This is a genomic window from Segatella asaccharophila (genome assembly GCF_054687055.1).
This window is the reverse complement of sequence record NZ_BAACAN010000026.1, coordinates 1-40811: the sequence shown is the minus strand read 5'-3', so window position 1 is coordinate 40811 and position 40811 is coordinate 1. Positions and strand designations below refer to the sequence as shown.

The window sequence follows — 40811 nt, the reverse complement described above, 5'->3', positions numbered from 1 at the left end:
AGATGACTTCTTCGCTATACATTCCATCGCCGATACGGCATGGAAGAACAATCAATCTCAATACAATGCCATTGCTACCATCCTATCTTTATAGGATGGCACACCTTGGGTATGGCTGAATAGTTACCAAATATACTCTTTTTTCAATTTATTTTTTTATCGGAACCACTTCGTTTATTGCATTCATTGCATTTAGCGTTCGCGTGTAACCGATGTATGGCAAAAGTTGTGTGGTGATGCCTATAAGGGTTTCACGGTCGTTGCCGACATTCAGATTTCCCTGAATATGTCCACGTACCTGCATATCGGTTCCTCCCATACTGATTAGGATGCAATAAGTCAGTAGTTCACGGATTTTTATATTCAGACCTGTTCGGGTGTAATAATCGCCGAAACAGTTATCAGAAAGATAATCCTGAATCTGTAATTGGTCTTTCGGCGCATTTTCAAGCATTTTATTAATCGTTTCACCGAAAATAGATTTTTGCACCGCCAAACCTTTTTCAAAACGATTTTCACGGGTCGTGGTCGATTGTGCTTCAAGCGGAAGAGTTATACCTCGCTCCTGCATAATCTCATTTGTAGCAGAAAGAAAGTCAACTACTTTTGCCATACCTACATAAGCCGCCGATTGGTAAAGTATTTCCTTCACTTCAACCGGAATTACGCCCACATTTAGAGCAGCATTGACAAACATTTTATATTCCGTCAGAGCTCCTTGAGCAATGCACGACCCTATAATCATCATCACGCGGATTTTAGTATCTATTTTGCTCTGGGCTATGATTTCATCGAATGCCCAGTTATCAAAAATTTTAATCAGTTCCGGATCTGTCATGGCAGTTTTCGACTCATAACCAGGCCATAGCTTATTATGGTTTTTGACGGCTGTTTCGCTGAGATTGAGCTCTGCTGTATCATTTACTATAGCAGTTGCTTTTTTATATTGTTCATCAGTTACGGCTTCCAGCCACATAGGTTTGTTGTTTCCGGGATTTGTTTCAATAGCCAAATGTGAAAACCAACTATCAGGTGCCGCGCCATGCCAATGGATGACATCAGGTTCGATTTCAACGATATCACCAGGAAATAAAGCTATTGCGGGTTTACCTTTTTCCTGATAATATCCTTTTCCTCCTGTGGCAATTAATAATTGACCACCAGTATGGCTATGCCAATTGTTACGGCACCCAGGCTCGAATGTAACATTTGAAATAGGACAATTTAATTCACTACTTTTTGTCAATGGGGCTAAATAGGCTTGCCCGATGAAATATTGCGAAAACTTTTCCGGGAGTTTTTCTCCTATGGGAAACATACTGATATTCACGTTCTTTTTTTCCATAACTTTATAATATTATTTATGTTTATTTTCAGGCTACAAAATTACTTATAAAAAGCAGTTTAACTCTTAAACTTTTTACTCATAGTCGTATACAAATTACTTTAGAGACACAGTTATCCGCAAAATAGCACTAATACCTACGAGTTTAAGTCTTGTTTTTTAAAAATCATACAAATGTACTAGTTCTGTTTCGGCGCTCTAATCTTTTGTTCCTTCGAGAGCATTCTCCAATAATTTGGCAGTATTTTAACTTTTTATAGGACTATCGTTTATTGCTATTACTTTCATAATTATCCTAATTAAAAAATTAACATTAACGCCTCCATTCACCGTAGCTTTTGGCATAGGATAACCTGCATTTATTTCATAACATTGTACCAACAAATTTTCACCGTTAGCAAAAATATGTGCTCTACGATTCAACTTATAATTAGCCCTTATATTCCATAAAAGTTACTTTTCTCTCTTGTCGGGGTTTACAGCTGTATAAAGTTCATTGATGTATTGAATATCAGTTGATATCTTGAATCTTTTCATTGAGTCTTCCACAAACACATTATGCTCCGGTGCTACCATAACCGGATATTTCATATCAAGCCACCTATAATTTGCATCAACACTCCATACTTGGTTTACCTTCAATCAAAAATCTCTTCATAATCCCCTTTGTTATAAATGACCTGTGACTGGAATATTTAAATAGTTTCCCTATATTTATTTGGAGTTACACCAACACACTTTTTGAATAATCGACTAAAATATTGTGGATATTCAAATCCCAGTTCATAAGCGATTTGACTTACAGATTTACTTTTATCAAACATCTTCTCTTTCGCCACTTCTATCAATTGTAATTGAATATACTCACGTGGGCTTTTACCTGTTTCTTTCTTAATCAAATCGCCAAAATAATTGGGAGATAAATTAAGTTTGTCTGCACAATATCTTACGGTCGGTAATCCTGAAGATTGAGGTAAATCAGACTTAAAATAAGTACAAACTAAATCTTCGAATTTGCTTAATATATCATCATTAACATGTCTGCGAGTTATAAACTGACGTTCATAAAAACGTGTACAATAATTTAAGAACAATTCAATATTAGAGACTATCAGCTTTTGACTATGATTGTCAATATCATGATTTAGCTCTAACCTAATATTGTTAAAACATTCCAGCACAATCTTACGTTCCTGTTCTGAAAGATGTAAAGCCTCATGGACTTTATATAAAAAGAACGTATAATTCTGCATAGAATGTCCTAATGAAGTTCCCCTCAATAAATCAGGATGGAACATTAATGCCCAGCCTTGAGGTTGATGAGGTAGTCTGTTTTCAACGGTAAAGATCTGGTTTGGGGCAAGAAAGACTAAGGTTCCCTCCTGATAATCATAATAATTCCTGCCATATTTCAAATCACCACATTTCACATCTTTCAAGAAAACACTGTAAAATCCAAAACTGTGGGCAGATGGAATATCCTCTGTATATGTGATTTTAGAAAAATCAACAAGCGAAATCAACGGATGTAATGTTTCAACTCCTATTGATTTATTGTATTCTTCTATTGTTTTATAAACTCTAGCATTATCCATATACTATTCTTATTTTTGTTTTATGCAAAATTACTCTTTTCTAAGTAATAAACAATGAATTAAAAGAAATAACCGTAAAGTGTATACAATAATCCGTAATATGTTTCCTCATTAAAAATCAATCTACCTAAGACTGACCATAGCAAGAAATTTCAACTAAAAAATGATGACAATAAAAACACCTGATAATAAAAAGAAATACCACAACCATCAGAACGACAAAAAACCTGTTCTTGGATTTATCAAAAAAGACACTGTTAACACTAATTTATCAAGAAATTACCAGATTGTAGAATAAAAAGAGACAAAAAAATAAGATTTGTTATTCACGATAAAGTTCATGTATCATATTAATATCCTTTTTTACAAAAAAAATGATATATTTGTACCCTGATAAACATAAAAGACCTTCACAAAAATATAAGTTAACCATTTTGAACGAAAACTTTCTTATCGGAGAGCAACTAACACTACGATATTTTCATTAAAAAACATAAATCCATGAAACAAGTTATTAATAATGAAAGAAAGAGCAGTTACATCATTAAATATTTCGCAACTTTTATTCTGACAGTACTTAGTTTACCTATTTCTGCTCAATCTTATCCTTACCAGAATCCTGCTCTATCCTCTCATGAAAGAGCTGTCGATTTATGCCATCGTCTTACTCTCCAGGAAAAGGCTTCACTCATGTGTGACGAGTCACCGGCGATTCCCCGACTCGGAATAAAAAAGTTTTTCTGGTGGAGCGAAGCATTACATGGTGCAGCGAACATGGGTAATGTAACGGTATTTCCTGAACCAATAGCAATGGCCGCTTCTTTCAATAACCAACTTTTGTATCAAATATTCTCTGCCGTATCTGATGAGATGCGTGCGCAATATAACTTAAGAAAAAGCAAGGGAGAAGATGATGAGAAATTTCACGGTCTCTCTGTCTGGACTCCGAATGTAAATATCTTCCGCGACCCCAGATGGGGACGCGGACAAGAAACATACGGTGAAGATCCATACCTTACATCCGTGATGGGCACAGCTGTTGTCCGCGGCTTACAAGGACCGGAAACTTCAAAATACCGTAAGTTGCTGGCCTGCGCCAAACACTTTGCTGTACACAGTGGACCTGAATGGAGCCGTCATACGGCAAACTTGAATAATATAAGTCCTCGTGACTTATGGGAGACTTACTTACCGGCATTCAAGACACTGGTACAAGATGCGAAAGTACGTGAAGTAATGTGTGCTTATCAACGAATTGATGATGAGCCCTGCTGCGGAAACAACAGATTATTGCAGCAAATACTCCGTAATGAATGGGGCTATAAATATCTTGTAGTCTCCGACTGTGGTGCCATTTCCGACTTTTATGTAAGTCACAAAACATCGTCCGATGCAACTCATGCTGCAGCAAAAGGAGCTCTTTCCGGCACTGATGTCGAATGTGGATACAACTATGCATATAAAAAACTACCGGATGCTGTAAATCGGGGACTTATTCCGGAAAAGAATATTGACGAACATGTAGTCCGGCTTCTTGAAGGAAGATTTGAACTTGGGGAAATGGATGATCCATCACTTGTAAAATGGTCAAAGATTCCTGCATCTGTACTGAATTGTGAACAGCACAAAGAATTATCTCTGGACATGGCACGCCAGGCCATGGTTTTATTGCAGAACAAGAATAATATACTTCCTCTAAAAAAGAAAAAGAAAATAGCCGTTATCGGTCCGAATGCAGACAACCAGTCAATGATGTGGGGTAATTATAATGGAACTCCTAACCACACTGTTACTATTCTAGATGGAATCCTGTCAAAAACAGGAAAAAGAAATGTCACCTATTATCCCGGATGTGATCTCACCAACGAGATGATCGTGGAATCACTTCTGAATCAATGTTCGATAGACGGACATAAAGGTATAAGAGGAACCTTCTGGAATAATAAGGAACAACAAGGAAAGATTGCATCACAAGAATTCTATACGAATCCAATAGCCGTAACCACTGCCGGACAACATGTCTTTGCGAACGGAGTAAAAATGGAAGATTTCTCTGCAAAATACGAAACAACCTTTACTCCCAAACAATCAGAAGAAGCTGTGATCAAACTTGAAAGTTGTGGAGATTTTCAACTGCTCATCAATGGGAAAGAGATGGTTAAGATGCACACGTGGAGAACAACCCCGACCAGTACGGCATTTAAAGTTGAAAAAGGCCAACATTACAAGATTGAGGTAAATTATAAATATGTAAACACATGGGGGTCTAATATGAAACTAAATATTGGCATTGAAAGACCTATCAATTACTCGAACATCATTGCCAAGTTAAAAGGTATCAACACGGTTGTATTCGTAGGAGGCATATCCTCTCAACTTGAAGGGGAAGAAATGCCCGTTTCTATTCCGGGATTCAAAGGTGGCGACCGTACAAATATTGAATTACCTGACGTTCAAAGGAATTTCTTAAAATCACTAAAACAAGCAGGTAAAAAAGTGATATTCGTCGATTGCTCCGGTTCGGCCATCGCACTCACACCGGAGACCAAGAGTTGCGACGCAATCCTTCAGGCATGGTATTCAGGAGAACAGGGAGGTAATGCCGTTGCCGATGTGCTCTTTGGTGACGTCAATCCATCTGGGAAATTACCGATCACATTCTATCGCAATTCAGAGCAACTTCCGGATTTCACAAATTATTCAATGCAAGGCCGTACATACCGCTATATGAATGACCCTCTGTTTGCTTTCGGCTACGGACTGAGCTATACCAACTTTAAAATAGGTAAAGCGAAATTAATGAACGGAGACACTAAAGAACTTGTGATTCCTGTATCAAATATCGGGCCTAGAAAAGGAACAGAAGTCGTGCAAGTATATATCCGTAATGTGGCAGACACAAAAGGACCTTTAAAATCTCTCAAGGCCTTTAAACGGGTAAGTATAAACGCAGGAGAAACCACAAACGTAAGAATACCCTTAACCCAAAAGTCATTCGAACTATTCGATCCGGAAACCAACACTGTCCGAGTAAAATCAGGAAAATATGAAATCATGTATGGAAGCAGTTCCCGTGATGTTGATTTAAAGAAAATAGACATTAACTTATAAAAATATTCCTATATTGTTGTGGACTATCCATCGATAGGTTCAAAACAAAGAATAAAACAAATAAGATGAAAAGGTTCATACTATTGCTATCCATACTGATATCAATTGGATATGTTAATGCAGAAAATCTTCATAGATTCAAAATTAAAGTCAATAAACAAATCTGCTATATATCATTCTTTTCTCCAAGGATTGTCCGAATCGTAAAATCACCGGTTAACAGCACTCAATCAATTGACAGGAAGAGTCTGGTTGTTACGATGATTCCGGAGAAAGACATCGCTCTCAGTTACAAGGAAAATAGCACGGATGTTACGATAAGCAGCAGCCAGTTGACAGTCATGCTCAATAAGAAGACGGGGAATATTCAATTCTTACACAAAAGAAAGAACCTGCTGCGTGAGAAAGGATGTTACTTCGAGAAGCGAACAACCGGACGGGATGCCAACTCCTACAAAATAAATCAGACCTATACTCTTGATAAAGATGAACCAATCTATGGACTCGGAACCATCCAGAATGGAAAGTTGAACCGTCGTGGTACAAGTATCTTCATGGAGCAATCCAATCTCCAGGACTTTCAATATGTCATTCAATCGATTAAGGGATGGGGAATCTATTGGGATAATTACTCACGCGCGAAATTTGATGACTCCAACAAAGGGATGTCTTTCACGGCTGAGGTAGGTGATTATATTGACTATTATTTCATGTATGGAGGATCCGCCGATGGCTTGAACGCACAGATGAGAGAGCTTTCCGGAAAAGTGCCGATGCCCCCGATGTGGACTTTCGGATATTGCCAAAGCAGGGAACGCTATAAGAGTTCTAAAGAATTGCTCGATGTCCTGAATAAATACAGAGAACTAAAAGTGCCTATTGACGGTATCATCCAAGACTGGCAGTACTGGGGAAGCAACTATACCTGGAATGCGATGGACTTCCTTTCAGAAAACTTTGCCAATGGCAAACAAATGATAAACCAGATTCATAAAAACCATGCACACCTTATGATCTCAATATGGTCAAGTTTCGGCCCGGAAACAAAGGCCTATAAGCAACTCGATAAAGAAGGTTTATTATTCAATATACAAACATGGCCACAAAGTGGGTTATCCTTCTGGCCCCCACGAATGGATTATCCTTCTGGGGTCAGAGTATATGACTGTTACAGTCAGAAAGGGCGGGATATCTATTGGAACAACCTGAAGACACTTTTCAATGATGGTGTTGATGCCTGGTGGATGGATTCTTCAGAACCGGACTATTTCAATTCTAAGGATACGGATTATGAGCACATGACCGGACTTGGCTCCTGGCGCCGTGTACGTAATGCTTTTCCTTTATGCACTGTAAGTGGAGTGTACAACCATCAGCGCAAAGCATCATCTGACAAACGTGTATTTATCATGACACGTTCAGCCTTTGCAGGCCAACAGAGATATGGGGCTAACATGTGGAGCGGAGATGTGACATCATCATGGGATATGCTTCGCAAACAGATTCCAGCAGGATTAAACTTCTCTCTGACAGGTGATCCCAATTTTAATACAGATATCGGCGGATTTTTCTGTGGTTCTTACAACACAAAGGGCCCGGGTTCTGCATCCCGTAATCCACAATACCGTGAACTATATGTACGATGGCTGCAATACGGACTATTCTGTCCGATCTTCCGTAGCCATGGCACAGATTCTCCAAGAGAGATCTACTATTTCGGGGAAAAAGGTGAACCTATTTATGATGCCATCGACAAGAGTATTTGCCTTCGCTATAAATTGCTACCTTATATATATTCTACAGCATGGCAGGTCACTCATAATGACAAGAGTTATATGAGAGCACTTATATCAGATTTCCCTTCAGACAAAAAAGTCTGGAATCTGTGTGACGAATTTATGTTCGGCCAGTCAATATTAGCCACTCCTATCGTAAAGTCTCAATATACCGATGAACAAGTAATAAAGGAAGATGCCATGACAGGTTGGAATAAAAGGAATAATACCCCAGATACATCTGACGAATATAAACCGATAGACTTTACAGCCACAAAAGAATGCCAGAAATATCTACCAAAAGGAGCGAAATGGTATTACTTCTGGACCAATAAACTTTATGATGGCGGACGAAAAGTCAATATCCAAACCTCTATAGACCAGGCTCCAATGTTTGTTCGCGCAGGAAGCATCATACCTATAGGTCCTGCCATGCAATATGTCGGACAAAAACCGTGGGATAATCTTGAGATCAGAGTTTACCCGGGAGCAGATGCGACTTTTACTCTCTATGAAGACGAAGGAGACAGTTATGATTATGAAAAAGGAATATTCTCTATTATTGAATTTCATTGGAATGAGAAGAAACACCAACTTACCATTACTGATCGTAAAGGTCAGTATCCGGGAATGCTTCAAAAGAGAAAATTCAATATACAACTTATCGGAACCAGTTTGCAAAAGACTATTGAATATGATGGCTTAGAAAAGATTGTAAAACTGTAGTAAATATTCAGGCATTTTATCAAGGGTTAAGTTAGAAAAAACATTGATATTTGACCTGAAATTTATTGCTTAAAAAATCTATCATGTATACTGTCATCTGAAAAAAAAACTGTACCTTTGCAATTAACGTTTTGCCAACCTTTTTATGAAAGGTTGCTTTTTATTACTAATAACATGAAACAAAATCAAGAAGGTAGCAGAGCCTACCTTATTTCCATTGTGATGGTTGCTGTGCTTGGCGGTCTGCTGTTCGGTTATGATACGGCAGTAATCTCAGGTGCAGAGAAGGGCCTTCAGGCTTTTTTTATGGGTGCAAAAGATTTCACCTACACCAATGGCTGGCACGGGTTTACATGTGCCAGTGCACTTATAGGATGTGTTATCGGCAGCAGCATTTCAGGAATACTGGCATCCAGGTGGGGACGTAAGAAATCCCTCGTCTTTGCAGGTATCCTGTTCTTCATTTCCGCCCTCGGCAGCATGGACCCGGAATTTCTTTTCTTCACATACGGGGTACCTACTTATCATCTGCTCATCATGTTTAATCTCTATCGTGTGATCGGTGGTGTAGGTGTGGGATTGGCATCCGCTATATGCCCGATGTATATCGGAGAAATTTCTCCATCGAATATCCGGGGCATGCTGGTTTCCTGGAACCAGTTTGCAATTATCTTCGGTCAATTGGTAGTCTATTTTGTCAATTTCATTATTCTGGGGAACAATGTCAACCCCGTCATCAATATGATAAACGGCGTGAATCAGATCATGAATCCGGAAGCGGCATCATGGACCATCTCCACCGGCTGGCGCTATATGTTTGGGAGCGAAGCCATCCCTGCCGGAATATTCACCATCCTGATTTGTTTCGTACCGGAAACACCACGTTATCTGGTCATGATAGGCCAGGACAACAAGGCTCACCATATCTTGTCGAGAATTAACGGAAGTGTTAAGGCTGACGAAATCCTTTCAGAAATAAAGGGAACCCTTAAGGTGAAGACCGAAAAACTGTTTTCATACGGATTCCTGTGTATCTTCATCGGTATTATGCTGAGCGTGTTCCAGCAGGCCGTAGGGATCAATGCCGTACTCTACTATGCGCCCCGTATATTTCAGGATATGGGGATGCAAAGCCCTATGGTACAAACCGTGATTATGGGTATAGTAAATATTTCATTTACACTGGTAGCTGTATTCACTGTAGAAAGAATAGGACGCAAACCTTTGCTCATCATAGGTTCCATAGGAATGGCTGTCGGTGCTTTCGGAGTAGCCCTTACATTTGGAAATGCGGCGGTACATACGGTAACCATGCTCTGTATCATGCTCTATAGTGCATCCTTCATGATGTCCTGGGGGCCAATCTGCTGGGTGCTGATTGCAGAGATTTTCCCAAATACAATCCGTGGCAAGGCCGTGGCGATAGCCGTAGCGTTCCAGTGGATATTCAACTGGATAGTCAGTTCTACGTTCGTGCCGATGTTCAACATGCATCTTACACAAGGAGATAACTTCGGGCACTGGTTTACATACGGACTTTACGGAATCATCTGCATCATTGCCGCCATCTTTGTCTGGAGACTCGTTCCGGAGACCAAGGGAAAAACACTTGAAGACATGACACAACTGTGGCGCAAGAAAAAGACAGACGAGAGCGAAACCGTATCGGAATAAGATGAAACCGAAGGTCAATTCTGACCATAAGTTTCTTTCATTAAATATTACGCAGGAGGAAGCACCTATCATTCGTGCTTGCCTCCTGTCTCGTTTGAACTTACCCAAAAAGATAGAGTCTTTTATCTATAGGATCTTCACTTACAAAACATAAGATCATTATTAAATCTTCTTTCCAATCCCAAAGGCATAACCGACAGTCAGTCCAACCGTATTATAAATCTTCTTACCTAAGTGCCCTTCCAAAGTAATCCTTATATGCCGATACAATTCTATACCTACTCTCGGGACCACGCCACATCCTTGTACACCAGTATCATTATACTTATAGTCATACCATCCAGGGTCTATTATATCATACTGATTAAAGCCTAATCCCATTCCTATAAAAGGAGAAAAGTTAGAACCTCGTTTCCAATTATAGTCCCCAAATGCAGTCAAGGAAATAGTCCTACACTTGACATCCAACTTTTTATAAGATGTAATCGCCTGACCTAAATAGGCTTGTAATCCAATATCTATTGGACAAGTTCTAAGATTCCATCTTCCTTCAAATCCAAATGAAGGACCTATTTTCCGACTTCCTGCTTCTGATGACAGACCATAAGTCGCACCTGTAAACGGATTTAGCTCTATAGTCCTTTGAGAAGGGTTCTGCCCATACACCTGTAGGACAAAAACACTTAATAAAATAAGTAAATCTTTTTTCATACCAATTTTTATAATTATCCTCAACTGAGTGATTTTCTTCAATCATAGGTTCTGTGCTGAAACACCGGTCTATAGGACACAGCTGCAACAACTAGCCTGTCAAAAAGTCTGTCGCCAAATGATCTTCGGTTGAACTTCCAGCAGAATTCATCCAGATAACTCTGAAGGAACTCGTCTTTGATGCCATGGTACATATCAAGCAAAAGTGACTTTGCATTCGATATGGCAGTGTGAACCCATGGCAGCATTTTCGATGCTTGCTCCGGAAGGGCCTTTATGGGATATACCTCTTTAAAACACCCTTTGAGTTTCGTATGAGATTTGGAGTCATCCGTGATTATTCTGGAATCTGCTGCAACTGCGACCTTTGAGACTTCGGTAACGGTAGAAGCTTTCACATCAGGAACAACCTTCATTTTTATATGACCTGACTTGCGATCTTTCTTTCCTTTCTTCTGTTTATTCTCAGGAACTGCTTTGCTTTCTATCATTACCAGAACTTTTGACTTGCGCTGACTTCCTGCGCCTGCCTTCCGCTTTTCCTGTTTCTTTGCCTCGTCTGAATTCTGAATTTTCCGTGGAAAAGAAGGCTTCGTCAAGCTCAATACTCTCGGACAGTTGATATGTGGTATCGCGCTGTCCCATTACCGACCGTAGTTTATGCATCATCTCCCAAATTGGCTGATAACGCTTATGACCCAGCTGGCGCTGCATTTCAAGGGCCGAGAACGTTTTCCGCGTGGAGGTCAGCAGGTGTATGGCAGTGAACCAATACATTAATGGTAATTTACTGTTATGCATTACGGTATCAGCCGTTAGCGTCGTCTTGTGACCGCACTTCTTGCAAATCCAGCATTTATTATACTTATCCCAGATCTGTTGATGACCGCCGCAGCGCTTACAGACAACACCAACTTTTTCCCGATAATTCTTGAGATACTCTTCACAAGAAGCTTCATCGGGGAAGCGTTTTGAAAATTCTATCAGTTTCATTTTGACGAGGTTTTGATAATTGATGCAAAGGTAATGAATATCGGGGAATACTCAAAATTATTAATCACCCAATTGAGGATAATCATTCCAATTTTCATCATCTATATCCTGTTATCAGGATATATTTTTGGTACTACAAAACTACCATATTTTATTCAAAACTCAAAATCTGAAAGGAAAAAGGACACAAATCACCACTTCTAAATAAAAAAATCGGCAACTAGTTTTCAAGAAGTCAGATAATGCGTACACCGTAACGAATATTACGGGAATCCGGCATTTATTTCCCTACATCCCTGATATTGAATCTCAGGCCGATGCTCAAACTGGGCCGTAAGGGTTTATCCCGATAATAAGTATGTAACTGACTTCCATTCTTAAAATAATAACTGATGCCAGGCTCAACATACAGACTCACATGGGGCATAAAATTATACTCCACTCCAGCCGTCCCATTTACAGACCACTGCAGCTGATGCATCTTTACATCATTTTTTGTAGTAGAAATCAAGCCATCATTAACATAATATTTCGTCTTCGCCTCGCCACTGACCATCCTGGCGCCACCACCACCGGCAGTGACATAAAAATGGAAATGGTCTTTTCTCCAGATACTTTGACTGGCCGACAACTGTAAACCGACATAATGGAGTTTCTGATGAGTTTTATACTCTTCTGTAGAGTTGCTCCGGGTCTCGTCTGAAGACAACAGACTGTAAACGATCTCGACATGCAGGCCAAGCCCATCCGTCACAGGATACCCCAGTGACAGACCAAGTTTCACAGGTTGGTCATAGTGAGTACTCGTATGTAACTGATCTACCCCGTAGACCAGCCCACTCATAACAGGATATGCCCGTGATTCAGAAGGGCCATACGGAGCAGCATCAGCAAAGACCATTTCCGGACCTGCCGAACCGTCATCTCCTCCCATTGCACCAGAGCAGAAAGGGCCGATACTCACCGATTTTCTCCGATGATGCCTCGCAGCAGGCAGAGACGCAGAAGCCATATACTCCTGATGATTCTTCCCATCCTCTTTCCTGCTTATCCGTACCCTCCCAGAAGACTCGCCGGCAGATCCGGCAGATTGCGGCAGAGAAGGATTCAAAGGATTTTCCGGAAATCCGGAAACTCCCGAAGACGGTATACTTACAGACGACTCCAAATGATCAGAAGAGATGTGAGCCGGGACATTCACCTTTGCCAGAAGGGCGGAAGATGGTGCTGACCGCAGGACATGTACTTTCCTCCCTTGTGAGGACCTGGGACTCAAGGCCCTCTCTACAGAAGCCAGCACACCGGCAACGGTTCCCGGATGATGATCCGATTCAGTCTGCTGTATGGCAGTATGCCCATTCCTATACGGCGGACGGGAAGATTCCTGAGCCGTCTGCACTTCAGGCCTCTCCCGTGTGACAGGGAGATGAAACACCAATATCCCTATCCCCACAGCAACGGCCACAGCCGCAACAGAACGGACAAGCCACAGAGGAATCTTCCTTGCTTTTCGTTCAGGCACGGGCCGGAGGTTCCGTTCCCCGATAGCCTGCTTGACCTCATCCAGCAAGCCATCAGGAGGATCCTTTTCATAGCCGTCTAAAAGACGGCGCATATCCCTGATCCATTGATCTTTCATTCCCGTGCTTTTTTTAATTGATACTTTTTGATCATCCGAGTCAGAATGGCCCTTGCCCGGTGAAACTGAGAAGCCGAAGTATCAGGTTTGATGTTCAGCAACTGTGAAATTTCGATATGGCTTTTTCCTTCAATAGCATAAAGATTAAATACTTCTCTGCAACCTGGCGGAAGACGTCTGATCATCTCAGAAAGACTATCAGCACTCAACCCCGTCAGGTCAGGTTCCTCCTCTGCCATATCCGGCAAATCAAGATCATCCATCCTGACGATCTGAGAAGCCTGTTGACGCCGGAGGAACTGAAGAGACTCGTTGATCACGATGCGAGTCATCCACGCCTTCAATGAACCTTTCCCCCGGTAAGTGAAAGAATTGATGCAGGTAAAGATCTTGATGAAACTCTCCTGCAAGACATCCTTCAGGTCATCATCATCAGAGATATAACGAAAACCTACCCCCGTGAGGTAACCGGCATAATCAGTGTACAGCAAATCCATCGCCGAAGCATCGCCCTGGTGAAAAAGTCGGATAATCCGCTGTTCTTTGTCAGTCTCCTCACTACGCATCCCTCAACTTCCGTTTATTATAGAATAAACGGCCGATCAGCTCATTTTCGTGTACGATATTTAAATTGATGGCTTTTTTCTCCATCAAATGATTTCCATTTTAAGGTAAAGGTCCCGATTTTCCCCTTCGTGTCCGGCAGGGAATCCAGTCGGAAAGCAATAATGCCATCTCCGGGCCGTCCTCCGAGATCACCCTTCGCATCCTGATGGAGTTCCAGAACATTCAGAGAATCACCTTTGACCAAATTCAAGGTATGAACTGCGCCATCCCCAAAATACGTCCGGAAGTTCACGGTAAGATACCCATCTTCGACAACCGTCATCCAACTGTTCAAGACTTCCAGAGGATCATTGCCATAGATAGAATCATTCTTCACCCCATAGCTACGAGCCATAGGTTTGGTACGCACACTGTCCATCCAGGAGACATAGACATTTCTCAAACTATCCGAGAGAACACCATTTCCAAGTTCACTATCTTTCGGATCCCTGATTCTTACCAGTGCCCTTATCTCTTTATTACCATAAGGAGAAGCACTTATATTCACCGGGTAAAGCAAAGTAGAATCATCCAGTTGAAGGAGCAAATGCCCTTTCGATGATGTTTTCAACGTAACAAGTGCATTCGCACCATTGTCATAATACCAATCGTCATCATCGTCGTTCAAACACGACTGCAAGGAAAAGGCTGTTGTGAGCAGAACCAATCCCATTACCCAAAATTTTACTGTCCTATTCATTTTCTTTCCTTTTCATTAATCTACCTACTAAATGTGACAAAAAGTAGAACCTTGCATCAAAAAAGCATTTTTTACATCCGGTTCCGGCAATAATAATCACTTTTATACTTTAATCAGAATATTTTTCGTAATTTTGCTGCCAAAGGTAAAGAGAAGTTCAACTTAAACGTCAAGGACGAAGTGACGCTCTGGGAAACCGTAAAAAATATACACGGATATGACTATTCTGGTTTTTACTTTAATTTTACTCGCCGGAGCATACGCCGCCGGACTGTTAGGATCTTTGACAGGATTAGGCGGAGGGGTCATCGTAATCCCACTCCTTACACTTGTTTTTCATATTGATTTCCGCTACGCCATAGGAGCAGCACTTGTAGCATCCATTGCCACTTCCTCGGGATCAGCCAGCGCATACGTCAAGGAAGGCATGACGAATATTCGCCTGGGCATGTTCCTCGAAATCGCCACGAGTATAGGTGCCGTGGCAGGAGCCGTCATTGCCTTATGGATGCCCACGAATGCAATTGCCGTCGTCTTCGGGCTGGTACTGATCCTTACGGCAGTAATGCAGCAAAGGCAGTCAGCAGACCATGAGAACGTCAAGGGGAGCGACCTGGCGAAGAAATTGAAACTTTTCGGGACGTACCCCACCAAAGAAGGGCCGAAGAGCTATGAACTCACTCATGTTATCGGAGGATTCCTGACCATGATCGTAGCCGGGATCCTTTCCGGACTATTGGGAATAGGAAGCGGTGTCCTGAAAGTTCTGGCCATGGACAATTTCATGAAAGTACCCTTCAAGGTAAGTACGACGACGAGTAATTTTATGATTGGAGTCACCGCAGTCACCTCTGCGGTCGTTTATCTCCAGCGCGGTTATATAGAACCAGGGATAGCCTTTCCCATCATGGTCGGAGTCCTGTGTGGAGCCCTGACCGGTGCCCAGTTGTTAAAGAAACTCAACGTGAGTCTGCTGAGAAAGATCTTTACCATAGCCATTCTGTTAGTAGCCATTAACATGATCTATAATGGTTTTGCAGGTAAATTCTGATAAGATGAAAGAGAAAGATAATAGGTCTCAAACAGACATGAGGGAACTGATTGGCAATACCCTGCGTATCGGGGTAGTCACCGCTTGCACGATCGCATTGATCAGTGGAATTTACTATCTGGTCCGGCACGGCGGAGAAACGATTCCCGACTATTCCGTGTTCCGCAGGGAGCCCGCCTCCTTTACCTCTATCGGCGGTATTCTCAATGGTCTGACGACCCTCGCAGCCAAAGACTGGATTCAACTGGGAGTGCTTGTACTCATGCTCACCCCTATACTCCGCGTAGCTTTGTCATTAATAGATTTTGCCCGTCAGAAGGACTGGCTCTATGTGGTGATCACAGCCATCGTATTCACCGTTATTATACTGAATTCCATAGTAGGTGTAGGATAATTCCGTATAAACACATGCCAGGAGTGATCAGAAGGATATCCAAGCCCTTGTCTCCTTTATTCTTGTTTTTCTTCTGACTTTTCACCGAAACATCCCTTTTATTAGAAAAAGAGAGAAGGCCTTGTTCCTGCCATGAAACCATAAAAACGAGTATTTTATTTTGTTTTTAAAGGGAATTCCTGTAAATTTGCAAAGATATGGCCTTATAAAGAGAGCACTTCGACCCATGTCTACTCTGACCTTCGGGATATTGTCCTGAAAAAGCGGGAATTCCAACCGACATAGGGGTCCCTTAAGAATATGGGGCAAGATAACAGGGCGATCTGAAGGTACATCCAGAACGGTCTGACTCCAATAACGGCTTACAACCACCTAAAACTATACTGCTGTAAGAAGCAGAAGATACAATAGAGATTAGCTATCATGCAACGAGAAGATGAAAAGATCAATGTTTGGGGAGCACGTGTACACAACCTGAAGGATGTGGATGTCATGATTCCCCGCAATTCTCTAACGGTTATTACAGGTCTCTCCGGGTCAGGCAAATCCTCTCTGGCTTTCGACACCATTTTTGCAGAAGGACAGAGACGCTATATCGAGACTTTTTCTGCATACGCGCGCAACTTCTTAGGGGATATGGAACGTCCGGATGTAGACAAGATCACAGGTCTGAGTCCGGTCATCAGCATCGAGCAGAAAACCACCAATAAGAATCCCCGGTCCACTGTAGGAACGACCACAGAGATCTATGACTATCTACGACTTCTTTTCGCCCGTGCAGGAACGGCATATAGTTATCGGAGCGGTGAAAGAATGATGAAGTACACCGAAGAGCAGGTCATTGAGATGATCCTCAAGGACTATGCCGGCAAACGGATTTATATTCTTGCCCCGCTGATCAGACAGCGCAAAGGTCATTATCGCGAACTCTTCGAAACCTTAAGACGAAAGGGGTTCCTTTATGTCCGTGTGGATGGAGAGATGAAAGAGATTGTCCGCGGGATGAAAGTCGACCGTTATAAGAACCACAATATTGAAGTAGTCATTGACAAGATGGCCGTCGAGGATAAAGATGAAGACCGTCTCCGCCGCAGCATACAGACTGCCATGAAGCAAGGGAACGGCATCCTGATGATCCTTGACAAGGATACCGGCAGCGTGAAGAATTACTCCAAGCGTCTCATGGATCCGACAACAGGCCTGGCATACGGAGATCCTGCCCCGAACCTGTTTTCATTCAATTCCCCGGAAGGAGCATGCCCACACTGTAAAGGTCTGGGGAAGATCAATGAGATCGACCTGAAGAAAGTGATTCCAGACCCCGGGAAGAGCATCCATGACGGAGCAATCGTACCCTTAGGGAAATACAAGAACCAGATGATCTTCTGGCAGATAGAAGTCATGCTCGGAAAATATAACTATACCCTGAGAACACCGGTGAAACAGATCTCCGATGAAGCCATGAATGAGATCCTTTACGGAAGCGTTGAGGATGTCCGCATCCCGAAAGAAAAAGTCCATACCTCAAGCGATTATTTCGTCCCCTTCGACGGCGTAGTGAAATACCTGCAAACCGTAATGGAAAACGATGATTCGGCAAGCGGGAAAAAATGGGCAGACCAGTTTCTTGCCGAGATCACCTGTCCCGAATGCCACGGCATGCGCCTGAAGAAAGAATCACTATCCTATAAGATCTGGGGCAAGAACATCTCAGAAGTAGCCAACCTGGATATTTCTGACTTAAAAGAATGGCTTGACCATGTCGAGGACCATCTGGAGCCCCAGCAAAGGAAAATCGCAGACGAAATTGTCAAGGAGCTCCGCTCCAGAGTTAATTTCCTTCTGGAAGTTGGTCTAGACTATCTCTCCCTCAACCGTCAGTCAGCATCCCTGTCCGGTGGCGAGAGCCAGCGTATCCGACTGGCCACACAGATTGGCAGTCAACTGGTCAATGTACTCTATATCCTTGATGAGCCAAGTATCGGCCTGCACCAGCGGGATAACCAACGGCTGATCAATTCGCTCAAGGAACTGCGCGATTTAGGAAACACCGTCATTGTCGTGGAACATGATGAAGACATGATGCGCTCAGCCGACTGGATTATCGACATCGGACCCAAGGCGGGAAGAAAAGGTGGCGAGGTCGTCTTTCAAGGTACTCCTGCGGAGATGATGAAAGGTACCCCCTTCCCCCCAGGATCAGGAGAGACAGGCCGTCAACTGACCCTCACGGCACAGTACCTTGCGGGAATAAAGAAGATTGTCATTCCCAAACAGCGTCGAAAGGGGAACGGCAAGTCCATCACCCTCTACGGGTGCAAAGGAAATAATCTGAAGGACATCAATGTCACCTTCCCCCTGGGCGACCTGATCGTGGTCACAGGAGTAAGTGGGTCCGGCAAGTCCACGCTGATCAACGAGACCCTGCAGCCCATCCTCTCCCACTATTTCTATCGCTCACTCAAAAAGCCCATGGCCTACGACAAGATCAAAGGAATAGAAAACATAGACAAGGTAGTTAATGTGGACCAGAGTCCCATCGGAAGGACCCCTCGTTCCAATCCGGCCACCTATACAAGCGTCTTCAGTGACATCAGGACACTCTTCGTCGGTTTGCCTGAGGCCAAGATACGGGGTTATAAACCCGGCCGGTTCTCTTTCAATGTCAAGGGAGGGCGGTGCGAAGCCTGCAAGGGAAACGGATACAAGACCATTGAGATGAACTTCCTGCCCGATGTTATGGTCCCCTGTGAGGTCTGCCATGGGAAACGTTACAACCGCGAGACTCTGGAAGTGAGGTACAAAGGTAAAAGTATTGCCGACGTGCTGGACATGACGATCAACCAGGCTGTTGAGTTCTTCGAGAACGTCCCACAGATCCTTCAGAAAATCAAGACCCTTCAGGAAGTAGGATTAGGCTATATCAAACTCGGTCAGAGTTCCACTACCCTTTCAGGAGGAGAGAGCCAGCGCGTCAAACTGGCTACTGAATTAGCCAAAAAAGATACGGGAAAAACTCTGTATATCCTGGATGAACCGACTACAGGACTACATTTCGAAGACATCAGAATACTGATGGAAGTCCTGGAAAAACTTGTAGACAGGGGAAATACCGTCATCATTATCGAGCACAACCTAGATGTGATCAAACTTGCCGACTACATCATTGACATCGGACCGGAAGGCGGTCGCAACGGTGGGACCATTCTGAGCACCGGCACTCCGGAACAAGTAGCCCAAAGCCATAAAGGCTATACTCCCAAGTACTTGAAACAGATTCTGGAAAAAGGATGAAAGTCCTGATCTATCTGAAAAGCCCCGACAGACGAAACACATCTGTCGGGGCTTTTCCTTTCTTTTATATCTTATTCCTCAGGCAAAAGCCATAGGATGGAAGGGCAGGCCATCACAAAACCAGTGATGACGATGCCGCATTGATCCAGTCGAAGACAAAACTGCATACACCAAATGCCAGAACACCGACAGTGCATAGCGCCAATGCCAGTTTGGTACTCGGGGCAGACTTGAAGAAAGGCAACGGATGATCATTATGCTTGATGAACATTGCCTTCACTACCAACAGATAATAATACAAGGATATGACCGTATTGATCAAGGCGACGAAAACCACTGCATAAGTAATTGCACCCGTGATCGTATCCACACTCATCCCCTTTACGGCAGCCATGAACACGAAGAATTTACTGAACATCCCGGCAAATGGAGGAATACCTCCAAGGGAGAAAAGGGCAAAGGTCATCAACACGCACAGTTTCGGATTGGTCTTGTAGAGGCCATTATAGTCTTCACGGTTCACCTTTCCCCCATTATGTTCCTCGATGCTGCTGATCACAGAGAAGACACCCATATTAGCCACAACATAAACAAGGATATAGAAACTCAAGGAAGAAAAACTCATCGCATTATCCCCTAAAATAGCCAGCACGATATAACCAGCCTGCGAAATTGAGCTGAAGGCCATGAATCGTTTCATGTCTTTCTGCCGGATAGCAAACAAGTTTGCAACGGTGATGGACAGTACCACGATAATATCCAGCATATACTGCCAGTACGTCGTCAGAGGCGCAAAGACCTTCATCAGGATGGCACACAAGGCAAAAGCTGCAGCCCCCTTGGAGCAGACACTCAGATACCCCGTAACCGTTGTCGGAGCGCCCTGATAAGTATCAGCCGTCCAGAAGTGGAACGGAACGAGGGAAATCTTAAAGGCCAGTCCACTGAAGAAGAACACCATGCCCATGATGGTCAGCGGAGAGAGAGTGATCTTCGCAGCCACATCATCAAAATAGAGCGTGCCCACAGCACCATAGATGAAAGAGATGCCATAGAGCATGACCCCGCTTGAGAAAGTAGCAGTAAGGATAAATTTCGCACCCGCCTCAGCTGAGTTATGCCGATATTTGTCCAATGCCACCAGGCAAGCCATAGGCACACTGGCCATCTCCAGTCCCAAGAAGAACAAGAGGAAATGATTGGCACTTACCATCATGTTCATACCGAGCAAGGTGGAGATGACAAGCATATAAAACTCGCCCTCCTTGAATGTCGTATCAGGACGTTGCATCCACTCACGACTCTGGATCAGCACGATCAAGGCGCCGAACCCTAAGATGGTCTTGATAATGCCGACCGATGCATTCGTGTAATACATCCCTCCGAAAGCCGTACGAGCCGATTCCGGGCTCATATTAATCAGCAGATAAGCAGTCATCAGGACAACCGCCAGGGTATTGAACCAAGGGCGAGGACGAACCCCTGATGCTTTTATGGCATCAGCACCATTTGAGTCAGCAGCTACCATGACAGGCCTGCGCGCTGAAGCAAAGTCTGCAATGAAGACAATGACCAGCATAGCCACTAAACAAATCTCCGGTATCAAGTTCAGAAATTGACTATAATCGATATCCATTTCTATTCTATTTCAAATTTAAACATTCATTTTCCGTCCCTTATAGAGCAGCCGTCAAAGCAGCTGTCTGGATATGTTGCAGGATCGGAGCTACTGCACCTACAATAATATGCTGTGCCCACAGAGGAGACAAGCCCAGACCGGCAACGCAGAAGATCAAGCTCCCCACGGCGATCCGCTCATCCCAGGTAGCATCATGCAACTGGTAAAATTTCTTGTTCGGAACTTTCTGGAACAAGATCTTTCCGACAGCCCGCAGGATGTACACGGCAGTAATCACAATAGAGGTTGTCGCAATGATCGTACATACTCGATGGAAGACATCAGCGTTCTCAAAAGATCCGATAAAGATGGTCATCTCAGCTACGAAGCCAGAGAATCCAGGAAGCCCTAGATTGGCCAGACCGGCAATGACATAAGCCACAGACAGGAAAGGCATGATTTTCATCAACCCACCGAGTTTGCGTACATCACGAGTTCCGCAACGGTGATAGATCATACCGATGACCGCAAAGAAAAGGGCTGTCGTCAGACCATGAGAGAGCATCTGAAGGACGGCACCCGTGATAGCTGTCTGGGTCATCATCAAGAGTGCGAACAGCACCATGCCGCAGTGAGATACGGAAGAATAAGCATTGATATATTTCAGGTCCGTCTGCACGCAAGCAGAAAGAGCTCCGTAAACTACCGAACAAGTAGCGAGAATCAGGAAGATCCACGCCAGTTGGTGAGCGGCTGCAGGCAGCAGGTACATAGCAATGCGGAAGCAGCCATAGCCCCCCAGTTTCATCAACACGCCAGCGTGCAACATAGACACAGCCGTAGGTGCTGAAGCATGACCGTCAGGGCTCCAGGTGTGGAAGGGGAACAGAGCACCCAGCACGCCGAACCCGATGAAGACGAACGGGAAGAAGATCTTCTGGATATGCACCGGAATATTGTTCATAGCGGCTATTGCTGCTACGTTCATGGTCTTGGCGCCACTAAAATAGTAAATACCCAGAATACCGATAATCAGCAGAGCAGACCCGCCCATGAGCATCAATGTCAACTTCATGGCGGAATACTCTTTCGGTCCCGTCCCCCATACTCCGATCAGGAGGTACATAGGAATCAAAGCCACCTCATAAAACATGAACATGGTGAACATGTCTGTTGTGATAAAGAAACCGAACACACCGATACTCAGCAATACGAACCACAGGAAATACTCCTTTTTCAACGGTTCGAGGCGCCATGAAGCGAAAGTACCCGTGAAGACAATAACAGCTGAAAGTAAAAGCATCACCACGGAGATACCATCCACACCGACACTATAGTCAATATGCAACGGTGCAAACCAAGGTACACTGTAAGTAAAGAGCATTGCATCGGTATTGCCCGCATTACGCATCTGAACAAATGTAATCGTCAAATAGATAGCCAGGAGCAAAAGACAACTGGCACCTACGACCATCACACCGCGTACCTGTTTATCGTTCTTTGCCAGCCAGAGGCCAAGCAGCATCAAAACCGGAATGACAACGAATAATGTTAGTATACTCATTTTAATTTAATGTCTTAATAGAAAATGCAAAGCAATATAATCGTTAATGCTACCGTACCTGTCAGGAACCAGCTTGCATAAGAGCGGACATCACCGCTCTGCCACGGGCGGATAGACTCTCCCGCAGCCTGAGTACTCCAACCGGCAAAGTTGAATGTGCCGTCCACGATGTGGCGGTCAAACCAGGCAATAGGAATACTGAAAAGACCAAACACGATCTTATGGCAGAAGAACTGCCATGCGTTATCAATATAGAAGCGGTTGAGAGCAGCCCGATGGAACCGCGGGAACTTCTTTTCCAGCATCACCGGAATCGGATTCTTCTTCGGCGCATACATGATCGTTGCTGCTGCGATGCCGATCAAACCGGCACACAAACTAGGAAGAGCAGGCAGGAAATCACCATGCTGCAAAGGAATATCAAAACTCAGTCCATTGGCTGAGATGAAATGACCAAAAGGAATGAACCCTGCAACACAAGAGATTGCTGAGAGAATGATCAGAGGAATCTCCATGATCATAGGAGCCTCAGCCGGTTTACGACGATGCTCAGGATCCAGCTCATAATAGGACTGTCCCCAGAAAATAACATAATAGAGACGGAACATATAGAAAGCGGTCAGTCCCGCAACCATGACCATCCACCATTTGAAGAACACCCCTTGCCACCCCGGAATCTGACCACAGGCATCAATGATCTCATCCTTGGAGAAGAAACCAGAGAACGGCGGAATGCCGCTGATAGCCAGACAGCCGATAAGGAAGCAGATGTTCGTAATCGGCATATATTTATGCAAGCCCCCCATATATTCCTTGAAATTGGATCCGATAATGACAATGATCGATCCGGAGCAAAGGAACAAAAGAGCCTTGAACATAGCATGTGTAAACAGGTGGAACATACTGGCCATATAACCCAGGCCGCCAGTGCCATTGTCCAAAGAGAAGCAGACGCCCAGCGCAACCAGCATATAGCCGATCTGAGAGATCGTCGAGAACGCCAGTCCACGTTTAATATCACTCTGACAGCAAGCCACTACAGCTGCATAAAAAGCCGTGAAGGCCGCAATCCACGCAATCCAGTGAAGTTGGGTGATTGCCCCGAACTTGATATAGATAGGGAAGAGAGAAGCGACCTGATAGACACCAGCCACAACCATCGTAGCCGCATGAATCAAAGCACTGACCGGCGTAGGACCTTCCATGGCATCCGGCAGCCAGATATGCAATGGGAACATCGCACTCTTACCGGCACCACCGATGAACATCAGGAACAAGGCAGCCGGGATGACCCATGATGCGCCGGCAAGACGCCTGGTCAGATCAGGCATGACGCCTAAATCATAATTGAATGTCCCGACATAGAAACTATAGAAGAGGATACCTATCAAGAAGAACAAGTCGGCAAAACGCGTTACGATGAAAGCCTTCTTTGAGGCATGCACTGCCGCATGTTTAGGATAGTAGAAACCGATGAGCAGGTAAGAACAGATACCCACCAACTCCCAGAACAGATACATCTGGAAAAGGTTTGTTGCCACCACCAGTCCGAGCATAGACATCGTAAAGAGAGAAAGGAAAGCGTAAAAACGCTGGAACCCTTTCTGATAGCCTACCCGGTGATAATGCTCATCCAGGTTGGACATATATCCAAAAGAATAAATGTGAACCATGAAACTGACCGTGGTAATGACCACCAGCATCATCACACTGATTGGAGTCAGGCGGAAACCAATCTTAAAGAGTAACTGCGTACCGAAGAGCGGCGCCTTGCCGAAATCCAGCCAGGTGAAATTGAACGGAGTGACCGTAGGGTATAAACCTGTGGCAGCATCTCTCCCGATCACAAAGAAATATTCGTATGCCGTATAGAGAGACAGCGCAAAGAGCGTGCCAACGACAAACGTACCGATCAGGCCGGCAACAGGTTTCTTCATCTTCATGCCGAAGAGTCCCAAGAGCAGGAAACTCAGGAAAGGCAGAAGGAGTATCAAATATGCATAACTGTATTCCATTATCTTTTAGAATTTCATGTTTTCAATGCTGTTCACCTGATCACTATGATAAACACGGTAAACGTTGATGATAATAGCCAGGGCTACAGCTGTCTCGGCAGCACTCACACCGATGGAAAACAGCGTGAAAAAGAAACCTTCCATCTGTCCCGGATAAAGAATGCGGTTGAAAACTGCAAAATTAATATCCACAGAGTTCAAGACGAGTTCAATAGAGATCAGCATGGCAATCAGATTGCGACGGGTCACGAATCCAAAAACGCCAATAAAGAACAAAAGTGCACTCAGCACGAAAAAACATTGTACAGGTATCATTTCTTATCCTCCTTCCTTGCAATCATAATGCCGCCGACAATACAAGCCAGCAAAAATACCGAGATGAACTCAAACGGCAGGACATATTGATATTTACCGGAGCCCACAAGAGCCGTGCCGACCTTCTTGACCGGAACCTCAACGTCAGCCATGCTGGCAGCCTGGTCAATGAAATGGTTCTTCAGGAGGACAACTGCAACAGTTGCCAGTCCGATCAGGCAAAGGACGGAAGCAAAGACCACACGACTGCCCTTGAAGCGTTCCACCATTCCCTGAAGCGTATTCTTACTGACCAACTGAATGGCGAAGATATACATCATCATGATCCCTCCTGCATAGATTGCGATCTGGGCAACCCCCAGGAAAGTATAGTCCAGCAGGAAATAAATACCTGCCACGCCAAACAGGACGAATAGCAGGAAAGTTGCGGCCCGCATGATCCGCTTGGTCGTGACGCATAGAATGGCTGAGCCCAGGATGACCACAGCCAGAATGCAAAATATAACGATATTAGCCATATCTTTTACTACTATTTAGTCTTCGTATTAAACTTACCGATCTGATAAGGAGCACCACCGTCAATGATATTTGGCAAACTGCCGCCCTTATAAACTTCCTTGTCAAGATGCAATACCAGTTTGCTGCGGTCAAAAACACTGTTTTCAAAATCGTTGACAAACTTGATTGCACCAAAATTGCAGGCATTGACACAAAGTTCACAGAACATGCAATCGCCCAGATCATACTGATAGTCGATGAGATGACGCTTCTTCTTGCCTGTTTCCGGATCCGTAACCATCTCATGGGTAATCTTGATTGTTCCGTTCGGGCAAGCTTTCTCACACATGGTACAAGCCACGCACTTATAACTTTCATCCTCATTGCGCAAGAAGACCAGCCGGCCCCGGAAGCGCGGAGAGATATGAAGGGTGGTCTTACGATTCTCAGGATACTGCTCCGTACTTTTGGGAGTGAAGTATTCCCGCATGGTCGTCTTCATCCCAATGAGCAATGTCTTGATCGCATTTCCAATACCACCGAAATATGAATGATTATTCATTGATTTGTTGATTATCAATTGTTGATTAAATATGCCAGCCGAGTTTAAATACCACACAAACTGTCATGACCACGAGATTGAGCAGAGACAGAGGCATCAGGTATTTCCATTCAAGTTTCAGGATATTATCAATCCTCAGACGAGGGAAAGTCCACCTGATCCACATCAGGAAAAAGACCAGGACAAAAGTCTTGCCCAGCATCCATATAAATCCCGGGATATAGTCCATCAGATGATCAAAGCCAGCCACGCCGATATGGAGTGGCATCCAGCCACCAAGGAAGACCGTAGCAGCTATTCCGGAGATCACGAACAGGTTCAGGTATTCTGACAAATAGTAGAAACCGAATCCCATACCCGAATATTCCGTATGATAACCGGCCGTCAGCTCACTCTCCGCCTCAACCAGGTCGAACGGGCCACGGTTAGCTTCCGCATTTCCTGCAATCAGGAAGATGAGAAAGGCAACGATTGCGGGCAGAGGAGCCCGGAAGATCAGCCATCCATGAGCCTGATAATCCACGATACCGGAAACCTGCATGGTACCCGTCAAGGTTACAGCAGCGACCAGACAGAGTCCCAACGACATTTCGTAGGAAATCATCTGAACAGCGCCACGCATGGCAGAGACAACAGAATATTTATTATTACTTCCCCAGCCGGCCATGAAGACACCAATAATGCCGATGCTGCTCAAGGCAGTAATCATGAACACTCCGACATTAAAGTCCAGGACCTGAGCCCCTTTGTTCCAAGGCAGGAAAGAGAATGTACCTATAGAGGCCGTGATGACCAGAAAAGGTGCCAGATAATACAATAACTTATCACTTTTATCAACAGGGAAGATCTCCTTGATCAGCATTTTCACCACATCGGCAAAAACCTGAAAGACTCCCCAGGGGCCCACACGCATCGGGCCGAGACGACACTGGAAATAGGCACAAACCTTACGTTCCATGAATATCAACACGATAGCCAATAAAGCATACAGGATGATAATCAGTAAAAGAACGACCACACACTCGATGAAAATTGACCAGAAGTTCCCCAGACCGCAAGTCTGACGAAGCAGTTGGTCAAACCATCTTGTTACTATACCAAAATCAAACATAATTATCTATCAATATCAGGAATTACGTAATCTAAAGCAGCACCGGTAGCAATCAGGTCTGCAATCTTCTGACCCTGGAGCATTTTATCCATAGCCCCCACGAGAGACAATCCCATCGGACGAATCTTCAAACGGTACGGACTCTTGTCGCCCCTGCTGTCCAGGTAAACGCCAAACTCACCGCTGGCGCCCTCTACGGCATAATACCATTGTCCTTCAGGAACCCGGATAACCGGTTTCTGCTTGATATAGAAATCACCCTCAGGAATATTATCAATAAGTTGTTCGATAATATCCAGACTCTGGTACATCTCATCAATATGGACATAATAGCGGTCCATCGAGTCACCGTGCGTACGAGTGCACTCTTTCCACTCCACCTTATCATACAGGTCGTAAGGATGGTATTTACGGACATCGTTCTTCCAGCCAGCTGCCCTTCCGGCAGGACCGGTAACGGCGTAGTTGATACAATCCTCAAGTCCCATCGGCCCGATACCCTCAAAACGTTCATGAGTGATAACATTGTCACCGAAGACATCAAGATATTCCTGGATCATCGGGCGAAGATACTTGCAAAGAGCCTTTACGTTTTCCACAAAGTGAGGATCAATATCTGCCTGACAGCCTCCGATACGGTAATAGTTTTCTATCAACCGTCCTCCGGTTGTCTCTTCCATCACATTGAGTACATGTTCACGATCACGCATACCATAGAGGAAAGCCGTCAAGGCACTCAGGTCCTGTGCACAGCACCCCGTGAACAACAAGTGGTTATCCAGGCGCTGCAGCTCATCCATGATTGTACGGATATAATGGATACGATCACTGAGTTCTATGCCCATGGCTTCCTCGATGACCCCCACGAGAGCATGTCGGTTCATCATAGCCGACAGATAGTTAAGCCGGTCTGTCAAAGCCAATGTCTGCGGATAGGTAAATCCCTCACATATTTTCTCAATACCCCGGTGGATATAGCCCAGATGCGGATAGACATGTACGATCTGTTCTCCGTTCAGCACAGTCTGCAGGCGCAGCACCCCATGAGTAGACGGATGGTTAGGACCGATATTCACCGTAAATTCATCCGATTGGATCAACCGTCGCGGCGTCTTGGTCAAGTCACCGTATTTATCAAGGTTATACTCTACCGTCCAGTCCGATTCCGGTTCATCCGTTTCCGGAAAACGATTATGTTCAGGGCTCATGTCGTAATCCTTACGGAGCGGATAGCCCTTGAAATCATTTCTCAGGTACAGGCGGCGCATATCCGGATGTCCCAGGAATATAATTCCCAGGAAATCATAGACCTCACGCTCGAGGAGTTCACCATCATGCCAGATGGAACAGATTGTAGGAAGCACATAGTCTTCGCCGATCTGTCTGGCGATCTGTTTGACGGACATCCGGTCATGTGTCTGGGTATTCTCCAAGATATAAATACAGCCGAGACCTTCTTCGCCGAAGTCCTCACCCACAATCGTGACCAGGTAGTCGAAATGTTTTTCGCTTTTCAACTTTGCCATCTCTTTGGCAAAGTCATCAAAAGGGAATGTTATATTGTTCAGTTTCATAACGTGCGTACCTTAGTTTTTAAGCAGCAGGAGTATTACCCTGGTTTTTATTTGTTTCTTTCGAAGAATCGACCGGCTTTGTATCCGGCTGTACAGGAGCAGGAGTTACATTTTCCTTTCCCGTCTGTTCCTTCTCCCGCTCAGAGAGTTGGTCCAGTTCTTTGCCCAATTGATCGACCTGCTCTTTGGTGACCCCGTCCTTGACAATGATCGGATCATCCTGATGAAGCAGTTTTTCAAAAGCAAGATTTTCATTGCTCAGGCCGTGCAGTCCTCCAGCCTCCATCGATTCGCGGCGTTCCGCAGCATTCATCTTATGATTAGCACCGCCGAAGAACCGTTCAATCTTTACCTTCCGTTGCAATTGCATCATTCCGTAAAGGATAGCTTCAGGACGGGGAGGGCAGCCAGGGATATAGACATCCACAGGCACCAGTTCGTCAATACCACGAACCACATAATAGCTGCTCTTGAAAGGCCCACCACTGATCGTACAGCCCCCGACGGCCACGACATATTTCGGTTCAGCCATTTCATCATACAAGCGCTTGAATACAGGAGCCATCTTGTTTGTGATCGTCCCTGCGCACATGATAATATCTGCCTGCCGGGGAGAATTACGCGTTACCTCAAAGCCGAAGCGCGAGAAATCATAGCGGGCACAGCCGACAGCCATGAATTCAATTCCGCAACAAGAGGTACCGAAAGTCAATGACCAAAGAGAATTGGAACGTCCCCAGTTAATGGCCCAGTTCAGATTTCCTAACACTACATTTGTACCACCCTGATTCAATTCTTCCGTCAATTTCTGCAGCGTATCATTATCCTTGAATTCGCCATAAGGAATAGACTTGATTTTGGGCTTTCTTATTTCCATTCGAGCACTCCTTTCCGCCAGGCGTATGCCAGGCCAAACACTAATACCAACAGGAAGAAACCGATGCTGAGAAGAGCTTGTGACCCATACTCCTTAACGACCACAGCCCAAGGATACAGGAAGACGGTCTCCACATCAAACAACAGGAAAAGCAGAGCAAAGAGATAATATCCCACATGCATAGGCAGCCAAGAGGAGCCACGTGTAGGAATACCACACTCAAACTGTTCACCTTTTACCGGGTTGTATGAACGAGGCCCTATCAGTTTGGCGATCACATAAGCGCCAACCACTAAGGTCACGGCCGTCAGCAAAACGGTAATAAACAAGATAAAGTTCATAAATTATAACGTTATTATTATTGCAAATAGAAGAGCAGAGGCCTTCTGCCCAAACGTCTGCAAAGATACTAAAATTTATGTAATATTGGTCCTTTATCTTTAAAAAAAACAAAATATAAAACGATTTTTTAAAGAAACTAAACATTTGGAACCATGGTTATTTCAGACCCGATAAAGTCATCTATTTCCAGTGAACCAAGCGGAAGAAACAATCCGAGCCATATTCCGCGCATCAGGAATGATGGATCATTTTATAAAGTTGGTGTTTTAAGCATCTTATTAGGTTTCAAGAATAAAGGGACTCAAATAACAGGGTTGGTTTTTACAGTATATGATTTTAAGGCCTTAAAGTCAGACCTTGACGCCTGATTCCGGGCGGGTATAATCATGGAGGAGCAATATGCACCATTTCGGGGGACCGTAATACACCATTTCGCTTACCATTGGCTATCGTGAGAATCAGTGACTATGATTCTTTCTTATCCTTAAGAAGACAACAATATTATTTGAACCGGAGGGATCCGTCCCAAAGGAATACGACCGAAAGGAAAACAAGTCTAAAAGCCCCGGAGAGTTCCTCCCCGGAGCCAGTTATTCAGAAAACAACCTGAGAGATCAGAAAGCACGTTCCATGAGTTCCAGGCACATTCTGCTATTATGATAAGGACATTTCCAGAATCCAGCCTTATCATTCTCCCGGTCCACTGTCCCATCTCCCAGAATTGCCCAGTACCATTCCCCATGATCATTATCGATAAGATGATCCTGGATATAACGGAAGCAACGCTCAGCCACCTCCAAGGCCCTATGGTCCCCGAAATGCTGATAAAGATTTATATGTCCGATGACATTCTCACATTCTACCCACCATTGCCGCTGCCGGTCATAACGATCCGTATCCGTCCAATGCTCATAGATCAGTGATCCATCCTTACAGAGTCCTTCCTCACTGGCCCGGGCAATCCTGCGGATGGCAGGTTCAACCACTTCAAGCAAATTCCGGTCTCCCAGGACCAGGGCTGATTCGTGCATCAGCCAACTTGCTTCTATTTCATGGCCAAAACTCTGGATATTTCTTTTCCCTTCCCAATGATCATCAAAAAACAGATCTATATGTCCCTCCGGATTCATGAAGATATTCAAGAAAATATCCAGCAGATTACGGATGCTCTTCTTCAAGGCAGGGTCTTTCCATATCCTGTAAAGATTAGTATAAGGTTCCAGAATATGCAAATGAGAATTCATCGTACGGGAACCATTCTCATCCTTGTCCGACAGTCTCATATCCTCAATCGGTTTCCAATCGCGTGTCAAAGCCTCCACATACCCTTTGCTGACCGGATCGAAAGCATGTTTTTCAATATCATGATAGAGAGAGATGGCAGCAGCTTTAGCCTCCTCATCACCAGTAGCCCTGGCATATTCAGACAATCCATAGATAGCAAAGCCAGTAGCATAAGTTTGTTTTTTAGTATCTTCAGGCTGTCCCTTGAAATCCAAACTCCAGTAGACGCCTCCATACTGATCATCTATAAAATACTGAAGGATATAATCCCTGGCCCTGGTAGCAGCTTTGAGATATTCCGGTTTATGCAACACCCGGTAAGCAGCCGAGAAGGCCCACAGGATACGAGCATTGAGAATAGCGCCCTTATCCGCTTCAGGATGAACGATGTCATGGCCGTCAATACGGCCATAATATCCCCCGTTTTCATGATCAGTAACTTTGTTGATCCAGTAAGGCAGGATATTAGTTTCCAGGATATTCCGTGCCTGTTCTTTTAACTTTTCCATCATCAAATGATTTTTATATCATCCGGTCAACCGGCCGGACATTAGAAAATAAGATTCCAGCTTTCCCTTCCCTAATTCTGAGGATGCCTGTGAGCCTCACGACGAATTTTCAGGTCTGCACTGATCTTCTTCATTTCATCATTAGTCAGCGGGTAGAAAGCGACGGCAACGACAGCGACCAGGCATGCGATGGCCGGGAACCAACTCATCATCAGATTAAGGCCATGGACAGCTCCGGCAGACTGTATGGCCCCCTGGACTGCCTTGTAGCCAAAGGCACTCAGCAGCCATAGTACCAAAGCACTCCCTACAGCACCACCGATTTTCTGCGCCATCGACGAAGACGAGAATATCAGCCCCGTAGAAGAGTTACCATGTTTCCATTCTGACCAGTCCCCAATATCTGCGAACATGCTCCATAGCAATGGATAAGTAATGCCACAACAGGCATTGATCAGCACCTGCAGGATCAGCATTCCCCAGACCCCGCCGACCGTAACCGGCAGATAATAAAAGAGGATGCTGAGAACTCCCGCGATCAGCATGGCAAAAAGGTAAGTATGACTTTTGCCTATACGGTTTGAGACAGGCACGGCAAAGATTACACCAAACATATTTGCCACCTCACCAATAGCCAGAAAGACCCCACAGGACAAAGTGATCCCCCGTCCGAGTTGAGCTTTATTCCCGAGATAGTCCTGGAAATAATAAGCGGCCGTCCCCCCACGAATACTACTGAAGAATACTGCTGCTATGGAAGCCACAAGGAGGATCCACCAAGGAACATTAGAAACCAGAGACTTGATATCATGCCAGACAGAAGCCTTTGCCGGTTTCCCTTTGCCCTGAGCATCCGGGGTATCCTCAACCTTCACCGCATCTGAGGTAACCACATGCTCCCGGGTCATGGAAAAACAGCAGAAAAAGAGGATGGCACAGATGATTCCGATGACCACCATGGAAAGAGTCCAGGCTGTCGGCGAACTGATACCTCCGAAGAAATTACGGATAGGTTCAAAGATCGCCAGTGCCAGGAAGCTGCCACCAAAAGCGAAGAACATACGGAAACTGGAAAATACGGTCCTTTCCCGCTGGTCATCCGAAATAACGCCCAGCATAGCTGCATAGGGAACATTGATTCCACTGTAAACCGTCATCATCAGGATATATGTTGCGTATGCATAGAATAGTTTCCATCCATGGGCGAAATGAGGGACGGTGAATGTCAAGACCCCCATAAAGGCAAACGGGATAGCCATCCACAACAAATAAGGACGGTATTTCCCCCATTTTGTCCTTGTACGGTCAGCGATGATCCCCATACACGGGTCAAAGACCGCATCCCAGAGTTTGGTAACCAGAAGGAGCATGGCTCCTTCAGAAAGAGTCAGTCCAAAGATATTAGAATAAAAGAAGGGCAGATAGTAAGTGAAGATTTTCCAGAACATACTGGAAGACATATCACCGAAACCATAGCCGATCTTCTCGGATAATTTTGCTTTTGACATAAATAGATTGTTAGTTACAGGTAGAACCGGCGAAGGGCCGTTCTTTAAAGAAACGTCCCTCTGCCTTAATTATTATCGATTAAGATTGTGTTTCGCGTTTTCACGGTTTTTGGCGATCAGTCTTTTAACAGTTTCCACACTATGTGTGGTAGAAAAACCATCCTGAGGAGTATTCATGCAATAATCAACAAGTTTGTCGATCGTTGACGTAGCAACATGCAGCCGGGTATCACAGGAAGCATAATAGATAAAGACCTTACCGTCCTCATCAGCGATCCAGCCATTAGAGAAGACCACGTTCATGACATCCCCGATATATTCCCCTCCCTGAGGGACGAGAAAATAGCCACCCGGCTGAGCGATGACACGTGTAGGATCCTCCAGGGCAGTCATATACATATAGAGCACATACCTCAGTCCGGAGGCTGTACCCCGGACGCCATGAGCCAGATGCAGCCATCCCCGGGGAGTCTTGATAGGAGCAGGTCCCTCCCCATTCTTGACCTCCATGATCGTGTGATAATGACGGAAGTTGATGATCTTTTCATCTTTCACCTCTGCATGTTCTATATCATCCACCAGCGCCCAGCCGATACCGCCACCCGATCCAGCATCTATGAATCCATCTTGCGGACGGGTATAGAAAGCATATTTACCCTGAACGAATTCAGGATGGAGGACCACATTCCGCTGCTGATTCTTGCTTTTCAAGTCCGGCAAGCGATCCCAGTGGACCAGGTCATGAGTTCTCGCAATAGCAGCAGTTGCCGTCGCAGCAGAAAGATCCTCAGGGTGCGCCGGGTCATGGCGCTCCGCACAGAATATCCCATAGATCCATCCATCTTCATGACGAGTCAACCGCATATCATAAACATTAGTTGCGGGGACACTGTCATCCGGCATGGTCACCGGCTCTTTCCAGAACCGAAAATGATCCACGCCATTAGGGCTCTCCGCCACGGCAAAAAAACTTTTCCGGTCAGCTCCTTCCACACGGGCTATCACGACATATTTCCCATTCCATTTGATTGCACCGGCATTGAAAGCCGCGTTCATCATAATGCGCTGTTCCAGATAAGGGTTATCTTTTTCATTGAAATCATACCTCCATTCCAAGGGAGTATGTTCACCCGTCAGAACCGGATATTCATATTTTTCGTAGATTCCATTTCCACCCTTTACAGGTTGATTTTTCCGACACAGGAGTTGTTCATGAAGAATTTTCAGAGCTTTTACCTTTTCATCAAATGTACATATCATATCTTTTAATTTTTATATCGCATTTAACAGACATCAGACACAAGAGCGGTCATCTGATCGTTTTCATATCATTCAAGAACAAGGATGTGGGATAGCTATACAATACCCGGAAGTCAGCAGCACAGGATTTATCAGGAGCAGGTCCAAAGTTTTCCTTCGGCTGATCCCAGGCATTCCGCCAGAGCAGGACGTAAGAGAGACGGAAGCCCTGGATGGCTTTCCACAGTCCCGTAGTAAACCACTGAGGATCAGGAGTATTACGGGAGCCTGTCTCGGCAAAGCACATCAGTTTGTGATGAGCCGCAGCCACCCGGCTGATGACAGTATATTCTTCCCGCACCTGACGGATATAAGTCTCCTTCGAATCATTTCCATAAAGGTCAGCGCCCATCATATCCACATACCGGTCCCCGGGGTAATACTGCATAAAGTTCTCTTCCGTCTCATGGTCAGTTCCCCCCGGAGAGTAGCAGAACACCAGGTTATCCAGTCCCATTCCACGCAGTGTACGTACGGTCAACCGATAGAGTTGCTGGTATTCATCAGGCGTACAGGAATTCTTTCCCCACCAGAACCAGCCTCCAGACATCTCGTGCCACGGGCGGAAAATGAGCGGTACAAGTTTTCCATCAGCCGTCCTGATGGAGAGAAGGAACTTCCCTACCCTCGAGAGCCAACTCATAAACCGGGGATTATCCTTTCCCCCCGGGAGGATCTGTGATACAGCCCTCCCACTCGGATCCCATGCGCTCTGCATTGTCACCGGATTAGTAGAGTGCCAGCTGATCTCAACGACGCCACCTCTATTATATTGAGCCAACGCCTGTTGACGGATCTGATCGAAAGGTACACCATCCAGGTTCCGCGTAGAATCCAGTTCCAGATGTCCCAGTTCAAAGCCCATCAGCGCAGGGTAATCACCACAAGTCTCCTTTACGTCACTCCTTCCATACTCCCATTTCCAGGTAGTGCCATACATCGGATCATCCTGATGACCGATCATGACCCCCTTTTTCTCTATTTTCTGGAGACGTTTAATCAGTTTTTCAGCCGGAGAGGCAGCCATGCTCCGACAAGCGAACAGTCCGCAGACCGCTATGATCCATAAATGCTTGTATGTCATCATCTATCAGCTATTGGTTAAAAATTGAATATTCACTTTACGTGTAATTGCGCCTTCAGGAAGTCCTGCCACTCATCCCATTGTTCCTGATACCAGTAATGTCCGGTCATCTGATATATGCTCAACTTTTTAGGAGCTTTTACGATATTATAAGTTCCATACGAAGAAGTAGGAGGAACGGTCTCATCATTATATCCAAAAGAGAACCAACAAGGAACAGTGACCCTTCGGGCGAAGTTGACGCCATCGTAATAACGGGCACCCTCAACCTCTTTCTCATCAACATCTTTCCGGAGATAGAAATAATGAGGCCACCCCCCTGCCACCCCATGCAGTTCAGCCTCATAGTCACACATCGCATCATGAACGACCGCCAGAAAGGTGACCCTCGGATCCAATGCAGCTACCGCCAGAGAGAGAAAGCCACCTTGAGACGCACCCGTCACGCCAAGAGTCTTTCCATCCCATTCCGGCAGGGAAGCAATATAATCAACGGCTCTCACAGCTCCTGTGACTACACGGTGATAGTAATTCTTCTCCGGATGACAAATATTTACGTCCCAATAATTATGTAAAGCTCCGCCCAGCAAGCGGTCATACACGACCTGAGGCAGGGTGACGGGAATACCATGGATACCTATCTCCAATACGATGCACTTACCGTCAGCTGTATAGGTGTCCCCACTATAAGGACGGCATCCTGCACCCGGCACTCTCAGCAGCGCCGGATATTTCCCTGGACGGACTGGCACCGAGAGGATACCGTAAATCCGGGAGTCAGGACGGTCATTCACAAAACTCACTTCATAGACATGATCCAGGTCTGTGCAACGATCAGGCAACAACCTGACTCTAGGGCAGAGATCATTTTCCCTGGCCTTTTTCAAAGCTTCAGCCCAATAGCTGTCAAAATCCTTCGGGCACTGCGTAAAAGGCACTATCTTCTCCGGAGAAAAAGCGGCAGTACAAAGTCCCTCATATTTCCTGCCATTGACAGAAGCCGTAACCTTCAGACGGTAGAACCCAGAGTGCTTCATCCTTCCCGGCCACTGCATCTCGCCATTCTTCAATACCGCTGTGTTCCTGACATCAGGATAGCAGACCGGACCCGCTTCATAATTAACATGTACACCATGCAAGGGAGTTCCGGATCTCAGGACATGAATGGCAAAAATTGCCTTCTCACCGACTTTGTAGTTCCAGTCCTCATGATCAGGGGTAACCACCACCACGATATTGTTCCCTCGAACCTGAGCCATTACAGGAACTGCAAGCAGCAGGAATGCTCCTAAAAGGAGGAGACAATAGAGTTTTATGGACGGTAAATACTTCCTCATTTATGTGGTTTTTAGATAGTGCAAAGTTAAAGGAAAAGTATGAAAGGATATGATACTTTTATAGCCAATGCCAACACTTTCCCTTTCTGTTCCCGTTATTTCTCTAAATTATACCCGTTTCCCTGTGCTCTGCGATCCACAGGCCAACGGTCTTCACGAATCAAGAAATTCCGCCAGAGAATTCTCCGGCCACAATTCATCGAGGAATCAAGCCATAAGTACCTTCAAGCCCCCACAAGATGATCAGAAATGATTCTGTCATCTTATGGGGGCCAGCTGTTCAAAAGAAGGACCCTTTTCAAGGGAATTGCTATTCCTACCGGACGATCGTATTCACTCTGCGGTCACTCATAATCTCCCTTCCGGCCTTTCTGAAGTCAAAATTGATTTTCGTTTTTGTAAAATCAGGGATATTATAAGAATAAACACTTTCCTCATAATACTTCCCGGGATTCTTCTGAGGAAGCAGGAAAGGTTTGGATACATGTCCTTGTGAATCCATGCAGGCAAGATAAAGACGCGTATACAAACCGTCTCCTCTACGACTGGAAAAGACGAACCAATGACTGTTGATATTCCAGTTATGGAATGACTCAGTCTGATTCGAGTTGACTTCTTTCAGCATTCTCACTTTCCCTGTACGTAAGTCCAACAGTCCCAGATCAGCCTCTTTATGCCAAATAGGAAAGCAGCCATAGTTGGCTAAAGTGAACATAATATATTTCCCGTCGTATGAAGGACGCGGGAAAGTAAGGCTCTTGCCCATTTTCCGTGCGTTTACAATCGTATCCACACGATTGCCAAAAGTTCCGTCAGAAGGGTTAAAAGAAATTTTACAAAGGTTATACCTTACTTTCTGATACCCCTCCGGTATTGGTTCCGCTTGTGAAGAACAGAAATAAAGCGTTTTCCCATCCGGTGAAAAGGCCGGATAGGTCTCAAAATGGTCAGGAGTCATCAAGAGAGAATCCAGGAGGAGCTGATGTGTTTCCGGTTCGTAGACCAAGACATCAGAAGCCTGGTCAAAAACTTCTATACGTTCATTACGGACGGCATGAAAACTCTGATGGGTCTTGTTCGTCGAATAAGCGCAATATTTTCCACTCGGATGCCAGTAAGGGTAAACAAGAGAGCCATGCAGGGAATCATTCTTGGCTTTCAACCATTCCATCCGTCCATTGATGTCTATCAGAGTAGCCCCATGAGAGCCCCTGATATGAAACGTAAATTCATGAGGATCGGTCCGGTTGGAAGTATGACAATTCAAACACGCTCCGGGAGCATCCGTATTTTCCAGAATTGCAGATTCATCATAGTTGGATAAGTCCCGCTGATAGATTCCCATTTTACTATAGACCTCATATCCAGGAGCAATCTTACGGTAAGTGAGTCCATATTCATCCAAGGCATACGGGCTGACCTTCATCTCAAAGCTCCGGTATTGTACCCATTTGCCCTTATTCTCTATACAGACCGTAAATAGGAGTTTTCCCCCCTTATTCTCTTCCGTCAGGTGATGCCAGTCCTTGACGTCAAACTCCGCGACACTTCCATTGGAATGAAGCTCTCCGCCTTTGGATCCTTTCACCACCACATCCATACACTCAAAACGACCGCCACAGTAATTAAAATCCAACGGGGCAATATCTACAGGAATCGTCACCCCCGCATAATCAGGATAGATAGGAGGAAGCTGATTTTTCCTTGACGGATGATCAGAAAAAGAATGACAGGCTGTCAACAAGAACACAGCTGAGGTCAATATTAAGAATATCTTTTTCATCAACAGTATATTTCTAAAGGATTGAACATCTATTTCCTGCAAAGCAGATAACTCCAGTAAGTACCGCCCATTTTCCCGGTTACCAGACCGGGATCATGGGGATTGGCAACATAAGCCCGGGCAAAATCGGTTACGTCATTGCACACTTCCGGGGTAACACTATAAGGAATGTCATTAAAACTGGTATGAGACTGCGTCCAAAGGTAAACCAGCACTTCCTGATAAGAACGTGGGATTTCCGTATAGCCGGCAAAACGTCCTAAAGGATAATATCTCTGAAATCCTTGAAGATTCCTTTCCAGCATCTGCCAAGCCATCAAATATTCGTATGCCATCCTGTTTTTCAAGTTATGGGCAAAGAGAAGACCAAACATCTGGTCCATCTGTGATTCACTGAAAAGGAAATCTTTTGTAAAACGAAAGCTCCTTAATTTCCGCCATTCCGGATTGGCCTCTACTTTTCTATCATGGTAAAGGCATGTCAGCGCATCATCGGCCCACTTTCTATAGAAAAGGGTCTGCCTGAGTCTTGCCAAAAACTTTGCAGCTATCTGATATTGTCCGTTAATGAGCTCACATTCCGCCATTCTCTGATAACAACGGGAACTTTTCCGATAATTGGGGATAGCCTCCTGCGCTTCAAAAGCATAACGCTCTGCACTGTTGACCATTCCCATCTGATAGAAGATCTCACTGGTCGGAAGAGGAGTGGTAAAATCCCGTTGGAATGCAGGTACCAGTCCTTCTACCCCATTCTGGTAAAAGTTGAACATCCTGTCCGGCAGGGATCCTTCCATTTCCAGGGCCAGATTCACACAAGAGACACCCATCGGAGTGGTCGGCTGATGCTTTTCAGCTCTGCTGATGATCTCCTCCCACTGATGTGTCCTGACCAGATAGTCAGTTTCCATCAAGCGGTATTTCACAGGATCAAAGCCACCTCTGATCAAGAAAAATCCTCCTATGACAAGGACCACCATAATGCCTCCTTCCACCCGGCCTGATCTCCTGACGCAAGGCAAACGATAAAGGACTATCGGGAAAATAGCAAATAAGACCATCAGGACCAACTGCATATAAGGTATAACCGACGGGAAACGGTAATAATTGATTCCAATGAACAACCGGTATAACGGATAATGCAAGAACTGTGCACACAGAAGAACTATCAAGACAGCATAAAGGATACTCAATAAGCCTATCACTATCTGCTGCCGGTGTGCCAACTCAAAGAACAAGACATAGAGGACCACGACAAAGACACAGGAACCAAACAACCAATAGAATGCCGGCACTCCGATCAACAAGGTAACAACCTTAAAGAGCAGTCTGGAATGCTGGTCGGGGCGGTTCGACTGTTCCGTATAAAAAAGCATGAAAAGCAAGGCTGCGATCAGGGCAATGACTAAACTCAATAATACACTCTCATCACCCATATAAAACCATAAGAGCAATGCCGGGATAAAACTGAATGGATACCAAAAGTCATCAGTACCATTATGGACAGCTACTGCCCAGACCAACCTCTGAAAAGCTACAAAACAGACTGCCAGGATCAGACTGCCCAGCGCAGGATAATAATAGAACTGGGTCAAGAACTCAGCAATATAATCGGCCAGTCCACCAGGGACGGCAATGCGTTGTATGAAATAGTCAGAATCGAAAAGGAACATCTGCAGCTGTTCCTGATAGTTCAAGGCACCACGCTGAACAAAGCACCAAAAGCAAAAAACGATGATGCCGAAAAAGACAGACAGCAGGATCTGGCCGTATGCGTTAAGGATTTTCTTAATGATTATCCTCAATTAGGTGATTAATAATTTTGAGGTTTTCTCGATATTCCTTATCTTTGCATCAATTATCAAAACCTCGTCAAGATGAAACTGATAGAATTTTCAAAACGTTTCCCCGATGAAG

29 protein-coding genes and 1 pseudogene are annotated in these 40811 nt (G+C 44.8%); 6 read left to right on the top strand and 24 right to left on the bottom strand.

Features of this window, described 5'->3' with window-relative positions:
* Positions 1-148 precede the first annotated feature (148 nt).
* Complete coding sequence (locus ACYRYG_RS11680) at positions 149-1345, bottom strand: cupin domain-containing carboxymuconolactone decarboxylase family protein (protein ID WP_294077521.1); 1197 nt, start codon at positions 1343-1345, stop codon at positions 149-151.
* A 695-nt stretch (positions 1346-2040) separates the two neighbouring features.
* Complete coding sequence (locus ACYRYG_RS11675) at positions 2041-2940, bottom strand: helix-turn-helix domain-containing protein (RefSeq protein WP_252760542.1); 900 nt, start codon at positions 2938-2940, stop codon at positions 2041-2043.
* Between the two features lie 501 nt (positions 2941-3441).
* Between ACYRYG_RS11675 and xyl3A the strand changes: the two genes are divergently transcribed.
* From xyl3A to xylE, 3 genes are all read left to right on the top strand, one after another.
* Complete coding sequence (xyl3A, locus tag ACYRYG_RS11670; protein ID WP_460198232.1) at positions 3442-6051, top strand: xylan 1,4-beta-xylosidase; 2610 nt, start codon at positions 3442-3444, stop codon at positions 6049-6051.
* 65 nt (positions 6052-6116) lie between these two features.
* Positions 6117-8552 (top strand): glycoside hydrolase family 31 protein, encoded by a 2436-nt coding sequence (locus ACYRYG_RS11665; RefSeq protein WP_252760544.1) that lies wholly within the window; start codon positions 6117-6119, stop codon positions 8550-8552.
* Between the two features lie 174 nt (positions 8553-8726).
* The gene (gene xylE / locus ACYRYG_RS11660) at positions 8727-10226 is read left to right on the top strand and encodes a D-xylose transporter XylE (RefSeq protein WP_293422308.1); all 1500 of its coding nucleotides are present in this window, start codon (positions 8727-8729) and stop codon (positions 10224-10226) included.
* Positions 10227-10388: 162 nt separating this feature from the next.
* Here the strand turns inward: xylE and ACYRYG_RS11655 are convergent, their stop codons facing one another.
* The 5 genes and pseudogenes from ACYRYG_RS11655 to ACYRYG_RS11635 all read right to left on the bottom strand — a co-directional run bounded on the left by ACYRYG_RS11655 (position 10389) and on the right by ACYRYG_RS11635 (position 14875).
* Entirely contained in the window at positions 10389-10937 is a 549-nt protein-coding gene (locus ACYRYG_RS11655) for a hypothetical protein (protein WP_460198231.1), read from the bottom strand.
* A 38-nt stretch (positions 10938-10975) separates the two neighbouring features.
* Positions 10976-11930, bottom strand: a pseudogene (locus ACYRYG_RS11650) (IS1595 family transposase).
* Between the two features lie 280 nt (positions 11931-12210).
* Positions 12211-13569, bottom strand: coding sequence for an outer membrane beta-barrel protein (locus tag ACYRYG_RS11645; RefSeq protein ID WP_460198230.1), 1359 nt, complete (start codon positions 13567-13569; stop codon positions 12211-12213).
* Positions 13566-14135, bottom strand: coding sequence for an RNA polymerase sigma factor (locus ACYRYG_RS11640; RefSeq protein ID WP_460198229.1), 570 nt, complete (start codon positions 14133-14135; stop codon positions 13566-13568). Before ACYRYG_RS11640 ends, ACYRYG_RS11645 begins: the two co-directional genes overlap by 4 nt.
* A gap of 41 nt (positions 14136-14176) precedes the next feature.
* Positions 14177-14875: a NigD1/NigD2 family lipoprotein gene (locus ACYRYG_RS11635; protein ID WP_252761881.1), complete on the bottom strand. Its 699-nt coding sequence runs from the start codon at positions 14873-14875 to the stop codon at positions 14177-14179.
* 217 nt (positions 14876-15092) lie between these two features.
* Here ACYRYG_RS11635 and ACYRYG_RS11630 point away from each other — a divergent pair, with 217 nt between their 5' ends.
* The 3 genes from ACYRYG_RS11630 (at position 15093) to uvrA (ending at position 19614) form a co-directional block, all read left to right on the top strand.
* On the top strand, positions 15093-15926 hold the full coding sequence (locus ACYRYG_RS11630) for a sulfite exporter TauE/SafE family protein (protein ID WP_460198227.1): 834 nt from the start codon (positions 15093-15095) through the stop codon (positions 15924-15926).
* A 4-nt stretch (positions 15927-15930) separates the two neighbouring features.
* Positions 15931-16320: a DUF1634 domain-containing protein gene (locus tag ACYRYG_RS11625; protein ID WP_252761879.1), complete on the top strand. Its 390-nt coding sequence runs from the start codon at positions 15931-15933 to the stop codon at positions 16318-16320.
* 423 nt (positions 16321-16743) lie between these two features.
* On the top strand, positions 16744-19614 hold the full coding sequence (gene uvrA / locus ACYRYG_RS11620) for an excinuclease ABC subunit UvrA (RefSeq protein ID WP_460198226.1): 2871 nt from the start codon (positions 16744-16746) through the stop codon (positions 19612-19614).
* 112 nt (positions 19615-19726) lie between these two features.
* Here the strand turns inward: uvrA and ACYRYG_RS11615 are convergent, their stop codons facing one another.
* The 17 genes from ACYRYG_RS11615 to ACYRYG_RS11535 all read right to left on the bottom strand — a co-directional run bounded on the left by ACYRYG_RS11615 (position 19727) and on the right by ACYRYG_RS11535 (position 40699).
* The gene (locus tag ACYRYG_RS11615) at positions 19727-21250 is read right to left on the bottom strand and encodes an NADH-quinone oxidoreductase subunit N (protein ID WP_293418468.1); all 1524 of its coding nucleotides are present in this window, start codon (positions 21248-21250) and stop codon (positions 19727-19729) included.
* Between the two features lie 40 nt (positions 21251-21290).
* Positions 21291-22796, bottom strand: coding sequence for a complex I subunit 4 family protein (locus tag ACYRYG_RS11610; protein ID WP_293418470.1), 1506 nt, complete (start codon positions 22794-22796; stop codon positions 21291-21293).
* A 14-nt stretch (positions 22797-22810) separates the two neighbouring features.
* On the bottom strand, positions 22811-24811 hold the full coding sequence (gene nuoL / locus ACYRYG_RS11605; RefSeq protein WP_293418472.1) for an NADH-quinone oxidoreductase subunit L: 2001 nt from the start codon (positions 24809-24811) through the stop codon (positions 22811-22813).
* A 6-nt stretch (positions 24812-24817) separates the two neighbouring features.
* Entirely contained in the window at positions 24818-25126 is a 309-nt protein-coding gene (gene nuoK / locus ACYRYG_RS11600) for an NADH-quinone oxidoreductase subunit NuoK (protein ID WP_293418474.1), read from the bottom strand.
* Entirely contained in the window at positions 25123-25644 is a 522-nt protein-coding gene (locus tag ACYRYG_RS11595; RefSeq protein ID WP_293418476.1) for an NADH-quinone oxidoreductase subunit J family protein, read from the bottom strand. Before ACYRYG_RS11595 ends, nuoK begins: the two co-directional genes overlap by 4 nt.
* 11 nt (positions 25645-25655) lie before the next feature.
* Positions 25656-26186 (bottom strand): NuoI/complex I 23 kDa subunit family protein, encoded by a 531-nt coding sequence (locus ACYRYG_RS11590; RefSeq protein WP_294077536.1) that lies wholly within the window; start codon positions 26184-26186, stop codon positions 25656-25658.
* A 25-nt stretch (positions 26187-26211) separates the two neighbouring features.
* Positions 26212-27297 carry an NADH-quinone oxidoreductase subunit NuoH gene (gene nuoH / locus ACYRYG_RS11585; protein ID WP_293418480.1) on the bottom strand — a complete coding sequence of 362 codons (1086 nt, stop codon included), beginning with the start codon at positions 27295-27297 and terminating at the stop codon, positions 26212-26214.
* Positions 27298-27299: 2 nt separating this feature from the next.
* Positions 27300-28871 (bottom strand): NADH-quinone oxidoreductase subunit D-related protein, encoded by a 1572-nt coding sequence (locus ACYRYG_RS11580; protein WP_293418482.1) that lies wholly within the window; start codon positions 28869-28871, stop codon positions 27300-27302.
* A gap of 19 nt (positions 28872-28890) precedes the next feature.
* On the bottom strand, positions 28891-29748 hold the full coding sequence (locus ACYRYG_RS11575; protein WP_460198224.1) for an NADH-quinone oxidoreductase subunit B: 858 nt from the start codon (positions 29746-29748) through the stop codon (positions 28891-28893).
* Positions 29739-30089: an NADH-quinone oxidoreductase subunit A gene (locus tag ACYRYG_RS11570; RefSeq protein WP_293418486.1), complete on the bottom strand. Its 351-nt coding sequence runs from the start codon at positions 30087-30089 to the stop codon at positions 29739-29741. Before ACYRYG_RS11570 ends, ACYRYG_RS11575 begins: the two co-directional genes overlap by 10 nt.
* Positions 30090-30704: 615 nt before the next feature.
* Positions 30705-31883 carry an AGE family epimerase/isomerase gene (locus tag ACYRYG_RS11565; RefSeq protein WP_293418492.1) on the bottom strand — a complete coding sequence of 393 codons (1179 nt, stop codon included), beginning with the start codon at positions 31881-31883 and terminating at the stop codon, positions 30705-30707.
* A 71-nt stretch (positions 31884-31954) separates the two neighbouring features.
* Positions 31955-33391: an MFS transporter gene (locus ACYRYG_RS11560; protein WP_293418488.1), complete on the bottom strand. Its 1437-nt coding sequence runs from the start codon at positions 33389-33391 to the stop codon at positions 31955-31957.
* A 72-nt stretch (positions 33392-33463) separates the two neighbouring features.
* Entirely contained in the window at positions 33464-34651 is a 1188-nt protein-coding gene (locus ACYRYG_RS11555) for a glycoside hydrolase family 130 protein (protein WP_460198223.1), read from the bottom strand.
* Positions 34652-34700: 49 nt separating this feature from the next.
* A complete protein-coding gene (locus tag ACYRYG_RS11550) occupies positions 34701-35777 on the bottom strand; it encodes a glycoside hydrolase family 26 protein (RefSeq protein WP_293418490.1) in 1077 nt (358 codons plus the stop codon).
* 29 nt (positions 35778-35806) lie between these two features.
* The gene (locus ACYRYG_RS11545) at positions 35807-37111 is read right to left on the bottom strand and encodes an acetylxylan esterase (RefSeq protein WP_293429928.1); all 1305 of its coding nucleotides are present in this window, start codon (positions 37109-37111) and stop codon (positions 35807-35809) included.
* 316 nt (positions 37112-37427) lie between these two features.
* Positions 37428-38894 carry a TolB family protein gene (locus tag ACYRYG_RS11540; protein ID WP_460198222.1) on the bottom strand — a complete coding sequence of 489 codons (1467 nt, stop codon included), beginning with the start codon at positions 38892-38894 and terminating at the stop codon, positions 37428-37430.
* Positions 38895-38923: 29 nt separating this feature from the next.
* Positions 38924-40699, bottom strand: coding sequence for a DUF6057 family protein (locus ACYRYG_RS11535; protein ID WP_460198221.1), 1776 nt, complete (start codon positions 40697-40699; stop codon positions 38924-38926).
* Between the last annotated feature and the right edge of the window lie 112 nt (positions 40700-40811).

Excerpts from the sequence above, each read along its gene's own strand:
- ACYRYG_RS11595 (WP_293418476.1), bottom strand. The coding sequence starts at position 25,644 with ATGGCTAATATCGTTATATTTTGCATTCTGGCTGTGGTCATCCTGGGC.
- nuoH (WP_293418480.1), bottom strand. The coding sequence starts at position 27,297 with ATGTTTGATTTTGGTATAGTAACAAGATGGTTTGACCAACTGCTTCGT.
- ACYRYG_RS11545 (WP_293429928.1), bottom strand. The coding sequence starts at position 37,111 with ATGAGGAAGTATTTACCGTCCATAAAACTCTATTGTCTCCTCCTTTTA.
- xylE (WP_293422308.1), top strand. The coding sequence starts at position 8,727 with ATGAAACAAAATCAAGAAGGTAGCAGAGCCTACCTTATTTCCATTGTG.
- ACYRYG_RS11580 (WP_293418482.1), bottom strand. The coding sequence starts at position 28,871 with ATGAAACTGAACAATATAACATTCCCTTTTGATGACTTTGCCAAAGAG.
- ACYRYG_RS11610 (WP_293418470.1), bottom strand. The coding sequence starts at position 22,796 with ATGAGTATACTAACATTATTCGTTGTCATTCCGGTTTTGATGCTGCTT.
- ACYRYG_RS11635 (WP_252761881.1), bottom strand. The coding sequence starts at position 14,875 with ATGAATAGGACAGTAAAATTTTGGGTAATGGGATTGGTTCTGCTCACA.
- ACYRYG_RS11570 (WP_293418486.1), bottom strand. The coding sequence starts at position 30,089 with ATGAACTTTATCTTGTTTATTACCGTTTTGCTGACGGCCGTGACCTTA.
- ACYRYG_RS11615 (WP_293418468.1), bottom strand. The coding sequence starts at position 21,250 with ATGGATATCGATTATAGTCAATTTCTGAACTTGATACCGGAGATTTGT.
- ACYRYG_RS11625 (WP_252761879.1), top strand. The coding sequence starts at position 15,931 with ATGAAAGAGAAAGATAATAGGTCTCAAACAGACATGAGGGAACTGATT.
- nuoK (WP_293418474.1), bottom strand. The coding sequence starts at position 25,126 with ATGATACCTGTACAATGTTTTTTCGTGCTGAGTGCACTTTTGTTCTTT.
- ACYRYG_RS11575 (WP_460198224.1), bottom strand. The coding sequence starts at position 29,748 with ATGGAAATAAGAAAGCCCAAAATCAAGTCTATTCCTTATGGCGAATTC.
- ACYRYG_RS11675 (WP_252760542.1), bottom strand. The coding sequence starts at position 2,940 with ATGGATAATGCTAGAGTTTATAAAACAATAGAAGAATACAATAAATCA.
- xyl3A (WP_460198232.1), top strand. The coding sequence starts at position 3,442 with ATGAAACAAGTTATTAATAATGAAAGAAAGAGCAGTTACATCATTAAA.
- ACYRYG_RS11540 (WP_460198222.1), bottom strand. The coding sequence starts at position 38,894 with ATGAAAAAGATATTCTTAATATTGACCTCAGCTGTGTTCTTGTTGACA.
- uvrA (WP_460198226.1), top strand. The coding sequence starts at position 16,744 with ATGCAACGAGAAGATGAAAAGATCAATGTTTGGGGAGCACGTGTACAC.
- nuoL (WP_293418472.1), bottom strand. The coding sequence starts at position 24,811 with ATGGAATACAGTTATGCATATTTGATACTCCTTCTGCCTTTCCTGAGT.
- ACYRYG_RS11645 (WP_460198230.1), bottom strand. The coding sequence starts at position 13,569 with ATGAAAGATCAATGGATCAGGGATATGCGCCGTCTTTTAGACGGCTAT.
- ACYRYG_RS11560 (WP_293418488.1), bottom strand. The coding sequence starts at position 33,391 with ATGTCAAAAGCAAAATTATCCGAGAAGATCGGCTATGGTTTCGGTGAT.
- ACYRYG_RS11680 (WP_294077521.1), bottom strand. The coding sequence starts at position 1,345 with ATGGAAAAAAAGAACGTGAATATCAGTATGTTTCCCATAGGAGAAAAA.
- ACYRYG_RS11550 (WP_293418490.1), bottom strand. The coding sequence starts at position 35,777 with ATGATGACATACAAGCATTTATGGATCATAGCGGTCTGCGGACTGTTC.
- ACYRYG_RS11630 (WP_460198227.1), top strand. The coding sequence starts at position 15,093 with ATGACTATTCTGGTTTTTACTTTAATTTTACTCGCCGGAGCATACGCC.
- ACYRYG_RS11590 (WP_294077536.1), bottom strand. The coding sequence starts at position 26,186 with ATGAATAATCATTCATATTTCGGTGGTATTGGAAATGCGATCAAGACA.
- ACYRYG_RS11665 (WP_252760544.1), top strand. The coding sequence starts at position 6,117 with ATGAAAAGGTTCATACTATTGCTATCCATACTGATATCAATTGGATAT.
- ACYRYG_RS11655 (WP_460198231.1), bottom strand. The coding sequence starts at position 10,937 with ATGAAAAAAGATTTACTTATTTTATTAAGTGTTTTTGTCCTACAGGTG.
- ACYRYG_RS11565 (WP_293418492.1), bottom strand. The coding sequence starts at position 31,883 with ATGGAAAAGTTAAAAGAACAGGCACGGAATATCCTGGAAACTAATATC.
- ACYRYG_RS11555 (WP_460198223.1), bottom strand. The coding sequence starts at position 34,651 with ATGATATGTACATTTGATGAAAAGGTAAAAGCTCTGAAAATTCTTCAT.
- ACYRYG_RS11640 (WP_460198229.1), bottom strand. The coding sequence starts at position 14,135 with ATGCGTAGTGAGGAGACTGACAAAGAACAGCGGATTATCCGACTTTTT.